The organism is Rhodococcus sp. PvR044 (genome assembly GCF_040548995.1).
GTDB classification, from domain to species: domain Bacteria; phylum Actinomycetota; class Actinomycetes; order Mycobacteriales; family Mycobacteriaceae; genus Rhodococcus_G; species Rhodococcus_G oryzae.
On the sequence record NZ_JBEPSX010000019.1, the window covers coordinates 1 to 52,959 of the forward strand.

Below are 52,959 nucleotides of genomic sequence, written 5' to 3' on the forward strand. Positions count from 1 at the left end.
CCGTCGGTGGTCCACCCCGGGGGGGGGGGGGGGGGGGGGGGGGGGGGGCCGCCGCCCCCCCCCCCCCCCCCCCCCCCCCCCGGGGGGGCGCAGCCGCCTATCCGGTCGTGATCGAGCGCTTGGCCAGGAGCCAGCATTCGTCGACCCTCTGGAAAACATCGCGGTAGGTCCCCATGCTGGCGAGTTTCGGCGCGGTGGTGGTGTCGACGAAGAACTGCCAGACCGACTGCACGCTGGCGGAATCCTCGGAATCGAAGGCGATGGACACGCAGGAGCTCACATGCCGGGTCGCCGTGCCCGGACCGGCGATCCCGTCGGCCCGTCGACGGCGGACACCCTCAGCGATCGCCTTCCGGCCCTCGACGATCTGGGGTCCGATCGCGACGCTCGGTCCTGCGCTCGCCATCTCCCAGACCGCGTCCTCTGTGTAGAGCTGGACGTAGTCGTCGATCGATCCCTCGTCGGCCAGATGAGCGACCCGCGCAACGAGCGATCGGATCACCTCGGACGGGCACTCGGTTGCCATCGATCACTCCTCGCTCGAAGAAACTGTCTCGTTGAGATGTATTGGGACGAGTCGACCCCGTTAGTTGAGGCACAAAACGCCGTCTTCAGGCCGTGCTGACGAATCGGGAGTCAGATCGGCACAGATTTCTATCTGCGCCGAGGCTCTATGAGTTCGGCGAGTTGGGGACATACGTTGGTGATCGCAGAGTGGACTAGGTACTCGTAGGAAGCGACCTTCGCGCGATCGGGTTCCTGGGACTGCAGTGACTGCCAGAGGCCGAGGGTTCCCTGCTCCGTGATCGCAGTGCATGCCCCGCGGCCAAATTCAGCAGCGTGACCACGAACCTGACGCAGGGGAAGCCCTGAGTACAAAGAGCCGTCCAGCTGAATCAGGCCGCATACGTCCCGGGCGAATCTGGCGTCGCCCCAAGAGGGCACCGCGTCGTCCACGACCTTCGACCACTCGGCCCGTTTTTGGCTCTCCAAGTCCTGATTCGAGGGAAAGGACTGCTCAGGGTAGTGGCTGCGTTGGTCGTCAAAGATGTTCTGCCAGTATGCAACGGAGTCGTCGACAGTCATGTTCGCCAGATCTGCGTCGAGGCAGGTTGCGGACGGATCCCTTGGTACATCGACCGGTGGCTCAGCGAAGTACCCCTGGTGCGGGACCTCGTCGGTCGCGATCACATTCCGCGGATTGGCCTCAGGACTGCACGCACTCATCAGTATCGCCGAGGTGACGATGGCTGCTGCGGTAAGTGTGGGGACGAACCGGAACGTCATCATTTGGCCCTTCGGCTGCCGAGTCCAGTGCAGGTTCTCCTACTATGTCAGTTCCATGCTTGACGTCCTGCCAAGCCCAGGCAATGCACGATTTAGGAAGTACAGGTGCCCGGTTCCTCGTATCTGGTCCCGGCCCGAACGGCGCCCGAGGAGACCGACATGACGCCCGTGCCCATCGCCCTCGGCCCGCACGCCGACCCCCAGTTGATGGAGGCCATCGCCACGGGCGGGGGCGAGTGGGCACCGATGGCCGACGCACAGGCGCTGGTCTGGGCGGCCGAGCCCGACCGATTTCCCGACGAGCTGCCGAAGTCGATCCGATGGGTGCAGCTGTACTCCGCCGGGGTCGAGGACTGGTTCACCGCCGGGATCATCGCTCGCCACCCAGGGATCGTGTTCACCTCGGCCGCTGGCGCGTTCTCCGCGACCGTCGCCGAGCACGCCTTCGCGCTGCTGCTGGCCGGGGTCCGGGCACTGCCCGAGCAACTCGCTGCCACCAGCTGGCGGCAGCAGGAGTTCTTCGGCAAGGTCGGGACGCTGCGCGGGAGCACGGTGGCGGTCCTCGGCGCGGGCGGCATCGGGCGCGCTCTGATCCCGATGCTCACCTCGGTCGGCGCTTCGGTGATCGCGGTCAACCGCTCGGGCCGGGAGGTTCCCGGCGCCGCGGAGACCCTGCCCGCCGACCGAACCGACGAGGTCTGGGACCGCACCGATCACGTCGTGGTCGCGGCGCCCGCGACGGCCCGGACTCGACACCTGGTCGGCGCCGAGCAACTCGCCCGCCTCGGTGCCCACTCCTGGGTGATCAACGTGGCGCGAGGCTCCCTCGTCGACACCGACGCCCTGGTGAACGCGTTGCGGGGCAGGGCGATCGGCGGCGCAGGGCTCGACGTCACCGACCCCGAGCCACTGCCGGACGGCCATCCACTGTGGACACTGCCGAACGCGATCATCACCCCGCACTGCTCGAACCCGCCGTCCGTCCGGCCGCCCGCGTTCGCCGACCACGTCGCGACGAACGTTCGACGCTTCGTGGCCGGCGAGGAACTGCTGGCGCGGATCGACCCGGTCGCGGGTTACTGAGCCCCCGACTCCGTGTCCGGAGAGGCGGCGGGCTTCGCGGGCGACACCCGGATCACGCCCGCGTCGAGGTCGAGTTCGAGGCGCGGCTGATGCGTCTGCCCGTCGCTGTCCTGGCTGCCGTCGTTCTCCAGCTTCTTCCCCGGGAACAACTCACCGATAACTCCCATGCGATCGACCGTACTCGCGGCGCGACGAGTCCGCCCGCCCCTCAGGGTCGTTCCGCGGGCTCCACTCGATCTTCAGGGCCGTTCCGCAGGCTCCACTCGATCTTCAGGGTCGTTCCGCAGGCTCCACGCCTGCCGCCGGGTAGAACAGCTCGCGGGCGCGCCGGGCCACCTCCTCGGCAGGCACGTCCTCGACCTTCGTGCAGACCGCCCACCGGTGCCCGAACGGATCGAGGAACACCCCGTGCCGGTCGCCGGAGAACGTGTCCGCGACGGCGCTGATGAGGGTGGCGCCCTCGCGAACCGCGCGGTCCACGAACGCGTCGGAGTCCTCGACGTACACCACCACCGAGCTGTGCACCCAGCCCTGCTCGGGCGCCTTGAGTCCGTAGTCGGGCATGTCGTCGGACAGTTGCAGCATCGAGTCGCCGATCCGCAGCTCGGCGTGCATCAGGCCGCCGCCGGGCGCGTCCATCGCGTCCACGACCTCGGCACCGAGGCCGCGGCGATAGAAGTCCAGCGCCGCCTGGCCGTCCTTGACGGCGAGGTAGGGCGTGAGGGTCCGGTATCCGGCGGGAACGGGGTTCACTGTGTTCATGCCCATCAGTGTCCAGCGAGGCACCCGATTCGGGATTGAAGATTCGCGACACGGCGTCGTTACCGCGCGACCACTCCGGAAGGAGACTCCCGTGTGCCGGGTTCCTGGGTCGGCATCCGATTCGGTGGCACCGGGTACGGGGCACCCTGGCCGAGGGTTCCGGCCGCGATGTTCGGTCCACACTGCAGAACCGCGTTCTGCACTCCGGGCGCCGGGTCCGACAGCGCCGGTTTGCGTGCGTCGGGTGGCGCGGCGAAGTTGAATGCCGAGGTCATGTCCCCGACGGTGGCGCGGCGCCACGGCGTGAGGTTCGGCACCGGTGCACCGAATCGTTTCTCCAGCAACCGCAGTTGGGACGTGTGGTCGAAGACCTCCGAGGCGATCAGACCACCGCGACTGTACGGCGAGACAACCAGGGCCGGAACCCGGTACCCGAGTCCGATCGGCCCGGCAATGCCCTTCGCGGAGGACACGGAATCCAGCGGAACGGTCAGGTACTCGCCGGGCGTTCCCGGCGGCGGGGTGGGCGGAGCCACGTGATCGAAGAAACCACCGTGCTCGTCGTACGAGATGATCAGCGCGGTCTTGGCCCAGACCTCGGGATTCGAGGTGAGGATGTCCAGCAGTTCGACGAAGCCCGCGGCACCGAATGCCGGTGGCAGAGCAGGGTGCTCGCAGTTGATGAGGGACGGGATGACCCAGGACACGGCTGGCAGCGTTCCGTTGGCCACGTCGCTGCGGAAGTCATTGGGGTAGGTGGGATCGATGCCCTTGCGGGCCAGCGCCGAACTGGGGTCTTGAGCCTGTTTGAAACACCCCATCATCCCGTCGAGAGCAACCGAGGAGATGGGGCCGAAGTCCTTGTTGTTGTATATCTTCCAGCTCACGCCTGCCTCTTCGAGGCTCTCCGGGTAGGTCTTCCAGGAGTACTGGAACTTCGGGATCAGCGTCGGCGTCTCCACCAGCGGCCCACCGTCCAGCCCGTCGGGGTCGATGGTTCCGCTCATCCAGTACAACCGATTGGGATCGGTCGGGCCGAGCACGGAGCAGTGGTAGTTGTCGCACAGGGTGAAGGCATCGGCGAGCTGGTAGTGGATCGGGATGTCATCTCGGGTGTAGTAGCCCATCGCTGCCGGTCCGTTGCCGACTCCGACCGAGGCGATGGACATCGGCATCCATTTGTCGTTGGCCCCGTTGTTCCACGCCTCGTGCGTGCCAGCCCACGAGTGGTCCGGATCGTTGATGCACTCACCGTCCAACGACGCGCCCAGGGTCGTATCCAACCGGAACGGATTGATGAATCCCGTCGGGTCCTCACCACGCTCGGGCGAGTAGCCGAACTGCTTCCACGCCGCGGACGGATCGTCGAATCCGCGCCCGCCCGACAGTGTTCCGAAGTAGTGATCGTACGAGCGGTTCTCCTGCATCAACAGCACGAAGTGCTCGATGTCGTTCAGTGATCCTCGGCCCCCGTCGGACATGGTGTGCGCTCTGGCGATGATGGGACTCGCCCACGAATTGAGCATCGCCACCGAACCCACAGCGGTCGCCTTGGCGAGAAACTCTCGGCGGGACAGACCAGCGAACGGGTTTCCATGCACCATGCGGGGATGATTTCACCGACACCCCGGACCCGCAACCGGAGCCGCGGTCAGGAGTCCTGTGGAGTCACCGACATCATGAACCAGAACGTCTAGCCTGGAAACCATGTCCGCTCCCCCACTCGAGACCGCGGCGGCCGACGAGGACCACGAGCGCCTGGCCGGCTTGGTGAGCGGCCGCCGCATCGTCGCGCTGACCGGTGCGGGGATGTCCACCGACTCGGGCATCCCGGACTACCGGGGCCCCGATTCCCCGCCCCGCACCCCGATGACGTTCCAGCAGTTCATGGGCGACGCCGCGTTCCGCAGGCACTACTGGGCCCGCAACCACCTCGGCTGGCGACACATGGACGCGTCCCGGCCCAATGCCGGACACCGCGCGCTCGCAGGGCTGGAACGGGCGGGCATGGTCGACGGCGTGCTCACCCAGAACGTGGACCTGCTGCACACCAAGGCGGGCAGCAGGAACGTCATCGACCTGCACGGCAGTTACGCGCAGGTGCGGTGCATGGGGTGCGAGGCCCTGATCTCTCGGTTCACCCTCGCGCAGCGGCTCGATGCCGCCAATCCCGGATTCGCCGAATCCGTCTCCGCGGCAACCGGAGTCGAGATCGCGCCCGATGCCGACGCGGTGATCGAGGAGACCGCGCACTTCGTGATGGTGGACTGCGAGCAGTGCGGCGGGATCCTCAAGCCGGACATCGTCTATTTCGGCGAGAGCGTGCCCAAACCACGGGTCGAGGCGGCGTTCATGATGGTTGCCGGGTGCGAACTGCTGCTGGTACTCGGATCCTCACTCACCGTCATGTCCGGCCTGCGCTTCGTCCGCCGAGCCGCCAAGGACGGCATCCCGGTCGTCATCGTCAACCGCGGCCCGACCCGGGGCGACGAGTTCGCGACCCTCAAGCTGGATGCGGGCTGCTCGCAGGTCCTGACCGCCCTGACGCCACATCGGTAGACTCCGGGCATGTCGAAGTTCAGCGACAAGGTGAAATCACTCTTCAGCAGGCGCAAGCCCGTCACCCCGGAGGATGCCGCCGACATCTCCGACTGGGTGAACGAGGGCGGCGCTCTGCACCCCGAAGGACCACCCAAGGTCATCGGCGACCCGCAGGACAAGCCGAAAGCCCCATGACCCGTCAGAAAGTCTCGGGGCTCCAGACATAGATCTTGTTCGTCAGCGGTCCCAGCCACGGGGTATCCAGCCGATGCTTGTTGCCCCTCGGGTCGACCTGGTACCCGCCGGTCATCCCGTGCCAGGACGTGCAGTACACCTCGCTTGCACCGTACGGGCTGAGCACGATCTTGTCGCCGGCACCGTCACGGATCCACGCCTGCGGATCCCACGGGGCCCGGAACGACTCGCACCGCGAGTACTCCCCCGGACCACCCTCCGCGGCCGCCGTCGGTGCGAGCACGGTCCCCAACCCGATCGCCACGACCCCCGCGGCCACCAATACCCCACGCTTCATGCGATTCGCCTCCCCACTTGTGTACCGGACAGTCTGTTTGTCCGTTTCGGGGAGAAGACCGTTACAGCGGGACCAGGTCGTCCGCGTGCACCACGGGCCGCTGCAGCTCTGACGGCAGCTCGACCGTGGACCGGCCCAGCATCTCGCCGAGCTCGGTCGAGTCGTACGCCACCACGCCGCGCGCGACCGGCGAACCGTCGGGCCCGAACAGCGACACCACGTCCCCGCCGTAGAACCGGCCGTCGACGCCGGTGATCCCCGCGGGCAAGAGCGAACGCCGCCGGTCCACCACGGCGCGCACCGCGCCCGCGTCGAGATGCAGCCCGCCCCGGGTGTCGGCGGCATGCCGCACCCAGAACTTGCGCGCGGACAGCCGGGTCGGCCGGGCGGCGAAGGCGGTGCCGACGCCCGCGCCCGTGAGCGCAGCGGCGGCATCGGTGGCCGCGGCGAGCAGCACCGGCACGCCGGAGTCGGCCGCGAGCCGGGCCGCGGACAGCTTGGAGGCCATCCCACCGGTGCCGAGCGCTCCCCCGGACCCGGCAACCACGCCATCGAGGTCCTCGGGGCTGGTCACCTCCGGGATCAGGGTCGCGCCGCCCTTGCGGGGGTCGCCGTCATACAGTCCGTCGACGTCGGAGAGCAGGACAAGCGCATCCGCCCCGACGAGGTGCGCGACCATCGCGGCCAGCCGATCGTTGTCCCCGAACCGCAGCTCCGTGGTGGCGACGGTGTCGTTCTCGTTGACGATCGCGACGGCACCGAGCGCACGGAGCCGGTCGAGAGTGCTCTGCGCGTTGCGGTGCTGGGTGCGCCGGGCGATGTCGTCGGCGGTGAGCAGCACCTGGCCGACGGTCCGCCCGTACCGCGCGAACGAGGTGCCCCAGGCATGCGCGAGCGCCAGCTGCCCTACGCTCGCCGCCGCCTGCTTGGTGGCGAGATCCCGTGGCCGCTTGGTCAGCCCGAGCGGTGCGATACCGGCACCGACCGCGCCGGAGGACACCACCACGACGTCGGAGCCAGCACGCATCCTTGCCTCGATCGCGTCGGCCAGGGCGTTCAGCGCCCGCAGGTCGATGCCGGACTCCATGCTGGTGAGCGCGGAGGACCCGATCTTCACGACCACGCTGCGTGCGGTCGCGATGGTGGCGCGGGTCTCCGAGAGTGAACGGACCGCGTCGTCCATCACTGTTCTTCGGGATCCAGGCCCTCGAGGCCACGCCGGATCCTGTGCGCGTGCTTGCGCTCGGAGGCACCGATGCGGTCCACCTGATCGAGTCGCGGGTCGGTACCGCGACCGGTGCGGGTCATGTCGATGCCCGCCGGGGTCTGCGGCTCCCACTCGAAGCTGACATCGCCGATGGTGACGTAGCAGCCGGGCTCGGCGCCCTGCTTGACCAACGCGTCCTCGACACCGAGCCGGGCGAGACGGTCCGCGAGGTAGCCGACGGCCTCGTCGTTGTCGAAGGCCGTCTGACGGATCCACCGCTCGGGCCGGACGCCGCGAACGATGAAGCCGCCGGGGGTCTCGGGATCGGCGACGACGGTGAAGTCGCTCGCATTGGAGGCGATGGGACGGATCACCTGACGCTTCGGCTCCGCCTTCGGATGTGCCTCGCGGTACTCCTCGACGAGCTTGGCGAGCGCGAAGGTCAACGGCCGCAGCCCTTCCCGGCTCACGGCCGAGATGGTGAACACGGGCCAGCCGCGCGCCTCGAACTCCGGGGTGACCATCTCGGCGAGCTCGGCCGCGTCGGGGACATCCGCCTTGTTGAGAACCACGATGCGGGGCCGGTCGGCCAGGTCACCGAGGCTCGCGTCGCCGGAGAGTGCCGGCTTGTAGGCGGCCAACTCGGCCTCGAGCGCGTCGACGTCGGAGACCGGGTCACGGCCCGGCTCCAGGGTCGCGCAGTCCACCACGTGTGCCAGCACCGCCGTGCGTTCGATGTGGCGAAGGAAGTCCAGTCCGAGACCGCGCCCCTGGCTCGCGCCGGGGATCAGGCCAGGCACGTCGGCGACGGTGAACGTGGTGTCGCCGCTCGAGACCACACCGAGGTTCGGCACCAGCGTGGTGAACGGGTAGTCGGCGATCTTCGGCTTGGCCGCCGAGAGCACCGAGACCAGGGAGGACTTACCCGCGGAGGGGAAGCCGACCAGTCCGACGTCGGCCACCGACTTGAGCTCGAGGACGAGGTCGCGTTGAACGCCCTCCTCGCCGAGCAGGGCGAAGCCCGGCGCCTTACGGGCCTTCGAGGCCAGCGCGGCGTTACCCAGTCCACCGCGGCCACCGGGGGCGGCGTCGAATCGGGTTCCCGTGCCGATCATGTCGGCGAGGACATTGCCGTCCGAGTCGAGCACGACGGTGCCGTCGGGCACCTTGAGGATCAGATCCTGGCCGTTTGCGCCCTCGCGGTTGCTGCCTGCGCCCTGCGTGCCGTTGCTCGCCTTGGCGTTCGGGTGGAAGTGGAAGTCCAGCAGGGTGTGCACGTTCTCGTCGACGACGAGCACCACGTCACCTCCGCGCCCGCCGTTGCCACCGTCGGGACCGCCGAGCGGCTTGAACTTCTCGCGGTGAACGGAGGCGCAACCATTGCCGCCTTTTCCGGCGCTGACATGCAGCACCACGCGGTCAATGAATCGGGACATGACTGCCGGATCCCTTCCTCAGGGTGAAAAGCAAATAGGGGCGAGCAGGGTATGAGACCCTGGCCCGCCCCTACTGGGAGCTTAGAACTGTCATCAGTCACCGTGATGGTGACACGAGCGACGCAGCAGAATCAGGCCTCTGCGGCGACCGGAACGATGTTGACAGTCTTACGTCCACGCTTGGTGCCGAACTCGACCGCACCAGCGGAGAGAGCGAACAGCGTGTCGTCGCCGCCACGTCCGACGTTCACGCCGGGGTGGAAGTGGGTTCCGCGCTGACGCACCAGGATCTCACCGGCGCTGACGGACTGGCCGCCGAAGCGCTTCACGCCGAGGCGCTGTGCGTTCGAATCGCGACCGTTACGGGAGCTGGATGCACCCTTCTTATGTGCCATGTCGAACCCTCCTGGGTACTAAAGCTGGTTACTTGATGCCGGTGACCTTGAGCACCGTCAGCTTCTGACGGTGGCCCTGGCGCTTGTGGTACCCGGTCTTGTTCTTGAACTTGTGGATGCGGATCTTCGGGCCCTTGGTGTGCTCGACGACCTCACCGGTGACCGAGACCTTGGCCAGCTTGGCGGCGTCGGTGGTCAGCTCGGAACCGTCGACGACGAGAACCGGGACCAGCGAGACAGCAGTGCCGGGCTCACCCTCGATCTTCTCGACCTTGACGAGGTCGCCGACAGCGACCTTGTACTGCTTTCCGCCGGTCTTGACGATCGCGTACGTTGCCATCGGAGGGCTACCCCTTGCTTCTTCGAACGTGCTCGCACGGCTTGAGCCGCGCGACTGGTCTGGTGTGCTTGCTACCTCGGGCAGGCCCGCCGCCGCCCTCGCGGGCGCAGCTGAGCCATATCGCCGGGTAGCGACCGGTCAAGGTTACGGGATGGAGAACCGCAGGGTCAAACTGGCACTCCGCAGGCTCCGCGCCGGTGTCAAACTGACAGTCTCCGACTCCCCCTCGACCGGCCGTCGGTCAGGCGTCGACGTCCGCCGGCGGTCCCGCGGGCCTGGCCGCGGCCCTTCGACGGGGCCGACGGGCCGGTGCCGCGGGTGCGCCGTCCCCCTCGACCGGTTCAGCCGCCGCGGTGGTCTCCGCGGCCTTCACCGGCTCGACAACCTTGGGTTCGACGACCTTCTTCTCGACGACCTTTTTCCGAACGGCCTTCTTCTCGACGACCTTCGGCTCGGCCGGTTCGGGCACCGCCTCGATCACGACCACGGCGCCGGCCTCTGCCGCCTCCGGGGTCTCGGTCGCGGGGGCCGCGGTGGCACGGGACGCACGTCGGGAACGACGCCTGCCCTTCGCGGGGGCCTCTGCGGGCTCCGGCGCGGCCGGGGCCTCCGGTTCCGCGACGACCTCCACAGCAACCTCCACGACCGGCTCAGCGGCGACCTCGGCCACCGTCGGCTCCTGCGTGGCGGCCGCGGCCTCGCCGGTCTCCGGCTGATGCTCGGCGGCGTCATCGTCGTGGTGATGCGCGGCCATCGCGAGCGCCACCGGGTGGGCACGCTTGACCGTCGCGTCGACCTCGACCGCGGGCGCCTGCCCGTTCTTGGGCGCGGCGGTCTCGGCGGCGCCGGACTTGTCGCGTCCACGCTTCTTGCGGCCGCCGGACTCGCCCTTCGGCGCGCCCGATCGCCCGGCGTCCTCGGAGGACCGCACCTCGACCGGCTCGGCGTGCACGATGATGCCGCGGCCGTGGCAATGCTCACAGTTGGTGGAGAACGCCTCGACCAGTCCGGTGCCCAGCTTCTTGCGGGTCATCTGGACCAGGCCCAGCGAGGTCACCTCGGAGACCTGATGGCGGGTCCGGTCGCGGCCGAGCGCCTCGGTGAGTCGACGCAGGACCAGGTCCCGGTTCGACTCGAGCACCATGTCGATGAAGTCGACGACGATCATGCCGCCGATGTCGCGCAGCCGCATCTGGCGCACGATCTCCTCGGCCGCCTCCAGGTTGTTCCTGGTGACCGTCTCCTCGAGGTTGCCGCCCGCACCGGTGAACTTGCCGGTGTTGACGTCGACGACGGTCATCGCCTCGGTGCGGTCGATCACCAGGGTGCCGCCCGAGGGCAGCCACACCTTGCGGTCGAGCGCCTTGGCGAGCTGCTCGTCGATCCGCTTGGCCTCGAACACATCGGGGCCGCCGTTGCCCTCGTACTTCTCGACCCGCGGCAGCAGGTCGGGTGCGACGGTCTTGATGTAGTTCTCCACCGTCGACCAGGACTTCTCGCCCTCGATCACGATCTTGGCGAAGTCCTCGTTGAACAGATCGCGGACGACCTTGACCAGCAGATCCGGCTCCTCGTACAGGGCCTTCGGGTTGCTCCCCTTGCCCTTGTCCGCGGCCGCGGCCTGCTTCTCGATCTCGTCCCACTGGGTCTGCAGACGCTTGACGTCGCGGGCCAGCTCTTCCTCGCTCACGCCCTCCGACGCGGTGCGAATGATGACACCGGCCTCCGGCGGCACGATCTCGCGCAGGATCTCCTTGAGTCGCTTGCGCTCGGTGTCGGGCAGCTTACGGCTGATGCCGGTGGAGCTACCGCCGGGCACGTACACCAGGAATCGCCCGGCCAGGGAGATCTGCGTGGTCAGGCGGGCACCCTTGTGCCCGACCGGATCCTTGCTGACCTGGACCAGGACCTGGTCACCCGGCTTGAGGGCCTGCTCGATCTTGCGGCTGTTGCCGCCGAGTCCCGCGGCCTCCCAGTTGACCTCGCCTGCATAGAGCACGCCGTTGCGGCCACGGCCGATGTCGATGAACGCGGCCTCCATCGAGGGCAGCACGTTCTGAACGCGACCGAGGTAGACGTTGCCGACCATCGATGCGGACGCCGAGCTGGTGACGAAGTGCTCGACGAGGATGCCGTCCTCGAGCACCGCGACCTGCGTCAGGCCCTCCGCATGCGCACCGGTCTTCTCGCGGACCACCATGACGCGGTCGACGGCCTCGCGGCGCGCCAGGAACTCCGATTCGGTGAGGATCGGCGGGCGGCGGCGACCGGCGTCGCGCCCGTCGCGGCGTCGCTGACGCTTGGCCTCGAGTCGGGTCGAGCCCGAGATCCCCTGGACCTCGTCCTTGACCTTGGCCTTGGTGCGCGGCTCACGCTCGTGCACCACGGTGGTGACGCCGTCTTCCTCGGTACCTGCGTCCGCACCATCGCCACTGCCCTTGCGGCGGCGGCGGCGACGACGACGACGGCTCGATCCATCCCCGGCCTCGCCTGCCTCCTCCGACTCCTCCGACTCGGCCGCTTCCGCCTCGGCCGCCTGCTCGGTGGGCTCGGCCTGCTCAGTGCCCTCGGCGGCGGGCTCGGCCGCACCTTCGGTCTCGTTCTGCTCGTCCTCGGACGCCTGCTCGCCCCGGCCGCGACCGCGACCGCGACGACCGCGACGCCTGCGACGGCTCTGCGACTCGCCGCCGTCCTCGTCGGACTCGACCTCGGCCGCGGTGGACTCCTCGGTCACCGAGGTGTCGGCCTCCTCGACCGCACGCTCCTCGTGGCGCTCTTCGTGACGTTCCTCGTGCTCGACGACGGTGGTCACCTCGATGGGCGCGTCCTCGCTCGGCGCCGCTGCCACGCGGCGGGCGCGGCGACGCCGCGGTGCGGCCTCCGCGGCGGCCGCGTCGGGCTGCAGGAACAGCGGGGCCTGGAACACGGGGGTGACGTCGGGAACGACGTGCACCTCGGGCTCGGCGATGTTGGTGAACAGCCCCGCGGTCTCCACGCCGGGCGCGGACGCGGCTTCCGGCCTCGCCACCTCGGGCGCGGCAGCCGGCTCGGCCGCTGCGACCTCCTGGTGCGCCTCGGCCTGCGGGTTGAACGCAGCGTGCACCCGCTCGGCGAGAGCGCGGTCCACGCTGGACTGCGCGCTGCGCACCTCGGCGCCGAACTCGGCGACCTGGGCGAGCACCTGCTTGCTGGTCAGTCCCAGCAGCTTGGCGAGCGCGTGCACCCGGATCTTCTCCGGGAAGGTCGGCACCGCATTCGCTGCGGCTGAAGTCTGTGAATTTTCGGGCGGCGCTTGATCGGCCACGTAGTCTCCTCGGACCCCCGGGCGCGTCCACCCAGAGTCGTACTGGGTGTGAAGCGGCCACGCGAGGGCGCTCATTGTGTACTCATACCGGTGGGCATGAGATTGTCTGGTCTCGCCCCGCACGTCTCGCAGTGACCCGTTAAATCACTGCCAGCTCGCACGGCGCCTGGCTGGATGGCCGTACTCCCTGATCCGTGCGCCTGATCATCCAGCATGCCTGGGACCGCGAGGGATTTCCTGCGCGCCGTGGCAGCGATGATCGGGCATCGAACCGTGGTGTCATCCGATCGGGCCCGTATGGAACACATCGCGGGTCGACCGCCATCAGTATCCCACACCGTCGGGCCCGACCACGCCAACGGCGCACCGGCGCCGATCCGGCGCGGCGTGTTCGGACCTCTTACAGGTGGTCGGGGGTGATGCGGACTAGCCGCGGGCGAGCTCCGGGAACCAGAGCGCGATCTCCCGCTCGGCCGACTCGACGGAGTCGGACCCGTGCACCAGGTTCTGCTGGCCGTCCAGTGCCAGGTCGGCGCGGATGGAACCGGGGACGGCCTTCTCGACCGGGTCGGTGCCGCCCGCGAGCTGTCGGAAAGCCGCGATCGCGCGCGGGCCCTCGAGCACTGCGGCGACGAGGGGTCCGGACGTGATGAACTCGATCAGCCCCGGATAGAAGGGCCTGCCCAGGTGCTCGGCGTAATGCTGGCCCGCCAGCGCCTCGTCCGCGGTCTTCATCTCGAGGGCCGTGATGGACAGCCCCTTCCGCTCGACACGGGAAAGGATTTCTCCTACGAATCGGCGGGCGACGCCATCGGGCTTGATCAGTACCAGGGTGCGCTCAGTCACGGCGGACAGCTTAAGGGGTCAGTCCCGCTGGCCAGGAAGCAGACCCTGTTCGATCCGCTCGGTGAGGTCCCGCTTGAGATACAGCAGGTAGGCCCACACCGCACCGAACAGCAGTCCCACCGCGCCGATGGCGGGGTGCACCGCGAAACCGGCGATCAACGCCGCCTGCAGCGCGAAGTTGTACCCCATCGCCCACGGCCTGCCCTGGACACCGCCGCCGAGAATCATCAGCAGCGCGAGTCCGACCAGGTAGACGCCGGACAGCCAGGTGATGCCGCCGCCAACGGTCGCCACCACCGGCAGCGCCAGCAGCACCACGATCGCCTCCAGGATCAGGGTGCCCGCGCAGACCCCGCGGAAGCCCTTCCACGGGTCGTTCACCGGCGGACGGAAGCGCGGAGCGCCACCCTCCGCGTCACCTTCGGGTGTGCTCGATCCCTCGGGAGTACTCACGCCGGGTCCTTTCCGAACAGGGTGCGGGCCACGCCAGCGGTGACCACCGAACCGGTGACCACGACGCCCGCCCCCGATACAGCCTCACCGGGCTCGGCGACCTCCTCGGCCAGCCCGATGGCTGTCTCGAGCGCGTCCGGGAGCGTCTGTGCCACCACCACGCGTTCGTCGCCGAACCGGGCCACCGCCAGGTTGGCGAGTTCCTCGACGTCCATGCCGCGCGGAGATCCGTTGTGCGTCACGACGATCTCGTCGAACACCGGCTCCAGCGCGGTCAGGATCCCGGCCACGTCCTTGTCCGCCATCACCGCGACGACGCCGACCAGCTTGCGGAAGTCGAACTCCGCGACGAGCGCGGCGGCCAGAGCCTTGGCCCCGTGCGGGTTGTGCGCGGCGTCGAGGAAGACGGTGGGCGCGCTGCGCACCCGCTCGAGGCGCCCCGGGTTGGTCATCGAGGCGAAGCCCTCCCGGATCGCGTCGACGTCGAGCTGGCGGTCCGCCCCCGCCCCGAAGAACGCTTCCACCGCGGCGAGCGCGAGCGAGGCGTTGCGGGCCTGATGTTCGCCGTGCAGGGGCAGGAAGATGTCGCTGTAGACCCCGGACAGGCCTTGCAGTTCCAGTTGCTGTCCGCCGATCGCGATCCGGCGGGCGAGGACCTTGAACTCGGATCCCTCGCGGGCCACCGCGGCGTCGGCCTCGACGGCCCGGCGCAGCAGCACCTCGGTCACCTCCGGCGTCTGCTCCGCGAGGATCGCGACGGTGTCGCGCGGCACCAGCGACTCGGGCGCCTTCTTGATGATCCCGGCCTTCTCGGCGGCGATCCCGGCGATGTCACTGCCGAGGAACTCGACGTGATCGAGCCCGATGGGGGTGATCACCGCCACCTGACCGTCGATGACATTCGTTGCGTCCCAACGGCCGCCGAGCCCGGTCTCCACGACCGCGACATCCACCGGCGCCTCGGCGAAGGCCGCGAACGCCATAGCGGTGAGCACCTCGAACTTGCTCATCGCGGGGCCACCCGCCGCCTGGGACTGGGCGTCGATCATCTCGACGTACGGCAGCAGCTCACGGTAGGTGTCCACGTACAGGCGAGGCGAGATCGGCTTGCCGTCGATGCTGATCCGCTCGGTCGCCAGCTGCAGATGCGGGCTGGTGGTCCGCCCGACCCGACGGTGCAGGCGCGTCATCAGCGCGTCGATCATCCGGGTGACCGAGGTCTTCCCGTTGGTGCCCGCGACGTGGATGGCCGGATAGCTGTGCTGCGGCGAGCCGAGCAGGTCCATCAGGGCCGCGATGCGGGCGGTGGAGGGCTCGATCTTGGTCTCGGGCCAGCGCTGGTCGAGTTCGGCCTCGACGAGCGCCAGCTCGGCCAGATCGACGGGCGTGGGCTGCGATCCCCCGTCCCACTTCTCGGGCGTCTCGGCGTTCACGCCTGACCCTTCAGATCCATCGCCGCGAGCCGGGCGGTGATCCGCTCGACCTCCTCCGCGGCCAGGGTCTGCCGGGCACGGATCTTGTCGACCACGTTGTCCGGCGCCTTGCCGAGGAACGCCTCGTTGGACAGCTTGGCCGCGGTGCCCGCGAGCTCCTTCTCGGCCGCCGCCAGGTCCTTCTCGAGGCGCTTGCGCTCGGCGACCAGGTCCACGGTGCCCGAGGTGTCCAGCTCGACGGTGACGGTGCCGCGGCTGAGCCGCACCTCCAGCGAGGCCGTCGCGCTGAAGTCGTCGGCCGGATCCGTCAGCTTGACCAGCGAGGCGACCGCGGCCTGTTTGCCGTCCAGGTCGGCCTCGGCGATCCCGCTGAGCCTCGCCGCCACCTTCTGGCCGGGGTTCAGACCCTGATCGCTGCGGAACCTGCGGATCTCGGTGACGAGCCGCTGGACGTCCGCGATGCGCTGCGCGGCAACGGCATCGGCGGCCTCACCGGTCGCGGTCGGCCACTCGGAGATCACCACCGACTCCCCGCCGGTCAGCACCTTCCAGAGGGTCTCGGTGACGAACGGCATCACCGGGTGCAGCATGCGCAGCAGCGCATCGAGGACATTGCCGAGCACGGCCTTGGTGCCCTCGGCCTCGGAGCCTGCGAACTGCACCTTGGCGAGCTCGAGGTACCAGTCACACACCTCGTCCCAGGCGAAGTGGTAGAGCGCGTCGCAGGCCTTGCCGAAGTCGTAGCGGTCGAACGCGGCGTCGACCTCGGCCTGGACCTGCTCGAGCCGGTCCAGGATCCAGCGGTCGGCGTCGCTGAGCTCGGCGGGCAACGGCGCGGGCGCCGCGCCGTTCATCAGGGCGAACTTCGTGGCGTTGAACAGCTTCGTGGCGAAGCTGCGGGAGGCCTTCGCGTGATCCTCACCGACGGAGAGGTCGCTGCCGGGGTTCGCGCCGCGGGCCAGCGTGAAGCGCAGCGCGTCGGCGCCGAACTCGCGCACCCAGTCCAGCGGGTCGATGCCGTTGCCCTTCGACTTCGACATCTTCTTGCCGTGCTCGTCGCGGACCAGACCGTGCAGGAAGACGTCCGTGAACGGCACCTGCGGACCGGTCTTGCCCTCGCCCGCGGTGATCGCGTCGTCCTCGGAGACGAAGGTGCCGAACATCATCATCCGGGCCACCCAGAAGAACAGGATGTCGTAGCCGGTAACGAGAACGCTTGTGGGGTAGAACTTCTCGAGCTCCGGGGTCTGCTCCGGCCAGCCCATCGTGGAGAACGGCCAGAGTCCGGACGAGAACCAGGTGTCGAGGACATCGGGGTCCTGCTCCCAGCCCTCGGGCGCGGTCTCGTCGGGTCCGACGCAGCGGACCTCTCCCTCAGGGCCGTACCAGATCGGGATGCGGTGACCCCACCACAGCTGGCGCGAGATGCACCAATCGTGCATGTTGTCGACCCAGCCGAACCAGCGCGGCTCCAGGCTGGCGGGGTGGATCGTGGTGTCGCCGTTACGGACCGCGTCGCCCGCGGCCTTGGCGAGCTCCTCGACCTTGACCCACCACTGCAGCGAGAGCCGCGGCTCGATGGACTCACCGCTGCGCTCGGAGTGGCCGACGCTGTGCAGGTAGGGACGCTTCTCGGCGACCACACGACCCTGCTCGGCGAGCGCCTCGCGCACCTTCACGCGGGCCTCGAACCGGTCCATGCCGTCGAACTGCGTTCCGGTATCGGCGATCTTGCCGGTCTTGTCCATGATCGTGGGCATCGGCAGGTTGTGCCGCAGGCCCATCTCGAAGTCGTTGGGGTCGTGCGCGGGGGTGATCTTCACCGCGCCGGTGCCGAACTCCGGGTCAACGTAGTCGTCGGCGATGATCGGGATCTGCCGGCCCGTGATGGGGTGCTCGAGGGTGGTGCCGAGCAGGTGCTGGTAGCGCTCGTCGTCGGGGTGCACGGCGACCGCGGTGTCGCCGAGCATCGTCTCCACACGCGTGGTGGCGACGATGACGTGCGGCTCGTCGTCGTTCAGGGAGCCGTAGCGCAGCGAGACCAGCTCGCCCTCGACGTCCTCGAACTTGACCTCGATGTCGGAGATGGCGGTCTGCAGCACCGGCGACCAGTTGACCAGGCGCTCGGCCCGGTAGATCAGTCCCGCGTCGTACATCCGCTTGAAGATGGTCTGGACGGCGCGCGAGAGGCCCTCGTCCATGGTGAACCTGTCGCGGCTCCAGTCGACGCCGTCGCCGAGTCTGCGCATCTGGCCGCCGATGGTGCCGCCGGACTCGCGCTTCCAGTCCCAGACCTTGTCGATGAACAGCTCGCGGCCGAAGTCTTCCTTCTTCTTGCCGTCCGCCGCGAGTTGCTTCTCCACCACGTTCTGGGTGGCGATGCCCGCGTGGTCCATGCCGGGCAGCCAGAGCACCTCGTAGCCCTGCATGCGCTTACGTCGCGAGAGCACGTCCATCAGGGTGTGGTCGAGGGCATGGCCCATGTGGAGGCTGCCGGTCACGTTCGGCGGCGGCAGCACGATCGAGTAGCCGGGCTTGTCACTGGTCGGGTCCGCCGTGAAGTAGCCGGCGTCCACCCAACCCTCGTACAATTCCTGCTCTACCGCGCTGGGGTCCCAGCTCTTCGGGAGGGCGTCGGCGGGGTTCATGGGGTCCTGCGGCACGGCACTGGTCACCCGGTGATTCTAGAGAACCCGCGGGGTCCCCCGACACCGCCGTCCGGTCAGCGAGGCGCCCGCCACATCGCCCACAGCGTCGGGCCGCCGTTCGGGATGACGATCTCGCCCGTCACCTCGAAGCCGAATCGCTCGTAATAGGGGACGTTCGACTCCTTGCTCGACTCCAGATAAGCGGGCGCGTGCTCGGCGTCGCACCGGGCCAACCGGGAGTTCATCAACGCTGTGCCGTGACCAGCGCCACGCGCCGAGGGGTCGGTGCCGATGGTGCTGAGAAACCAGTGCGGCTCTTCCGGGTGCGCCTTCTCGATCGTCCCGGCGAACTCCGCCCCCGCCATGATCCGGCCACCGAAGGCGCGGATCAGTCCGGGCAGCGCGCGCAGCTGGCTCAGCGCCGACTGCCGCCAGCGTCCCGGCGGGTCCCACAGGGTTGCCCCGGCCACCGACCCGTCCGACGCGAGCGCCACCTCGACGCCGCCGAGCGGAAAGTGATGGTGCCGGATGAGCGTCCCGAACATGTGCGGCAGCCCCGCGCGGCGCGAGCCGACATCCGGCCACAGCCATTCCGTGACCGGGTCGTCATCGAAGGCCGCGGCCAGCACGCGTCCGGCGGCGGGGACGTCGGAGGGGGCGGCGGGTCGAACCGTGACGGCGGCCATGCCGCGACGCTACCGCCCCCGATACGTTGTAGCCATGACGATGGCATGGGTGTTTCTCTCGGTGGCCATCTGCGCGGAGGTACTCGCGACGAGCCTGCTGACCCGGACGGAGGGCTTCCGGCGGCCCGGCCCGACCGCGGTGGTCCTCGGCCTCTACTGCGTGGCGCTGTACTGCCTGTCGCAGACCCTGCGCACCCTCGATGTCGGTGTGGCGTACGCGGTCTGGGCGGGGGTGGGCACCGCCGCGATCGCCGCCATCGGGATGCTGGTCCTGCGCGAACCCCGGTCGGCCGGCCGAATCCTCGGCATCACCCTGGTGGTGGCGGGCGTGGTCGCGCTGAATCTCGGCGGTGTCGGATGAGCGACCGCGTACGGGCGTGGGCCTTCCTCGCCGCCGCGATCACCTGCGAGATCCTGGCCACGGTGTTCCTCGGCAGCACCGAACAGTTCAGTCGACCGCTGCCCACGATCGCCGTTCTGCTCGGCTACGCCACCTCGTTCGCCTGCCTGGCCCAGGCACTGCGGTCGCTGCCGGTGAGCCTGGCGTACGCGCTCTGGTCCGGGATCGGGACCGCGACGGTCGCGGTGATCGGCATCGCGTTCCTCGGCGAACAGGCATCCGCTGCGAAGTTCCTCGGGCTCGCGCTGATCATCGCGGGCGTGGTGATCCTGAACCTGCGGCAGCCGGCGCCCGAGCTGGGGGCGGAATCCGGAGCCCCTGTCGCCTCACGGGAAGAGTGAGGGCGTGCTGCCCGATCGTGTTGTAGATGTGCATGATCGCGCCGGCGAGCATGTCGTGACGCCAGAGGCCCGCGGTTTGAGTTGATGGTGCAGCGTGCACAGGCATTGGAGGTTGGCGAAAACGGTCCAGCCACCAAGGATCGGATCAGCTCTGTTGAACGCGACGACGTGATCGATCTGGCAGTCCGCGGCGGCGATCAGGCAGTCCGGGTGTCGGCAGGTGCCATCGCGGAGCCGAACGGCGGCGGCGAGTAGGTCGCTCGGCCGGTAGGTCAGCGCGCCCGGTGGCGGCTTTGTGAATCCGCCGTGGCCGTCCGGGAACGCGGTAACGAGATCCGCAGGGTCGTTCAGGATGGTGCGGAACAGGCCGTCGATGGCGTCGGCCGGTGAGATGACACCGGGATGCGGGAGCTTGCGGACCGGAAGCGCGGCCGCCCCCGCGGGCAGGATCCGACTCCTGAACACGAGCAGGCCGGATCCGGCGGTCGACTCGTGCTGCTCGTCGGGCTCGGCCACGGCCGCGCGGCACGGATCTGGCGGGTCGGATGGATCTGGCGGGTCGGGTTCGCGCGCTTCGGGTTCCGCCCCGATGCCGGGTGGCAGGTGGTCCGGTTCCGCCGTGGCACGTTCCTCGGTCGATTCGGTCACGCCATCGGTACCGTCACCGCCGACGATGTTGTCGCACTGCAGGCGGTCGAGCGCCTGCCTGGCGCAGTCGATGATCGCCTGCCAGGTCGCATCCTCGGCGATGGCACGGGCCTGGCCGGCATCCAGATAGCCGTAGCCCTCCAGATAGGCCGGGTTGTCGGCCAACCCGAGCAGCGTCTCCAGCCCGCACGAGATCGTCAGATTCACCTGTGGGGCGGCAGGTTCACAGTTGCGGGTGGCCGCGCAGTCCTGGTCGCCACACTCGCAGGTCAGGGCCCTCCCACCGTGCATCAAGACCATGAATGCGTCCGCACACCGGACGTCGAGGGGACGCGGATCGGCCCGGCACGCCGTCTTGGCGACCTTCACAATCAGCCCCGTGACCGCCGTCAACTGAGTCGCCGTCAGCGTCACCGACAGGACGCCCATCCCGTGGGGCAGACGGCGGGAGCGAACCTTGCGCTTGGCTTCGGCCTCCTCGCGGGCGCGTTGCGCCCATGCGGCGTCGTCCTCGATCAGCATCCGGGCGATCTCGATTCCGAGTGGGGTCGGTGCGAGTCGTCGCGCGGCGGACAGGATGTCCGAGTCCAGGCGCAGCACCGCAGCAGCGGTGGCCTTGCGGGTGTGCTCATCGATCACCCGGATCTTCGCCAGAGACACCTCGCCAGCAGCGAAAGCGCCCCGAATCTCGGGCATCCGTTCGAGGGTGAACCCGAGCCGCATCAGCGACGACACCGACCTGAAGGTGCTCGACAACGCCAGCGCGACCTCCGCGAGCGCAGACCGCTCCGCCTGCTCGGTGTCGAACCCGGCACCGGGAGCACGATGGTCGAAGGTGCCACGAGAGCTGGTGTAGTCCATGATCTGCGCGATCAACCGGGCCGCCGCCGCGTTCTCGGCGCGGGAGGTCTCGGAGATCGCGTCGAGAAGAATCCGCTCACGATCGGTCACTGCCGAAGCTGACACTCCAATCACCCCCCCGGAGACTCTATTCGATCATATGTTCGAGTTTACTCGGGAATGGCCTGCACGCAAGGGGTTTGAGGAACTCGAGAACAAACGGACCCATCGCCATCGACTGTGCGGTCGAATCAAGGAATGTGGATTCGATGGAGCGGCCTGACGATCGACTGCACGGACCCGATCCGATTGGCCGGATTCCGGGGAGCCTTACTTGATCGTGAGGCGCTGCCGGGCCTGCCCGGATGGATCGAGCTCACCCCACGGCATGAACACGAGCCACGCATCAATTTGCAGCCGGTCCCCGAACCCAAGTCCGGGAAGGTCCGCATCAATCTGGATGTCGCCGTCGACGACTTCCACGCCGCGGTCGAACGCGTCATCGCCCTCGGCGGCCGCGACACCGGTGAACGCCACGAATACCCGGAGGGCGTTGCGTGGTGCTCACGGATCCCGAGCGGAATGAGTTCTGCGCCGTCCAGTACTACAACTAGAGCGACACACCCCGCGCCGAGTGCCGGGTTCGCAAACGTCCAAGGCACCCCAGGGAAACGGTTGGCACATGAACAGAGCGCGGCGAATAGCGTTCGTCAGCTACCTCGTGGACTGGGTCAGAGTGACCCTAGAGAACGATCATGCGAGAGTGAGGCCATGGGCTCGTCCACCGACAAGGAGCGACTCCTCGGGATCGTGCTCGCAAATCCCGTGGCCCGAACGATCCTCGATCGTGCACCCGATCTCGGGATGAGCGACTGGTATCTCACGGCCGGTGGGGTCTTCCAGACGGTCTGGAACCACCTCGACGGCCGCGATCTCCTGGCAGGCATCAAGGACTACGACCTCTTCTATTTCGACCGGGCGGACCTCGGTTACGCGGCCGAGGACCGAATGATCAGGCAGGCGGAGACCCTGTACGGCGACGTCGAGGCGGCAGTCGAGCTGCGCAACGAGGCGCGGGTACACCTGTGGTACGAGGATCGATTCGGTGTCCCTGGCGTCCCCTTCACGAGCTGCGCGGACGCGATCGACCACTTCGCATCCACCACCTGCTGCGTGGGGATCACGCGCTCCCCCACCGGGGAGTTCCAGGTCTACGCACCCCACGGCCTCGATGATCTCTTCAGCATGGTGCTGCGCCCCAACCCGATCCTGGCCCCGCGGGAGGTCTACGAGGCGAAGGCGGCCCGATGGCGGCGGGAATGGCCAGGGCTGACGGTCGTTCCCTGGCCGGGCGGACCCGCATCCCGCCTGTGCGGAGCCGATCGGGACTAGCCTTCCCACATGCGCGCAGTCGTGATCACCAAGCACGGGGACGCCGACGTCCTCGAGGTCCAGGAACGTCCATCGCCGGCGCTCCGCCCCGGCGCGGTCCGCATCGACGTCCGGGCCGCGGGCGTCAACTTCGCCGACGTGATGGCCCGACTCGGCCTGTACGCCGACGCCCCGCCGCTGCCGAGCGTCGTCGGCTACGAGGTCGCGGGCACGATCAGCGAGGTCGCCGCGGATGTCGTCGGCCTCGCCGTGGGTGACCGGGTGGTCGCGGGCACGCGGTTCGGCGGCTACGCCGAGCAGGTGTGTGCCGACGCCCGAGACGTGATCGCGCTGCCGGACTCCTTGAGCTTCGAGCAGGGCGCCGCCATTCCCGTCAACTACGCGACCGCCTGGGCAGGCCTGGTCGGCTACGCGAATCTCCGTGCGGGAGAGCGGGTCCTGATCCAGGCCGCGGCGGGTGGCGTCGGGATCGCGGCGACGCAGATCGCCAAGCACGTCGGCGCCGAGGTCTACGGAACCGCCTCGCCAGGCAAGCACGACGCCATCCGTGGCTTCGGCGTCGACGTGGCGCTGGATTACCGGAAACGAGGGTGGGACAGCGAGCTTCCGCCGATGGACGTGATCATGGACGCGATCGGCGGGGAGTCATTGCGGCGGAGCTACGGCCAATTGCGTCCCGGCGGCAGGCTCGTCGCCTTCGGGGCCAGCTCGGTGGTCGCGGGCGACAAGCGAAACCTGTTACGGGCGGCACCGCAGGCCCTGCGCATGATGCGGGGCTTCAATCTCATCGACCAGATGAGCGAGTCCAAGACGGTGATCGGCCTCAACATGCTGCGACTGTGGGACGACCGCGGCACGCTGGAGCCGTGGATCACCCCGCTGCGCGAGCTGATCGAGAACGGCGTCGTGGCACCCGTGGTGTCCGACGCCGTCCCGTTCGCCGACGCGCCAGAGGCCCATCGAATCCTGACCGAGCGTCGCAACGTCGGAAAGGTCGTCCTGGTCCCCTAGCGCGTCGGGCGAACTCTCGCCAGGACTACTTCGTGAGCAGCGGAGCGATCCGCGGCGGGATGTTCTCCAGCGCGTACGGCAGCGACAGCACGGTGCTCCAGGTCATCGCCTCGGCGGCCTCGTCCTCGAGGATGATCGTGCGACCGTCCTTGACGACGTTCAGCTCCTGATAGACCGGCGTCTTGTCGAGCTCGGCCCGCAGCTTGTCGCCGTAGCCGCCACCCGCGTACCAGACCAGCAGGTCGGCGTCGGCGAGCGAGAGCTGCTCCGTGCTGATCGGGGCGAAGTTCGTGGTCGTGATCTGCTGCGTGACAGGCGGATTCACGAAGCCGAGTTCGGTGAAGAAGCGGACCTTCGGGTCCTCCGGGCCATAGACGCCGAACTGGCCCGGACCCTTGAGCGCACCCACGATCACCGTCTTGCCCGCGAACGCCGGGTTGGCGGCCGCGACATCGGTGAACTGCTTCTCGACGGAGGTCACCAACTCCTTCGCCTTGTCCTGCTTGCCGAGCGCCTCGCCGATGATCCGGGTCTGGTCCTGCCACGGCACGCCGTAGTCGGCGAACTCCTTCGGCTGCGCGACCGTCGGCGCGAGCGCGCTGAGCTTGTTGTACTGGTCCTTGGTCAGGCCCGAGTAGGTGCCGATGATCAGGTCGGGGTTGGTGGCGGCCACCTTCTCGACGTCGATCCCGGTGTTCGCGCTGCCGATGATCGCGGGCGTCGCCCCGGCGAGCAGATCCTGCGCCCAGGGCCACACTGCGTTCGGGTAGTTGCCGTACCAGTCGAAGACGCCGACCGGGGTGGAGCCGAGCGCCAGGATCGCGTCCTGGTCGTTGTATCCCACGCTGACCACGCGCTGCGGGTCGAGCGGGACCTGGGTCTCGCCGTACTTGTTGCCGATGGTCGCGCCGGTGCCCGAGGAGGCCGAACCTCCGTCACCGTCGCTGCTGCAGGCAGCGGCGAACGCGAGCAGCGCGCCCGACGTTCCGATCAGAAATCCCCGCCGCGTCAATCTACCGACGTCTGCCATCGACTCTCCTCCATCGTCACCAAAGCTAGGTAAGGCTAGCCGAAATAGTAGGCAGAGTGGGTCACCTCGCTTTCGGCGGGCCCGTGACGGGGCCACTATGTAGGCATGACTCGCAAGGGACCCGAACGCGACATAGACGAATCCGAGCTGGTCGTCACGCACAGCAAGGACCACGCGGCGGGAGTGCCCGCGGTCCTCGTGTCCCTGCAACGCGGCCTCGAGCAGATGGGCGCCGTCCGCACCGCCCGGACCCTGGCCAGGCTCAATCAGCGACACGGGTTCGATTGCCCCGGCTGCGCCTGGCCCGAGACGCCGGGGCACCGCAAGCCCGCGGAGTTCTGTGAGAACGGCGCCAAGGCCGTTGCCGAGGAGGCGACGCTGCGCACAGTCGGTCCCGAGTTCTTCTCCGAGCACTCGGTGGCGGAGCTGGCCGAGAAGACCGACTACTGGCTCGGACAGCAGGGGCGCCTCGCGCACCCGATGGTGCTCCGCGAGGGCGCGACCCACTACGCGCCGATCGAATGGGACGAGGCCTACCGGCTGATCGCCGACCACCTGCGCGCGCTGCCCGGCCCCGACGGCGCCGTGTTCTACACGTCCGGCCGCACCAGCAACGAGGCCGCGTTCCTCTACCAGCTGATGATCCGCAGCTTCGGCACCAACAACCTGCCCGACTGCTCCAACATGTGCCACGAATCGTCCGGCAGCGCGCTGACCGAATCGATCGGCATCGGCAAGGGTTCGGTGACGGTGCCGGACCTCGAGTACGCCGACCTCATCCTCATCGCAGGCCAGAACCCCGGCACCAACCATCCCCGGATGCTCTCCACGCTGGAGAAGGCAAAGGGGAACGGCGCCAAGATCATCGCGGTCAATCCGCTGCCCGAGGCGGGGCTGCGCCGGTTCAAGGACCCACAGAAGGTGGGCGGCGTGATCGGGCGCGGCGTCGACATCGCCGACGAGTTCCTGCAGATCCGCCTCGGCGGCGACATGGCCCTGTTCCAGGGGCTCGGGCGGCTGCTGCTCGAGGCGGACGACGCGGACCCCGGCTCGGTGGTGGACCGCGCCTTCGTCGAGCAGCACTGCGCGGGTTTCGCCGAGTACGAGAAGAACATCCGCGCAGTCGATCTCGACGTCGTCCTCGAGGCCACCGGACTCACGATGACGCAGTTGCGCGAGACCGCCGACGCGATGGCCTCTTCCGAACGGACGATCGCATGCTGGGCGATGGGCCTGACCCAACAGACGCACGGGGTCGCGACCATTCAGGAGATCACCAACCTGCTGCTGATGCGCGGCATGATGGGCAAGCCCGGCGCGGGCGTCTGCCCGGTGCGTGGGCACTCGAACGTCCAGGGCGACCGCACGATGGGTATCTGGGAGAAGATGCCGGACTCGTTCCTCGACGCGCTGGACCGCGAGTTCTCGATCGTCAGCCCCCGAAAGCACGGCTGGGACACCGTCGCCGCCATCCGCGGCATGCGTGACGGCAAGGGCTCCGTCTTCATGGCGATGGGCGGGAACTTCATCCGGGCCACCCCGGACACCGAGGCCACCGAGGCCGCACTGCGTTCGTGCGCGCTGACCGTCCAGGTCTCGACCAAGCTCAACCGCTCGCACGTGGTGACCGGGCGCACCGCGCTCATCCTGCCGACGCTCGGCCGCACCGACAAGGACATCCAGGCCGGCGGGAAACAGATGGTGTCCGTGGAGGATTCGATGTCCATGGTGCACCTCTCGCGGGGCAACCTGACACCCGTCAGCGATCAGCTGCGCAGCGAGGTCGCAATCGTCTGCGAACTCGCCGAGCACCTGCTCGGCGCCGACCACTCGGTGCCGTGGGCACAGTTCAAGGGTGACTACGACCGCATCCGCGATTCGATCTCGCGGGTGGTACCCGGCTGCGAGAACTACAACGAGCGGGTCCGGCGGCCCGACGGGTTCCAGCTGCCGCACCCGCCGCGCGACCGGCGCGAGTTCCCCACCAGCACCGGCAAGGCCAATTTCACCGCGAGTCCGCTGCAGTGGTTGCCCACTCCCCCCGGCCGGCTGATCCTGCAGACCCTGCGCAGTCACGACCAGTACAACACCACCATCTACGGGCTCGACGACCGTTATCGCGGTGTGAAGGGCGGCCGCAAGGTGATCTTCGTGTCCGCGGCCGACCTCGCGGAACTCGGCATCGCCGACGGCGCCGCCGTGGACATCGTCTCCGAGTGGACCGGCCCCGACGGCGTGCTGCAGGAGCGCCGGGTGCGCGACTTCCGGGCCGTCCGGTACAGCACCCCCAAGGGCAATGCCGCCGCCTACTACCCGGAGACCAACCCCCTCATTCCGCTCGATCACGTTGCCGCGAAGTCGAATACGCCGGTGTCCAAGGCGGTGCTGGTACGGCTCGAACCGGCGGGGGCGCACTGATGGGTCGGGTCACCGCGCGCCGCCCGGTGCTACGGATCACCGGTGGCGCCACGGTGCGCAGACCGGACAGCCTGGCCGTGGAGGAACCGCTGGAGATCCGGATCGGCGGCCGATCGCTCTCGGTGACCATGCGAACCCCAGGGGACGACATCGACCTGGTGCACGGGTTCCTGCTGGGCGAGGGCATCATCGGATCGGCGTCCGACGTCTCGGTCATCCGGTACTGCGACGGTGTCGATGCCGATGGCGCCAACACCTACAACGTGCTCGACGTGGCGCTCGCTCCCGGGGTCCCGCCGCCGACCGGCGCCGATCGCCAGTTCCTGACCACCTCGGCATGCGGCGTCTGTGGCAAGGCCTCGCTCGAGGAGGTCCGGGTGCGCTCGCGCTACGACCTCACCGCTCCCGACCCCGTGGTGACGCCGTCGACCCTGGCGTCCATGCCTGTGACCCTGCGCGCGCGGCAACGGGTCTTCGACTCGACCGGCGGCCTGCATGCCGCCGGACTGTTCACCGCCGACGGCGCCCTGCTCGCGATTCGCGAAGATGTGGGCAGACACAACGCCGTCGACAAGGTGCTCGGCTGGGCGTTGACCGCCGACCGGGTGCCGCTGCGCGAGGCGATCCTCGTGGTCAGCGGGCGCGCTTCCTTCGAACTCGTGCAGAAGGCCGTGGTCGCAGGCGTCCCGGTGCTGGCCGCCGTCTCCGCCCCGTCGTCGCTCGCCGTCGATCTCGCCACCGAGTCCGGTCTGAGCCTGGTCGGGTTCCTGCGCGGCGAGACCATGAATGTCTACAGCGGCGAGGCCCGGATCAAGCCGGCCTGACGCCGCACCCGACCGCCCGCCCACCCCTGTGGCGCTTCTCGCATCCTACCTAGATACCCCCTAGGGTATGGTCGACTCATACCGAGCAGATACCCACCAGGGCATATCGAGGAGATTCGCATGACCAGCAACACGGCCGAGGTGGACAAAACCCGGGCGGTGAGAGCGGGCGGCGACGGCCCGCCGCCGATCGCATCGACTGGGGGACTCCTCGGCCGACTGGGCGCGGCGATGGTCGGACGCGCCCGGTGGGTGTTCGGCATCTGGCTGATCGCCCTGGTGGCGCTCGGCGCCGCCGCGCCGTCGGTGTTCACCTCGCTTGCCGGCGCCGGCTGGCAGGCCAACGGCTCGGAATCCGTGCAGGTCCGCGAGCTCGCGCAGGAGCACTTCGGTGGGAACTCCTCCGCCGCGGTGCAGGTCGTCGTGCACTCGGACACGCTCACGGTCGCCGATCCGCAGGTGCAGCAGGTCCTCGCCGACGCCACCGCGGTGTTCGCCGATGATCAGCGGTTCGGCGAGGTCATCGCCCCGCAGCCCGGCATGTCGATCAGCCCGGACGGGCACACCGGCATCCTGATCGCGGGCGCGAACGCGGGCACCGACGACATGGTCAAGGCCGTCGACGAGCTCAAGGGCGAACTGGGCGCACTGTCCACGAATGAGATCGAGGTCTACCCCACCGGCGCGTCCGCGCTGTGGAGCGATTTCAACAAGGCCAATCACGACGCGATGATCCAGGCGGAGATGCTCTCCTGGCCGGTCACGCTCGCGATCATGGTGCTGGCGTTCGGGTCGCTGGTTGCGGCGGGACTGCCGCTGTTGCTGACCATGGCGGGCCTGATCGCCTCCGCGGGCGGGCTGGTCCTGCTCAACACGGTCACGCCGATCTCCGTGTGGGCCATGAACTTCGCAATGATGTTCGCCCTCGCGCTCGGCATCGACTACGCGTTGTTCATCGTGTCGCGATTCCGGGATGCGCTGAGCAAGAGCGGCGACCCGCGCGCGGCGGTCGCCGAGACGATGGACACCGCGGGCAAGGCCGTCGTCCTCTCGGGACTGACCGTGCTCGTGAGCCTGTCCGCGGTACTGCTGGTACCGGCGCCCGCGGTCCGGACGATGGCCGTCGGCATCATGCTCGCCGTCACCTTCGTTCTCGCGGCCACGCTGACCCTGCTCCCCGCCGTGCTCGGCAAGCTCGGCACCAAGGTCAACGCAGGCGCGCTCCCGTACGCCAAGCGGCAGCAGCACCGCTCCCCCCGCTTCGCCGCGTGGGGCAACCTCCTGCACCGCCGCCCGTGGCCGTTCGCGATCGGCTCGCTGCTGATCCTGATCGCGCTGTCCCTCCCGGTGCTCGGCCTGAAGGTCGCGATGCCGTCGATCGAGGTGGTCCCCTCCGACGCGCCGGTCCGGCAGGGCTACGAACTCGTCCAGGAACAGCTGGGTGAGGGCGCGCCAGGAATGCTGCAGATCATCGCCCCTGCATCGGAGGCCGAGGCCACGGCCGGCGCCGCGGCCGCCGTCGACGGAATCGCGATGGTCACCCCGCCGCAGCCGGCGATCGACGGCTCCGACCACGTGATGCTGCAGGCGATACCGGGCGTCGACCCCTCCGACGAGTCGATGGGTTCGATCCTCACCCAGCTGCGGTCCGAGCTGCCCGAGCAGGCCATGGTCGGCGGCGCACCTGCCGAGAACCTCGATCTGCAGCAGGCGCTCAACGACTACCTGCCGCTGATCGTCGGCATCATCCTGGTGCTCGGGTTCCTGCTGCTGCTGGTCGCGCTGCAGGCCCCGCTGATCGCCATCCTTGGCACCGTGGTGAGCCTGCTCTCGACCGCCGCCGCGTTCGGCGTCGCCAAGCTGATCTTCCAGGACGGACACGGGGCGGGCCTGCTCGGCTTCACCCCGCAGGGCTTCCTGGACGGATGGGGGCCGGTGTTCTTCTTCGCGATGATCTTCGCCATCGCGATGGACTACACAGTGTTTCTGCTGTCCACCGCGAAGGAACACTACGAGCGATCCGGCGATCCGAAGGTCGCGCACGTGGACGGCCTCGCACACTCCGGCCGGGTGATCGCCGCCGCGGCGGCGGTGATGGTCGCGGTGTTCTTCACCTTCGCCCTCGCGGATCCGCTTCCGCCGAAGGAGATGGGCATCATCCTGGGCGTCGCCGTCCTGCTCGACGCGGTCCTCATCCGCCTGGTCCTGCTGCCGGTGCTGCTGCGACTGACCGGGCACGCCGCCTGGTGGTCGCCCGCCTGGCTGCGCAGGGTGCTGCCCGACATCAGCTTCTCGCACGGCTGACCCCAGAAAGGAGATCCCCCATGGCTACATTTCCCCGCCACCGCGGATGGACGGTCGAGCGGCTGGTTCCGCTCCTCGCAGGCACCATGGTGCTGCTCAGCGTCGCGCTCACCCTCGCGTTCTCGTCGTGGTGGCTGATCCTCACCGGATTCGTCGCCGTGAACCTGCTCTTCTATGCGACCGTCGGATGGTGCCCGGCCAGCCTGCTGATGCAACGGCTCGGTATCAGACGACTCGACGAACCCGCGTGAACACCCCGATCCAGAACGGAGACAACTCATGAACCTGGCGCTCTCGACGACACTGCAAGCCTCCTTCGCCGATGCGGTCGAAAGGACCCGAAAGGCCCTACAGGAACAGGGCTTCGGCGTGCTCACCGAGATCGACATGCGCGCGACGCTCAAGGCGAAGCTCGACGTGGACATGGAGGACTATCTGATCCTCGGTGCGTGTAACCCGCCGCTGGCGCACCGCGCGGTCACCATCGACCGGCAGATCGGATTGCTGTTGCCGTGCAACGTGATCGTTCGCTCCGATCCCGATACCGACGGCACCGTCATCGTGGAGGCGATGAATCCCGAACTGATGGTGCAGGTCACGGGCGAACCCGCGCTCGAGGCCGTGGCCGAGGAGGCGGGCGCCCGCCTGCGGGCCGCGATCGCCTCAGTCGGCGACGCCTCCTGACCGCCGTTGTCGACAGATCCAGTCGACGGCAACGCGGTAGCCCTCCGGCCCGAGGCCGCACACCACGCCGTCGACGACCGACGACACGAGGGACCGGTGCCGGAACTCCTCGCGACCGTGGATGTTGCTGATGTGCACCTCGACCACCGGCACCCCGAGCGTGGCGATGGCGTCGCGCAGCGCCACGGAGGTGTGCGTATAGCCACCCGGATTGATCACCACACCCGAGGCCCAATCGCGGGCCTCGTGGATCCAATCAATCAGTACGCCTTCATGATTGGACTGGCGCGCATCGATCTCACGGCCGTACTCGGCGGCGACCACGCGGCACATGGCCTCCACGTCGTCGAGGGTGGCGAACCCGTACACCTCGGGCTCGCGCTGCCCGAGCAGATTCAGGTTGGGTCCGTTGAGCACGAGGATCGAGCCTTCGGTCGCCATACGGGTCACGCTAGCTCGCGAACGACCCCGACAGACGGAGAACGGCCGGTGGGAATCCCACCGGCCGTTCTCCGTCTGCTGTTGTCGTTGTGCTGATTACGCCGACTTGTCGCGACGTTCCGGCCGCTCGGGCTTGCGCGGGACGATGGTCGGCAGCACGTTGTCGTTGACCGTCTCGGCCGTCACGACCACCTTGGCGACGTCGTCGCGGCTCGGGATGTCGTACATCACCGGCAGCAGGACCTCTTCCATGATGGCGCGCAGGCCACGGGCACCGGTGCCGCGCAGGATCGCCTGATCCGCGACGGCCTCGAGCGCGTCCGGGGAGAACTCGAGTTCCACCCCGTCCATGTCGAACAGCCGCGTGTACTGCTTGACCAGAGCGTTCTTCGGCTCGGACAGGATCTGCACGAGAGATTCCTTGTCCAGGCTGGTCACCGAGGCCACGACCGGGAGACGGCCGATGAACTCCGGGATCAGGCCGAACTTGATCAGGTCCTCGGGCATCACCTCGGCGAAGTGATCCTGGGTGTCCAGCTCGGCCTTGGAACGCACCTCCGCCCCGAAACCGATGCCGCGCTTGCCGACCCGATCGGAGACGATCCGCTCGAGACCCGCGAACGCGCCCGCAACGATGAACAGCACGTTGGTGGTGTCGATCTGGATGAATTCCTGATGCGGATGCTTGCGCCCACCCTGCGGGGGCACGCTCGCCTGGGTGCCCTCGAGGATCTTCAGCAGAGCCTGCTGCACACCCTCGCCGGACACGTCCCTGGTGATCGACGGGTTCTCGCTCTTGCGGGCGATCTTGTCGACCTCGTCGATATAGATGATGCCGGTCTCGGCGCGCTTGACGTCGTAGTCCGCGGCCTGGATCAGCTTGAGCAGGATGTTCTCGACATCCTCGCCGACATAGCCCGCCTCGGTGAGTGCTGTCGCGTCGGCGATGGCGAACGGAACGTTCAGCATCTTCGCCAGCGTCTGCGCGAGGTAGGTCTTGCCACAGCCTGTCGGGCCGAGCATCAAGATGTTCGACTTGGCCAGTTCCACGGTCTCGCCGCGGGCGTCGCGACCCTTGTCACCGGCCTGGATGCGCTTGTAGTGGTTGTAGACCGCGACCGCGAGCGTGCGCTTGGCCGCGTCCTGACCGATCACGTAGTTCTCGAGGAAGTCACGGATCTCGGCCGGCTTGGGCAGCTCGTCGAGCTTGACCTCGCTCGACTCGGCCAGCTCTTCCTCGATGATCTCGTTGCACAGGTCGATGCACTCATCGCAGATGTAGACCCCTGGTCCCGCGATGAGCTTCTTCACCTGCTTCTGACTCTTGCCGCAGAAAGAGCACTTCAGCAGGTCGCCGCCGTCACCGATGCGTGCCATCTCGTCAGGTCCCTACTTCCTTCTCAGCGTGGTGACCATCCCCCGCCCGAGCGTGTGAGTCGTCGCGACCCACATCCCTGGGCGGACAAAAGCCCCTGATGTGACCGTACCCGTAGTTTCGGAACGAGGTCGACCAGTTGCCGATGATTTGACTCGGCGCGCAGCCGAGGTGAAACTCCGACGACCAGTGCCACCCCGATTCCGACCGGGGGTTCCAGCCTGACCGGTCGGCTCCCCGACACGCAACATCCGAACGAACGCGGCGTGTCGCGGAGCCCGACCGTCTTCTGTCGACCCGGAGGCCGACGACCGCTACTTCTGGGCGGAGAGCTTCCGGTACTCCAGCACGTCGTCGATGATCCCGTACTCCTTGGCCTCCGCGGCCGTGAGGATCTTGTCGCGATCGGTGTCCTTGCGGATCACCTCGGCGTCCTTGCCGGTGTGCTTGCTCAGCGTCGACTCCATGAGCCGGCGCATCCGCTCGATCTCGGCGGCCTGGATCTCCAGGTCGGAAACCTGGCCTTGGATGCCGCCCGTGGACGGCTGGTGGATCAGCACGCGCGCGTTCGGCAGTGCCAGACGCTTGCCGGGGGTGCCAGCCGCGAGCAGCACCGCCGCCGCCGACGCCGCCTGCCCGAGGCACACGGTGGTGATGTCGGCCCGGACGTACTGCATGGTGTCGTAGATCGCCATCAGCGAGGTGAACGAGCCACCGGGCGAGTTGATGTACATGGTGATGTCGCGATCGGGATCGAGCGACTCGAGCACCAGCAGCTGCGCCATCACGTCGTTCGCCGAGGCGTCGTCGACCTGCACGCCGAGGAAGATGATGCGCTCCTCGAAGAGCTTGTTGTACGGGTTCGACTCCTTGACGCCGTAGCTGGAGTGCTCGATGAAGGAAGGCAGGATGTAGCGCGACTGAGCGCCGGCCGGTGCCTGGCCGCCGAGTGCACGGGGATCGAAGAGGTTGGTCATCAGTTCTCCAAGATGGTGTGGACGGGAGGTCGGGGGCGGTGGCGGGTCAGTTGCCCGCGCCGCCGGCCTGCCGTGCGCGGGAGACGACGTGGTCGACGAAGCCGTACTCGAGCGCCTCGGTCGCCGTGAACCAGCGGTCCCGGTCGGAGTCCGCGGTGATCTGCTCGACCGTCTGGCCCGTGTGCTCGGCGATGAGCTGAGCCATCTCACGCTTGGTGTGCGCGAACTGCTCGGCCATGATCGCGATGTCGGACGCGGTTCCGCCGATGCCTGCGGACGGCTGGTGCATCATGATCCGCGCGTGCGGCAGGGCGTAACGCTTGCCCTTGGTTCCCGCCGAGAGCAGGAACTGGCCCATCGAGGCGGCCAGACCCATGCCGAACGTCGCGATGTCACACTCGGCGAACTGCATGGTGTCGAAGATCGCCATGCCCGCGGTGACCGAGCCGCCGGGCGAGTTGATGTAGAGGGAGATGTCCCTGGTCGGATCCTCGGCCGAGAGCAACAGGATCTGCGCGCACAGCTTGTTCGCGATGTCGTCGTCGACCTGGGTACCGAGGAAGATGATGCGTTCCCGAAGCAGGCGCTCGAACACCGAGTCGCTGAGATTCAGACCAGAGGTGGCTGAAGTCATGGCGGGGCCCAACGAAGCCCCCGGGTTCTGTGAAGTCACGGTACCTGCCTTCTCCATAACTGAATTCGATGATTCTTGACACTGACACTAACGAACAGGGACGGCCCCGGAGTCCCGGTGCCGTCCCTGTTCGCTATTGGCGTGAAATCTAGCTCTCGTCCGCGGCCTCGGCCTCGTCCGACTCCGGGCTGCCGAACAGCTCCTTGGTGTCGACGGCCGCGCCGGAGGTGTCCGTCACAGTCACCTGGTCGACGACGGTCGCGAGCGCCTTGCCGCGACGGACGTCGGCGAACACGGCGCCGAGCTGACCGGCCTGCTGGACCTGCTGGATGAACTGATCCGGCGAGATGCCGTACCGCTGGGCCTGGAAGATGATCCGCTCGGTCAGCTCCTGCTGGCCGACCTCAGTGCCTGCCTCGTCCGCGATCGCATCGAGCAGCAGCTGGGTCTTCACCGACTTCTCGGCGGCCTCGGTGGCATCCTTGTCGAACTGCTCGCGGCTGGTGCCCTGCGCCTCGAGGAGAGCGTTGAGCTGCTCCTCGTCGTGGTCGAGGCCGTGCACGGCCTCGTGCAGCTGCGCGTCGACCTCGGCCTTGACCACGGTCTCGGGCAGCGGGACCTCGATGGTCTCGAGCAGCGTCTCGAGGACCTTGTCGCGGATCTGGCCGGCCTGCTCGACCTTGGCGACCCGGCCGACCCGCTCGCGCAGGTCGTCCTTGAGTGCGTCGAGGGTGTCGAACTCGCTCGCCAGCTGGGCGAACTCATCGTCGGCCTCGGGCAGCTCGCGCTCCTTGACGGTGCCGACGGTGACCGTCACGACGGCCTCCTTGTCGGCGTGCTCACCGGCGACGAGCTTGGTGGTGAAGTCCTTCGACTCGCCGGCCTTGAGCCCGACGATCGCCTCGTCGAGACCCTCGATCAGCTGGCCCGAGCCGACCTCGTGGGACAGGCCGGACGCGGTCGCCTCCGGGACGGCCTCGCCGTCGATGGCGGCCGACAGGTCGATCGACACGAAGTCGCCGTCCTGGACGGCGCGCTCGACACCGGTGAGGGTGCCGAAACGCTGACGCAGCGACAGCAGCTGCTCGTCCACGGCCTCGTCGGTGATCTCGACGGGCTCGACGGTGACGGCGAGGGTGCTGTAGTCGGGCAGGTCGATCTCGGGGCGGACGTCCACCTCGGCGGTGAACGCGAGCAGCTCACCGTCTTCGATCTTGGTGATGTCGATCTCCGGCTGGCCGATCGCCTTGACGCCTGCGGTGGTCACGGCCTCCGAGTAGCGCCCGGGAAGGGTGTCGTTGACGACCTGCTCGAGCACGGCGCCGCGGCCGACGCGGGCCTCGAGGAGCTTGGCCGGGGCCTTGCCCGGACGGAAGCCGGGGAGACGGATCTGCTGCGCGAGGGCCTTGTACGCCTTGTCGAAATCGGGCTTGAGCTCCTCGAAGGGCACCTCAACGTTGATACGGACCCGCGTCGGGCTCAGCTGCTCGACGGTGCTCTTCACGGACATGCTCCTTCGTGTGGTCTTGCTCGTTGCGTCGCGGCCCTGATCTTCAGTTCCGCGCTGTTATGACGTTGTCCCTGGTCGGGGTGACAGGATTTGAACCTGCGACCCTCCGCTCCCAAAGCGGATGCGCTACCAAGCTGCGCTACACCCCGTTAGGTCCGCGACACGACGACCACGCGGAAGATCCGTGTGGCTGCCGCCGTGGTGAATCCTACGGGTCACCAGTTCGTGAAATTCCCGGCCACCCGATTTGGCGGATCTCCGGCCACCCGATTGGCGAATCCTGAACTGGGTTGGGTACAGTCTCTCAACGCAGACGACATCGATGGCGATCCCAAGTTGTCGTGTGCACGGGGATGTAGCTTAGTGGTAAAGCCTCTGCCTTCCAAGCAGATGATGCGGGTTCGATTCCCGTCATCCCCTCCACGATGTACCAGCCCACCAGGCCTTCGCCGGGTGGGCTTTTTCGTGCCCGAGTGCAGGTGTGCGCTAGTCGGGCAGGACCGGCACCGTGACACCCTGATCGCGGCCGAGCAGCACCGCCCTCGTGACGGCGGCCGAGCCGAACCGGTCCCGCAGGCTGTCCAGTGTGGTGTCGAGAGAGCTGCTCGAGGGCTCACCGAACGGCAGCGTGAGTTGTTCCGCCCCGCCGTTCTCCAGGTTCGCGAGCGCCACCCCGACCAGGCTCAGGCCGCGATCGTGGATCGTGGGCATCGCCGCGGCCAGCAGGCCGCGCGCCTCGGCCAGCAGTACCGCTGTCTGCGAGGTGGCCTGCCCGAGGGTGTGCGAGCGGGTGACCCGGGTGAAATCGTCGAAACGCAGCCGCAGCACCACCGTCCGGCAGACCCGGTCCGCCGCCCGCAGTCGCTTTGCCACCCGATCGACCAGCGCGACGAGTGCCGCCTCGATGTCCTCCGGCGACTTCGGCCTCCGCCCCAGCGCATGCTGCGCTCCGATCGACCGCCTGCGACGCCCGACCTGGACGCGCCGCGGGTCACGTGCCCAGGCAAGCGCGTGGAGGTGCCTGCCCGCCGCCTGCCCGACCACCGACATCAGTTCGCGTTCGGAGATCTCCGCGATCTGCCCGACGGTGCCGATCCCGTAGTCACGCAGCTTGCGTGAGGTGACGGCGCCGACTCCCCACAGTCGCTCGACCGGCAGCGGATGCAGGAACGCCAGCTCGCGATCGGGCGGCACGAGCAGCAGCCCGTCCGGCTTGCCCACCGCACTGGCCACCTTGGCAAGGAACTTGGTCCTCGCGACGCCCACCGTGATCGGCAGCCCGACCCGCTCGCGCACCTCCGCCCGGAGCCGGGCCGCGATCTCGACGGGGGTCCCTGAGACCCGCCGCAATCCCCCGACGTCGAGGAACGCCTCGTCGATCGACACACCCTCGACCAGCGGAGTGGTCTGCCGGAAGACCTCGAACACGGCACGGCTCGCTTGCGCGTACGCGGACATCCGCGGCCGGACGACCACCGCCTGCGGACACAGTCGCAGCGCCTGCGCCCCACTGCCCGCCGTGCGGACCCCGTAGGCCTTGGCTTCGTAGCTGGCGGCGAGGACGACTCCCCCGCCGACGATGACCGGCCTGCCCCGCAGCGACGGGTCGTCTCGCTGCTCGACCGAGGCGTAAAAGGCATCGAGATCGGCATGCAGGATCGTGGCCTCGGTCCGGGCAGGCTCGGAGCCCGGGCCGGCGGGCGAGGGCGGAAACGCTGCACGATCGGACACGAACATATGTTCGCATCGGGCACCGACAGTCCACTACCCCCGCGGCCCCCGATGCATTCGCCACACCTCGGGTCCATGGTCGATCGTGATGTGCCCCGCGATCGAGAACCCGTGACGCTGGTACAGAGGCAGGTTTCGGCGGGTCGCCGTATCCAGCCACACTGCGTGGCCCTCGCGGTCCATCTCCGCGAGCCCGGCGGCGAGCAGATCGCCGCCCAGCCCACGCCCCTGCGCGCCACGGGCCACCCCGATCGTCGCCAGAAGCCAAGCGTCATCCCAGGAGCCCATTGTCGACATCCGCTCCTCCGCGTCCATCATTCGGACGAACCGGTCCCCGTGCAGCTCGGCAATGGACGCGAGAACCGATTCGTCAGGAGGCGACACGTCGGGAGGAATGAAAGCGACCACGCCGTTCCGGTCGGCGTCGATATACCCGAGGCCGTGCGGCAGGGCCATGTGTTCGAGATACAACCGTTGAAGCTCGGTCACCCGCTCCTCGTGCGAATCGGCTTGGACGCACCACGTCGTCCAGGGATAGTCGGCGAAAGCCTCCCCGAGAACAGACGCTGCGCGGTCCAGATCTTCTGCCACCAACTGCCGAATCGAGATTTCCATACCGCACTTCATCACGATTCACAGTCCCGACGAAAGTGATTATTCGGACATGGACCCGATGTGACGGGGCGACGCTCGGCGAGCGCTTAGACAGGCGACAGCAGCGCTCGCACCGCGCCCGGGGTTCGGCCCAGGTGGGCGCGCATCGTCCTGGTCAGGTGGGCCTGATCGGCGAACCCGAGGTCCGCGGCGAGCCCGGCGAGGTCCCGCTCCCCTGCCTCGAGCCGAGCCAGCGCCCGGCCCACCCTGACCCGGTTGCGATACCGGGTGACGGAGACGCCGGTGACTGCGGTGAAGTGTCGACTCAGCAGGAACGGCGACACCCCCAGCGCGCCCGCCAGCGGGATCAGCCCGTCGGATCCGGGGGCTTCGTCGAGGATCGCCTCCCTGGCCGTCGCGACCAGCGCCCGGCCGCGCGGGCCGGACCGGATCCGCGCCGGTCCAGCGTCGTCCGCCACGCGCTGAACCACCTCCCCGACGAGCCCCACCAGTTCCTCGGCGACCGCGAACCCGACGTCGCCGCTCGCCGCCGCCCTGAGCAGCCGCCGATGCCACAGCTCCACCCTGGCGTCGACGTAGAGGTCCGCGGCGGGCGCCGCCCCTTGGTCGCCCGCGATCGAGTGCCACAGCTCGGCGCCGATGTCGATCGAGGTGCAGAGGTCGCCGCCGACGGGATGCGCGAACCGCTCTTCCTGGCCCGGTCGGCCGAGGTAGGCGGTGGTCCGGTCCAGCACCGATTCGGCTCCGTCGGCCCGTCGCAGGAACCGTCCCGCTCGCACGAGCACCAGCCGGTGATCGTCGTGGCACTCCGGGCCCGACCACGCGGCGTGCTCGCCGGCACAGGTGACCGCCCAGGCACTGAACTGGGGCGACTCCGCGATCCGCGCCGCCGATTGCATGAGGAAAACGCTACGCGCGGCCACCGACACGGAACCGCAAAAATGTTCAAGACGATCGGACCGGCGGAGGGCACCCTCAGGTCATGGCATACATACGCACCGAAACACTCGTCGACACCTCCCCCGAGCGCGCATGGGATGCGCTTCGCGACTGGGGCGCGCTGCACGAGCGCCTGGCCGCCGGGTTCGTCACCGACACCACCATCGACGGGGGCGACCGGATCGTCACGTTCGGCGACGGCTCGGTTGTCCGCGAACGCCTGGTCGCGCTGGACGAGTCGGCCCGCCGCCTGTCGTGGTCGATCGTCGACGGGCCCTACGAGCATCATAACGGGTCGGCCCAGGTGTTCGCCGAGAGCGATGGCCGCACCCGATTCGTCTGGATCGCGGACGTGTTGCCGGATGCACTGGCGGACCGCACCACGGCCATGATGGAGCTCGGCACCAGCGCAATTCGCCGAACCCTCGAGGGAGACCGGGTGCGCGGCGGATAGCCGACGGACTCGAGGGCGGCAGTTCCGCGGACGGCGGGCCCCGCTGGATCGCCGGTAGGCTGGGACTCGTCCGATTTGTCCCCATGGGAAGGCCCCCAGTGGAACTCCTCCTGATCCTCGCCGTCATCGGTGTCGTCGTGTTCCTGGTCATGAAAAGCCAGAAGCGCTCCGTCGGCCACACCGCCACCCAACTCGAGGACGCCAAAGCGGACGCGCGCCAGGCAATCGAGCGGCTCGGCGGCCAGGTCTACAACCTGACCGGCACCGACATGGCCTCGAAGCAGGCCCTCGCCGACGCGTCCGAGCGCCACATCGCGGCCGGCTCGCAGATCGACCAGGCCAACAGCCCGGCGCAGGCCCGCCTCGCGAAGCAGACTGCGCTGGAAGGCTTGTACTACATCCGGGCCGCGCGAACCGCGATGGGTTTGGACCCGGGACCCGAGGTCCCGAGCATCGACGGCCAGCGCGCCGCGGGCGAGGTGACCGAGAACCGCGACATCGAGTTCGAGGGCCGTCAGGTCTCGGCTTCCCCGAACCCGTCCCCGCGCACCCCCAACTACTACCCGGGCGGTCGCGTCGCGGGTCGGCCCGTCCCTGCCGGCTGGTACTCCGAGCCGTGGTGGAAGCCGGCGCTCGTCGCAGGCGCGTGGGGCGTCGGCTCGATGTTCCTGTTCTCCGCGATGTTCGGCGGCATGGCCGGTGTGCCCTATGACGCGCAGGCCTTCGAGAGCGGCGCCGGCGACGGGAGCGACGCGGGCGGTGGCGATGCGGACGGCGATGCCGGTGGAGACGGTGGCGATGGCGGTGGAGACGCCGGTGCCGACGCCGGTGGTGACTCGGGCGGCGGCGACTGGGGTGGCGACGCCGGTGGCGGTGACTGGGGCGGTGGCGACTTCGGCGGCGGCGACTTCGGCGGCTTCTAGGACCTGCTCTACGAACTTCGGCAGGATTTCACCCGCTTTCCGGGCGAAATCCTGCCGAACTCGTATAAGCCTCAGACCGACTGGCAGGTCGGGCACCAGAACAGGTTGCGCGCCTTCATGACCGAGTGAGCGATCGGTGTGCCACACACGCGGCACGCCGATTCCGTTCGGCGGTACACGTAGGTACGCGGGCGGTCCTTGGCGTACGCCGGCTCGCCGTTGTCGTGCTCGGGGCGCACCACGTGCATCTTCCCCCGCCGGACACCGACCTTCATCAGTGCGACGAGGTCGGTCCACATGGCATCCCATTCGGTCGCGCCCAGCCGCGCGCCGGGGCGGTTCGGGTTGATCCCATGCCGGAACAGCAACTCGGCCCGATAGACATTGCCCACCCCGGCGATCACCTGCTGATCCATCAGCAGTGCGCCGATCGCGGTCTGCGACTTGGAGATACGGCGCCACGCCCGCGCGGGGTCGGCGTCGGGACGCAGCGGGTCGGGGCCCAGCCGGTCCTCCAGCGCGCGTAGCTGGGGCTCGTCATAGATCTCGCAGGCGGTCGGCCCGCGCAGGTCAGTGCCGATCTCGGCCCCGACCATCCGCATGCGGACCTGGCCCACCGGCGTGCCCATGGGCAGCGGGAGATCGGTGAACTTGCCGTACAGCCCGAGGTGCACGTGCACGATCAGGCCCGACTCGTAGTGGTGCAGCAGGTGCTTGCCCCACGCCTCGGCCCGGACCAGGACCCGGCCGTCGACGCTCGCCGCGCCGGACTCGAACCTGCGCTGCGGGCTGGACACACGAACGGGAGCACCGGCGAAGTGTCGCTGGTGCTCCCGTGCGAGGCGGTGGAGAGTGTGCCCCTCGGGCACTCAGGCCTCGGGCAGGGCCGGCGGCACGCCGGTGCGCTCGTACTCCGACAGGATGTCGATGCGCCGCTGGTGCCGCTCCTCGCCCGACCACGGGGTCTCGAGGAACGCGTCGACGATGGCAAGCGCCTCCTCGAGCGAGTGCATCCGGCCGCCGATGCCGATCAGCTGCGCCTTGTTGTGCTGGCGCGCGAGCTGGGCGGTCTCCACGCTCCAGGCCAGGGCGCAGCGGGCGCCGGGCACCTTGTTCGCGGCGATCTGCTCGCCGTTGCCGCTGCCGCCGAGCACGATGCCCAGGCTGCCCTCGTCCTCGACCACGCGGCGCGCGGCCTCGACGCAGAACGCCGGGTAGTCGTCCACGGCGTCGTACACGTGGGCGCCGCAGTCCACGGCCTCGTGGCCGTTCGCGGTGAGATGGTCCTTGATCTGGTTCTTGAGCTCGAAGCCTGCGTGGTCGGCACCTAGGTATACGCGCATGTGTCGATTCTGACAGGTCGGCGCGGCGACCCCCGACCCGACCACGAATAGGGTTTGTCCACATGGAGCAGTTCCCACCCACGATCACGCATCACTCGCCCGTCCACCCCGCGCCCGGGTACGCGCCGCCGCAGATGCTCCCGCCGCGAGGGCTCTCCCCGTGGGGTATGCCGATCCGGCACCACCTCGAGATCCCGCTGCTGATCCTGGCGATCGCGACCACCGTGGCGGCCTACCTGGTGTCGATCGCGCTGATCGCCTCGGGCGCGCTGGAGCCGTGGGTCATCATCGTGCTGCTCGCACCGATCCTGCTCTTCTTCGCCCGCGGGCAGATGTACGCCGCGCAGCGCGTCAACGGCGTGAAGATGACGCCGACCCAGTTCCCCGACGGGTACCGGATGCTGGTCGAGGCGGCCGCGCGGTTCGGCATGCCACAGGTTCCCGACGGCTATGTCGTCCTCGGCAACGGTCAGATCAACGCGTTCGCGTCCGGTCACGGCTTCCGGCGGTACGTGGTGGTCTACAGCGACCTGTTCGAGATCGGCGGCCAGGCACGCAATCCCGACGCGCTGGCGTTCATCATCGGACACGAGGTCGGGCACATCGCCGCGGGCCACACCTCCTACTGGCGCCAGCTGGGCATGTTCGCCTCCAACTACATCCCGGTGATCGGGTCCTCGCTCTCCCGCGCGCAGGAGTACACCGCCGACAACCACGGGATCTGTAACCGTCCACACGGCGCACCGGGGGCGATCGGCGTGCTCGCCGCGGGCAAGTACCTGATGAGCCTGGTCGGGTTCGACGAGATGGCCGACCGGGCCCGCACCGAGCGCGGGTTCTTCCCCTGGCTGGTGAACATCCTGTCCGGACACCCGGTGCTGACCTGGCGCGCCGCCGCCCTGCGGGACCGCTCGCGGCACGGCCGGGTGTTCTAGCCGGCGACCTGCTCGCAGTGTGCGCGGACCGCGCGGTGGTCCGGATCCACCCAGCCCTTGGACTCCGCATAGTCGATCATCGCCACGAACCGGGGCAGCCAGCCCTCGCCGCGCAGGGGGTGACTGCGCACCGCCCCCTCGAGGACGCCGATGTCGAGCCAGACGTGGTCGCCGTCCACGGTGCCCCATGCGCCCAGCGCGGCGGCGGCCCGTTCCCGGTCGCGATCGCCCAGCACGGTGACCGCCAGACTGGTGAACTCGTCGACCCCCGTCAGTTCCACCGTCGCCTCGGCCTCGCGAAGGTCCACCTCGAGCTGCATCTCGTACCCGCCTCTACCCAGGACCGACCACACAATTGGATCAGTTGATTGAATCGTTGAGCCCATTTGATGCCATGCCCCCACCCATGTCAAGGGTGTGCGAAACTCTCGACATGTCCACCCCGAACCAGAACCGTCAGGGCAACGCCACCCGAATGCGCCTGGTGAAGACGGCCGAAAAGCTCTTCGCCGCCCAGGGTGTGGACGCCGTGTCGATCCGGGCCGTCAACTCGGCCGCCGGGCTCGGGCCTGCCTCGGTGCACTACCACTTCGGCTCGAAGGACGACCTGCTGGCGGCGGTCCTCCTCGATCTCGGCGGCGCGGTCCGCGACCAGATCCGGATCAACGTAGACCGACTCGCCGCATCGCCCGTCCCCCCGACCGCGGACGACCTGGTTCGGGCCGTCACCGAGCCCTACCTCGAACTCGTACTGCGACAACGCGTCCGGGGCATGCGGTGGGTCAAGATCATCGCGCAGATCTCCCAGGAGGGCCACCCGGCCCTCGAGGCCGCGGGCCAACAGGTCGACGAGAGCCTGCTCGATCAGGTCCGCCGCGCATATCCACACTCCGACCCGGACCGCCTCCCGCTCCGCTGGGCGATCTCCGTGATGGGTTTCCTCCAGGCTCTGGGCCGGGCCGACGAGTGGAGCCACGGCGCCGGCCGTCTCTCCCCCGAGGACCTGACGAGCTTCTACGAGGACCTCGTCGTCTTCGTCGTCGGCGGCGCCGACCGACTGCTCGGCTCCTGACCCACCGACAGGGAACCGGAAATCCGCACCTCCGCACGAGTGTCCACTCAGCGGGAGATTTTTGGATCAGTTGATCCAGTTCGGTGATAGAACTGCGGTCAGGCGGATGTGATGCCGCTCACTCTGAACGGCCGGCCGCCCTCGACTCCTCCCCCGGAGGCCGGCACCCACCTGCAAGGAGATGACGCTCGTGTGGACCACCGATTCGATCAACTTCGGCGCCTTCCTCGCGCCGTACCACCCGCTGAACGCCGATCCCGCGCTGCAGCTGCGCCGCGACATCGACCTCATGGAACACCTCGATCACCTCGGATTCGACGAGGCGTGGATGGGTGAACACCACTCCACCGGCGCCGAGATCGTGCCCGCCCCTGACCTGTTCATCGCAGCGGCCGCGGAGCGGACCGAACGGATCCGGTTCGGCACCGGGGTCACCTCGCTGCCGTACCACCACCCGCTGATCACCGCGGACCGGATCACGCAGCTCGATCTGCAGACGCGCGGCCGGCTGATCTTCGGCACCGGCCCCGGCAAGATCCCGCTCGACGCGCACATGATGGGGATCAACCCCTCGGACCAGCGCCGGATGCAGGGCGAGGCCCTCGAGGCGATCCTCGCGCTGCTGCGCGGCGAGGTCGTGAACATGGAGACGGACTGGTTCACCCTGCGTGATGCCCGCGCGCAGCTGCCCACCTACAACCCGGCCGGCATCGAGATCGCGACCGCCTCGACGATGTCCCCCAACGGATCGGTGCTCGCGGGGACCCACGGCCTCTCGCTGCTCTCGCTCGCCGCCAGCTCCCCCAGCGGATTCGACGTCCTCGATCGCAACTGGAACGTCTACGAGAAGGTCTGTGCCGAGAACGGGCACGTCGCCGACCGGTCCACCTGGCGGCTGGTCAACCCGATGTTCCTCGCCGAGACGCGGGCGGACGCGGAGCGCGCGGTGAGCCGCCGGATCGACTCGATGGCCGCCTACGTCAACCGGCAGACCGGCCAGAACCCGGACTGGGCGCAGACTCCCAAGGGGATCATCGATCAGTGGCGCAATGACACCCTCGGCGAGTTCGGTCAGGCCATCATCGGCACCCCGGACGAGGCGATCACGCAGATCGAACGACTGATCGAGAAGACCGGCGGCTTCGGCACCATGCTGATCCTGCACGTCGACATGGCGAACTGGGAGGACACCAAGCGCAGCTACGACCTGTTCGCCTCCGAGGTGATCCCGCACTTCAAGAACCGCAACGGAGGCCGTGAGGCCAGCCTCCAGTTCGCCGAGGACAACCGCGACTACCTGCTCGGCGGCCTGATCGGCGCGATCACCAAGGCACACACCGACTACTACGGCCAGCCCGCCGAGACCGCAGGAGCACAGGCATGAAGGCAGCACAGTTCAGCGACGGCGCGTTCACGGTCACCGAGGTCCCGGACGCACCCACCCTCGCACCCGCTCAGCTCCGCATCGACGTCACCGCCTGCGGCATCTGCGGCAGCGATCTGAGCATGTCGAAGGACCCCTGCCGGTTCGTGCACGTCGCCGAGAACGCCGGCTACCCGCTGGCCACCTTCGACACCGACCGGCCCGTCGTCCTCGGCCATGAGTACGCGGGCATCGTGTCCGAGGTCGGTTCCGCCGTCACCGATTTCGCCGTCGGCGACCGGGTGGCGGGCATCGGGCTGGCGACCGACACCACGACCGGCATCCCGAAGATCATCGGGTACTCCAACGAGTACCACGGCGCGTTCGGCGAGCACATCGTCGTCGACGCGTTCTGGGTCCGGCACGTCCCCGAGAGTCTCTCGCTCGAGCACGCCACTCTCGCCGAACCGTTGCACGTCGGCGAGATGCACATGCAGCAGTCCGGCCTCACCCCCGCCGACTCGGCACTGGTGATCGGTTGCGGCACCATCGGGCTCGGCGCCATCGTCGCGGCCAAGGCCCGCGGGGCGCAGCTGGTGATCGCGTCCGAGCCGTCGCCGAAGCGGCGCGAGCTCGCCGCGAAGATGGGCGCCGACATCGTGGTCGACCCGAACGAGCAGGACCCCATCGAGCTGTGGAACCAGATGGTCGCCGAGGGCAACACCCTCGTCGGTCAGGCGGGCGCGGGCATTCTGATCGCCTACGAGTGCAGCGGCCGCGCCGGAATCCTGGGCACCCTGATGCACACGATGCCGTTCAACTCGCGGATCCAGGTGCTGGCGGCGCCGTTCGGCGACGAGACGATCATTCCGGTGGTCGGACAGTTCCGCCGTATCGCGATCAACTTCGGCCACGGCCCGTACGAGAACGCCTACGACATCACCCTGCAGCGGCTGGCCGACGGGGAGATCGACGCCGAGTCCATCATCACCGGCCGGGTCGGACTCGAGGGTGTCGCGGACGCGTTCACCGCGCTGCGCGACCCCGAAGAGCACGTGAAGATCCTGGTGCTGCCCTAGGCGGCTCCGCCGCCCGTGCGCGGTTGACGAGTGCAGGGACTCGTCAACCGCGCACGGGCGCGTAGCGCCTACTCGAAGGAGGGGTCCTCGGTCCGGGTGCGCTTGAGCTCGAAGAAGTGCGGGTACGACGCCAGCGCGACGGTGCCGTCCCACACCCGTCCCGCGTCCTCGCCGCGCGGGATGCGCGAGAGCACCGGACCGAAGAAGGCGACGCCGTTCACGTGGATGGTCGGGGTGCCGACATCGGGACCGACGGCGTCCATCCCGGCCTTGTGGCTGCGACGCAGGTCCTCGTCGTGCGCGTCGGTGTCGGCGGCCGAGGCCAGGTCGGCGGGCAGGCCAACCTCGGCCAGCGCCTCCGCGATCACAACCGGGAAATCCTTGTTGTCCTGATCGTGGATCCGGGTCCCCATCGCGGTGTACAGCGGCAGCAGCACCTCGTCGCCGTGCTCCTTGGCCGCGGCGATCGCGACCCGGACCGGACCCCACGCCTTCTCCATCATCGCCTGGTATTCCTCGGGCAGATCGCGCCCCTCGTTCAGGACCGCAAGGCTCATGACGTGGAAGTTCGCGTCGATGTCACGGACCTTCTCGACCTCGAGGATCCAGCGCGAGGTGATCCAGCACCACGGGCAGAGCGGGTCGAACCAAAAATCGGCGGTATCCCTGGTTTCACTCACGGGCTGCTCCCCTGTCTTCTCGTCGCGGCTGTCGGCGCGCTCGTCTGGTGGGGACCCGTCGCCGACGGGTCCATTCGTAGGCAACCACCGATCGGACCGAATGCTTCCCGGCCGAGAAGCCCCCTACCGGATGACGGTCGGCAGTAGGGTCGACAGCAGCGCCATCAGGACCGTTTTCGTCACAATGCAGTGTCTCGAACGGAGTGTGAGGACATGTCACCGAACCGTACGTTCGTGATCGTCGGCGGCGGGCTCGCCGGAGCGAAGACCGCGGAAGCCCTGCGCGAGAAGGATTTCGACGGCTCGATCGTCCTGCTCAGCGCGGAGGACCACCTCCCCTACGAGCGGCCACCACTGTCCAAGGAACACGTGGCGGGCAAGAAGGCCCTCGCCGACTTCACCGTGCATCACGGCGACTGGTATCGCGACCACCACGTCGACCTGCGGCTCGGCACCACCGCCACCGCCCTCGACCGCGACGCCCACGAGGTACGACTGCCGGACGGCTCGACGCTCGGCTACGACAAGCTCGCGCTGGCCACCGGTTCACGCTCGCGGCGACCGCCGATCCCGGGTTCCGACGCCGCAGGGGTGCACTACCTGCGCACCATCGAGGAGTCCGACGGCCTGATCGGCGCGCTGGAGGCGGATTCTCGCCTGGTCGTGATCGGCGCCGGGTGGATCGGACTCGAGGTCGCCGCCCAGGCCCGCGAGCGCGGTGTCGTCGTCACGGTCGTCGAGTCCGCGACGCTGCCGCTGCTGGGGTCCCTAGGCCCCGAGATGGGCACGGTCTTCGCGGAACTGCACCGCGAGCACGGAGTCGACCTGCATTTCGAGGCCACCGTGGAGGAGATCACCGCCGACGCCGGTCGGGTCACCGGGGTGCGCCTGGCGACTGGCGAAGTGCTGCCCGCCGACGCGGTGCTGGTCGCGGTCGGGGCGCAGCCGAACGTCGAACTCGCCGAGCAGGCCGGGCTCGCAGTGGACGGCGGGGTGCTCGTGGACGCGGGCATGACAACGAGCGACCCCGACATCGTCGCGGTCGGCGACATCGCGGCGCAGCAGCACCCGGTGCTGGGCACCAGGATTCGCGTCGAGCACTGGGCGAACGCCCTCAACCAACCCATCGTCGCCGCGGCGACGATGCTCGGCAGGCCCGCCGAGTACGACAACCTGCCCTACTTCTTCACCGATCAGTACGACCTGGGCATGGAGTACGTCGGCTACGCACCGACCGGCGGGTACGACCGTCTCGTCGTGCGGGGCGACGTGACCCGGCGCGAGTTCGTCGCATTCTGGCTGGGCGGGGACAACAGGGTGCTGGCAGGCATGAACGTCAACGTCTGGGACGTGACCGACGCCGTCAAGAAGCTGATCACCGCGGGCGAGCCGGTCGACCCGGCCCGCCTGGCCGACGAGTCGACACCGCTCGACCAGATGGTGTGATCTAAATCACACCATTCTCCCGCAGAAGAGTGTCGGGAGAGCCTGCCCGGCTCCGTCCTACCCATGAGAGCGCCACGGGGCGCACCCGACCGAAGGAGCCGACGATGAAGTACATGCTGATCAAGACGTACAGCAAGGCCGCGTACTGCGATTCCCCGATCCACGAGTGGGAGCCGAAGGACATCGAGGCGCACATCGACTTCCAGCGCGCGCTCGGCGAGCAACTGGCCGCATCCGGCGAACTGGTCGAGGCGCAGGGGCTGGCCGGGCCGGACCAGGCACGCATCGTCAGCTCCGACGGCCGCTCCGCGCCGGTGGTGACCGACGGGCCGTTCCCGGAGACCAAGGAATTCCTGGCCGGTTACTGGATCGTCGACGTGGACAGCGCCGAGCGGGCGGTGGAGATCGCCGCGCAGGCCTCGGCGGCCCCCGGACCCGGCGGAAAGCCGATCGGCGAGTACATCGAGGTGCGCGCGATCATGAGCGCCCCGCCCACCGATCAGTGACCTTCCCACCCTCCGGCGACACCGAGGACCTGCTGCGCGAACTCCGGCCGCAGGTCCTCGGTGTCCTCGTCCGACGGTTCGGCGACTTCGCCGCCGCCGAGGACGCGCTCCAGGAGGCGCTTGTCGCCGCCGCCACGCACTGGCCCACCGACGGTCTGCCCGACAATCCACGCGGCTGGCTCATCCAAGCCGCCCACCGTCGCATGACCGACGCCATCCGCGCCGACGCGGCCCGCAGGAACCGCGAGGCCGTCGCCGCCGGGCGGGAGCCGACCCGGCCTGCCGACATCACCACGCCCGATCGGGACGACACGCTCGCCCTGTTCTTCCTCTGCTGCCATCCGGCGTTGTCGCCCGCGAGTGCGATCGCACTGACGCTGCGCTCGGTCGGCGGGCTCACCACCGCCGAGATCGCGCGGGCCTTCCTGCTGCCGGAAGCGACCATGACGCAGCGGATCACCCGCGCCAAGAGGCGGGTGGCCGCCTTGAATCGGCCCTTCGCGGTGCCGGAGTCCGGGCAGTGGCACGAACGCCTCGGCGCGGTGCTGCACGTGCTGTACCTGATCTTCACGGAGGGCCACGCCAGCACGTCCGGCCGACAGGTGCGTCGCGCGGACCTGTCGGCGGAGGCGATCCGACTGACGCGGGCGGTCCATGGCCAGCTTCCCGACGATCCCGAGGTCACCGGACTGCTCGCGCTGATGCTGCTCACCGACGCGCACCGCGCCGCGCGCACCGGCCCACGCGGGGAACTGATCCCGCTCGCCGAGCAGGATCGCAGGCTGTGGGATCGCGAGGCGATCACCGAGGGCGTCCGACTGACCACGGCGGCGATCGGGCACGGGCTGACGGGCCCCTATCGGATCCAGGCCGCGATCGCCGTGCTGCACGCCCAGGCGACGAGCACAGAGGACACCGACTGGGACCGCATCCTCTCGCTCTATCGCCTGCTCGAACGCGTCGCCCCGAACCCGCTGGTCACCCTGAATCTCGGGGTCGCAACCGCCATGGCGCACGGTCCGTCCGCGGGCCTGGACCTGATCGCCGCCCACCAGGACCAGCTGTCGGGCACCCATCGGCTGGCCGCCGTCCGAGCCCACCTGTACGAGATGGCAGGCGATACGCCCAGCGCCGTCGCCGAGTACACCGTCGCCGCGAACAGCACCCCCAGCGTCGCCGAACGGGACTACCTCATCCTGCGCGCGGCCCGCCTGCGCGGCGAAGTCGGGCCTGACCGGTCGTGAGCGTGCGCATCTCGTGATGGGATGGACCCGAGAGGTCAAGCCTCGACACACATCTGTCCCCGATCACGAGGAGCGTCCGACGTGGCCCCACCGAACCTGACCCGCGAGCAGGCAGCACAGCGGTCCGCGCTGTTGAGCGTCGACAACTACCGCATCGAGCTGGACCTGACCGACGGTGACGGCAAGCCCGGCGCGCACACCTTCTCCTCCCGCACCACGGTCACCTTCGGTGCGACGGCAGGCGGCGACACCTACATCGACCTGATCGCGACCGCCGTCCGCAGTGCCACCCTCAACGGCGCTGCCCTCGACGTCACCGGCTACGACGAGTCCACCGGCATCGCGCTGACCGGCCTGGCCGAGCGCAACGAGCTGATCATCGAGGCGGACTGCGAGTACTCGCACACCGGCGAGGGCCTGCACCGCTTCGTCGATCCCGCCGATGGGTCGGTCTATCTCTACTCGCAGTTCGAAACCGCCGACGCCAAGCGGATGTTCGCCTGCTTCGACCAGCCCGACCTCAAGGCCACCTTCGACGTCACCGTGACCGCGCCCACCGACTGGCAGGTCATCTCGAACTCGGCCGTGGTCGAAACCCTCGCCGCCACACCGGGACTGCACCAGTTCCGCACCACCCCGAAGATGAGCACCTACCTCGTCGCCCTGATCGCCGGGCCGTACGCGCGGTGGACCGACACCTACACCGACGAGCACGGCCACATCCCGCTCGGCATCTACTGCCGCGCCTCGCTCGCCGAGCACATGGACGCCGAGCGGTTGTTCACCGAGACCAAGCAGGGCTTCGGTTTCTATCACCGCAACTTCGAGGTGCCGTACGCCTTCGGCAAGTACGACCAGCTGTTCGTCCCCGAGTTCAACGCGGGCGCAATGGAGAACGCGGGCGCGGTGACCTTCCTCGAGGACTACGTGTTCCGCTCCAAGGTGACCCGGGCGTCCTACGAGCGCCGCGCCGAGACGGTGCTGCACGAGATGGCGCACATGTGGTTCGGCGACCTCGTCACCATGACGTGGTGGGACGACCTGTGGCTCAACGAGTCCTTCGCGACGTTCGCATCGGTGCTGTGCCAGTCCGAGGCCACCGAGTACGTCAACGCCTGGACCACGTTCGCCAACGCCGAGAAGTCCTGGGCGTACCGGCAGGATCAGCTGCCCTCAACCCATCCCATCGCCGCCGACATCCCGGACCTCGCCGCGGTCGAGGTGAACTTCGACGGGATCACCTACGCCAAGGGCGCGAGCGTGCTCAAGCAGCTCGTCGCGTATGTCGGGCTCGATCCGTTCCTGGCCGGCCTGCGCGCGTACTTCAAGGAGCACGCGTTCGGCAACGCCACCTTCGACGACCTGCTCGCCGCGCTGGAGCACTCCTCCGGCCGGGACCTGTCCGACTGGGGCGCGCAGTGGCTCAAGACCACCGGGCTGAACATCCTGCGGCCGGAGTTCACGGTCGCCGAGGACGGCACCTTCTCGTCCTTCGCCGTGCTGCAGGGCCGCGCGGAGCCGGGCGCGGGCGAGTACCGCGTGCACCGCCTCGCCGTCGGCATCTACGACGACGTGGACGGCAAGCTGGTGCGCACCGAGCGCATCGAGCTCGATGTCGACGGACCGCGGACCGAGGTGCCCGAGCTGGTCGGGGTCGCCCGCGGCAAGTTCGTGCTCGTCAACGACGACGACCTCACCTACTGCTCGGTGCGGCTCGACCCGGATTCGTTGGCCGTGCTGATCGAGCGCATCGGCGACATCGCCGAACCGCTGCCAAGGACGCTGGCGTGGTCGGCGGCATGGGAGATGACGCGGCAGGCCGAGCTCAAGGCCAGGGACTTCGTCGAACTGGTGCAGCGGGGCGTCGGCGCGGAGACCGAGGTCGGGGTGGCGTCGCGGCTGCTGATGCAGGCACACGCCGCCCTCGGCAGCTACGCCGAGCCCGGCTGGGCGAACGACACCGGCTGGCCGGGCTTCGCGAACCGGCTGCTCGAGCTGGCCAGGGAGGCCGAGCCGGGTTCGGATCACCAGCTGGCCTTCCTCAACTCGCTCACCGCGGCGCGCCTGCAGCCCTGGCACACCGAGGTGCTGCAGGAGTTGCTCGACGCCGATCCGGCGACCGTCGGGCTGCCGGGGCTGGTGGTCGACACCGACCTGCGCTGGCGGTTGGTGCAGGCGCTGGCGGTGGCCGGTGAGGTCGACGCGGACGGCCCCGAGTCGCCGTTCATCGACGCCGAGGCGCAGCGGGATCCGACCGCGGCCGGTGCCCGGCAGGCGGCGGCCGCACGGGCGGCCCGGCCGCAGGTGGCGGTCAAGGATCAGGCATGGGCCACGGTCGTCGGCGACGATTCCGTCCCGAACATCACCGCCCGCGCGATCATCGGCGGCTTCGCGGCGCCCGGTCAGGGCGAGCTGCTCCAGCCGTACGTGACCCGGTACTTCGCCGACATCGCCGATGTCTGGACGCGTCGCTCCAGCGAGGTGGCGCAGACCGTGGTCGTCGGCCTGTACCCGGCCTGGTCGATCACCGAGGCCTCCGTCGCGGCGGCCGACGACTTCCTGGCCGGTGACCATCCGCCCGCGCTGCGCAGGCTGGTGGTCGAGGGCAAGGCCGGGATCGTGCGCGCGCTGCGGGCCCGCGCCTTCGACGCCGGCTGACCCACCCCAGGAAACGACGGAAGGTGCCCCTCACGCGGCGAACCGCGTGGGGGGCACCTTCGGTCGAAGCGGAGTGTGCCGGGGTGGGGCTAGCTGTACTGCCCAGGCAGGTTGGTTGAGGGATTGCGACGACACGCTGTGACTGGTCGTTGAACAGGGAAGGTCTCCTGTCGTGAAGTGGAAGTTGCT

At 68.7% G+C, this 52,959-nt stretch carries 52 protein-coding genes and 2 tRNA genes; 23 read left to right on the top strand and 31 right to left on the bottom strand.

Annotation, left to right across the window (positions count from 1 at the left end; translation table 11 throughout):
• Positions 1-97 precede the first annotated feature (97 nt).
• A complete protein-coding gene (locus tag ABIC28_RS26395) occupies positions 98-526 on the bottom strand; it encodes a nuclear transport factor 2 family protein (RefSeq protein WP_097211408.1) in 429 nt (142 codons plus the stop codon).
• A 128-nt stretch (positions 527-654) separates the two neighbouring features.
• Positions 655-1,287: a hypothetical protein gene (locus tag ABIC28_RS26400; protein WP_354581696.1), complete on the bottom strand. Its 633-nt coding sequence runs from the start codon at positions 1,285-1,287 to the stop codon at positions 655-657.
• 159 nt (positions 1,288-1,446) lie between these two features.
• Here ABIC28_RS26400 and ABIC28_RS26405 point away from each other — a divergent pair, with 159 nt between their 5' ends.
• On the top strand, positions 1,447-2,370 hold the full coding sequence (locus ABIC28_RS26405) for a D-isomer specific 2-hydroxyacid dehydrogenase family protein (RefSeq protein WP_354581698.1): 924 nt from the start codon (positions 1,447-1,449) through the stop codon (positions 2,368-2,370).
• On the opposite strand, the gene ABIC28_RS26410 is transcribed toward ABIC28_RS26405, so the two are convergent.
• The 3 genes from ABIC28_RS26410 to ABIC28_RS26420 all read right to left on the bottom strand — a co-directional run bounded on the left by ABIC28_RS26410 (position 2,364) and on the right by ABIC28_RS26420 (position 4,736).
• Complete coding sequence (locus tag ABIC28_RS26410) at positions 2,364-2,537, bottom strand: hypothetical protein (protein WP_179800517.1); 174 nt, start codon at positions 2,535-2,537, stop codon at positions 2,364-2,366. The genes ABIC28_RS26405 and ABIC28_RS26410 overlap by 7 nt on opposite strands.
• Before the next feature lie 103 nt (positions 2,538-2,640).
• A complete protein-coding gene (locus tag ABIC28_RS26415; protein WP_209926804.1) occupies positions 2,641-3,132 on the bottom strand; it encodes a VOC family protein in 492 nt (163 codons plus the stop codon).
• A gap of 59 nt (positions 3,133-3,191) precedes the next feature.
• Positions 3,192-4,736, bottom strand: a complete 1,545-nt coding sequence (locus ABIC28_RS26420) for an alkaline phosphatase family protein (protein WP_097211410.1) — start codon at positions 4,734-4,736, stop codon at positions 3,192-3,194.
• A gap of 103 nt (positions 4,737-4,839) precedes the next feature.
• Between ABIC28_RS26420 and ABIC28_RS26425 the strand changes: the two genes are divergently transcribed.
• A complete protein-coding gene (locus ABIC28_RS26425) occupies positions 4,840-5,691 on the top strand; it encodes a Sir2 family NAD-dependent protein deacetylase (RefSeq protein WP_097211411.1) in 852 nt (283 codons plus the stop codon).
• 9 nt (positions 5,692-5,700) lie between these two features.
• A complete protein-coding gene (locus ABIC28_RS26430; RefSeq protein WP_179800518.1) occupies positions 5,701-5,868 on the top strand; it encodes a hypothetical protein in 168 nt (55 codons plus the stop codon).
• Between the two features lie 4 nt (positions 5,869-5,872).
• Here ABIC28_RS26430 and ABIC28_RS26435 read toward each other — a convergent pair whose 3' ends face one another.
• From ABIC28_RS26435 to ABIC28_RS26485, 11 genes are all read right to left on the bottom strand, one after another.
• Entirely contained in the window at positions 5,873-6,205 is a 333-nt protein-coding gene (locus tag ABIC28_RS26435) for a hypothetical protein (RefSeq protein WP_143548432.1), read from the bottom strand.
• 61 nt (positions 6,206-6,266) lie between these two features.
• Positions 6,267-7,388, bottom strand: a complete 1,122-nt coding sequence (gene proB, locus ABIC28_RS26440; RefSeq protein ID WP_097211413.1) for a glutamate 5-kinase — start codon at positions 7,386-7,388, stop codon at positions 6,267-6,269.
• Complete coding sequence (obgE, locus tag ABIC28_RS26445; RefSeq protein ID WP_097211414.1) at positions 7,388-8,848, bottom strand: GTPase ObgE; 1,461 nt, start codon at positions 8,846-8,848, stop codon at positions 7,388-7,390. The genes proB and obgE overlap by 1 nt, the downstream gene beginning before the upstream one ends.
• A gap of 131 nt (positions 8,849-8,979) precedes the next feature.
• Positions 8,980-9,243 (bottom strand): 50S ribosomal protein L27, encoded by a 264-nt coding sequence (gene rpmA / locus ABIC28_RS26450; protein ID WP_031938324.1) that lies wholly within the window; start codon positions 9,241-9,243, stop codon positions 8,980-8,982.
• 28 nt (positions 9,244-9,271) lie between these two features.
• On the bottom strand, positions 9,272-9,583 hold the full coding sequence (gene rplU, locus ABIC28_RS26455; protein ID WP_077042085.1) for a 50S ribosomal protein L21: 312 nt from the start codon (positions 9,581-9,583) through the stop codon (positions 9,272-9,274).
• Between the two features lie 241 nt (positions 9,584-9,824).
• Positions 9,825-12,887, bottom strand: a complete 3,063-nt coding sequence (locus ABIC28_RS26460; RefSeq protein ID WP_354581703.1) for a translation initiation factor IF-2 N-terminal domain-containing protein — start codon at positions 12,885-12,887, stop codon at positions 9,825-9,827.
• A 426-nt stretch (positions 12,888-13,313) separates the two neighbouring features.
• Positions 13,314-13,733, bottom strand: coding sequence for a nucleoside-diphosphate kinase (gene ndk, locus ABIC28_RS26465; RefSeq protein ID WP_097211416.1), 420 nt, complete (start codon positions 13,731-13,733; stop codon positions 13,314-13,316).
• A gap of 18 nt (positions 13,734-13,751) precedes the next feature.
• On the bottom strand, positions 13,752-14,186 hold the full coding sequence (locus ABIC28_RS26470) for a DUF4233 domain-containing protein (protein WP_097211417.1): 435 nt from the start codon (positions 14,184-14,186) through the stop codon (positions 13,752-13,754).
• A complete protein-coding gene (gene folC, locus ABIC28_RS26475; RefSeq protein ID WP_097211418.1) occupies positions 14,183-15,619 on the bottom strand; it encodes a bifunctional tetrahydrofolate synthase/dihydrofolate synthase in 1,437 nt (478 codons plus the stop codon). Before folC ends, ABIC28_RS26470 begins: the two co-directional genes overlap by 4 nt.
• Positions 15,616-18,267 (bottom strand): valine--tRNA ligase, encoded by a 2,652-nt coding sequence (locus tag ABIC28_RS26480; RefSeq protein WP_373560249.1) that lies wholly within the window; start codon positions 18,265-18,267, stop codon positions 15,616-15,618. Before ABIC28_RS26480 ends, folC begins: the two co-directional genes overlap by 4 nt.
• A gap of 74 nt (positions 18,268-18,341) precedes the next feature.
• Positions 18,342-18,953 carry a GNAT family N-acetyltransferase gene (locus ABIC28_RS26485; RefSeq protein WP_354581706.1) on the bottom strand — a complete coding sequence of 204 codons (612 nt, stop codon included), beginning with the start codon at positions 18,951-18,953 and terminating at the stop codon, positions 18,342-18,344.
• Positions 18,954-18,987: 34 nt separating this feature from the next.
• Between ABIC28_RS26485 and ABIC28_RS26490 the strand changes: the two genes are divergently transcribed.
• Together ABIC28_RS26490 and ABIC28_RS26495 are read left to right on the top strand one after the other, a co-directional pair.
• Complete coding sequence (locus tag ABIC28_RS26490) at positions 18,988-19,314, top strand: DMT family transporter (protein ID WP_245220978.1); 327 nt, start codon at positions 18,988-18,990, stop codon at positions 19,312-19,314.
• A complete protein-coding gene (locus tag ABIC28_RS26495; RefSeq protein ID WP_097211421.1) occupies positions 19,311-19,694 on the top strand; it encodes a DMT family transporter in 384 nt (127 codons plus the stop codon). Before ABIC28_RS26490 ends, ABIC28_RS26495 begins: the two co-directional genes overlap by 4 nt.
• Here ABIC28_RS26495 and ABIC28_RS26500 read toward each other — a convergent pair.
• Positions 19,680-21,293, bottom strand: coding sequence for an HNH endonuclease signature motif containing protein (locus ABIC28_RS26500; RefSeq protein ID WP_354581709.1), 1,614 nt, complete (start codon positions 21,291-21,293; stop codon positions 19,680-19,682). The two genes, ABIC28_RS26495 and ABIC28_RS26500, sit on opposite strands and share 15 nt — an antisense overlap.
• Positions 21,294-21,440: 147 nt before the next feature.
• Here ABIC28_RS26500 and ABIC28_RS27285 point away from each other — a divergent pair, with 147 nt between their 5' ends.
• Both ABIC28_RS27285 and ABIC28_RS26515 read left to right on the top strand, forming a co-directional pair.
• Positions 21,441-22,574, top strand: coding sequence for a nucleotidyltransferase family protein (locus tag ABIC28_RS27285; RefSeq protein ID WP_502945072.1), 1,134 nt, complete (start codon positions 21,441-21,443; stop codon positions 22,572-22,574).
• A 9-nt stretch (positions 22,575-22,583) separates the two neighbouring features.
• Complete coding sequence (locus ABIC28_RS26515) at positions 22,584-23,585, top strand: zinc-binding dehydrogenase (protein ID WP_209926816.1); 1,002 nt, start codon at positions 22,584-22,586, stop codon at positions 23,583-23,585.
• 25 nt (positions 23,586-23,610) lie between these two features.
• Here the strand turns inward: ABIC28_RS26515 and ABIC28_RS26520 are convergent, their stop codons facing one another.
• Positions 23,611-24,615 (bottom strand): iron-siderophore ABC transporter substrate-binding protein, encoded by a 1,005-nt coding sequence (locus ABIC28_RS26520; RefSeq protein WP_097211426.1) that lies wholly within the window; start codon positions 24,613-24,615, stop codon positions 23,611-23,613.
• A gap of 105 nt (positions 24,616-24,720) precedes the next feature.
• Here ABIC28_RS26520 and ABIC28_RS26525 point away from each other — a divergent pair, with 105 nt between their 5' ends.
• The 5 genes from ABIC28_RS26525 (at position 24,721) to ABIC28_RS26545 (ending at position 30,845) form a co-directional block, all read left to right on the top strand.
• Positions 24,721-27,033, top strand: coding sequence for an FdhF/YdeP family oxidoreductase (locus ABIC28_RS26525; protein ID WP_354581711.1), 2,313 nt, complete (start codon positions 24,721-24,723; stop codon positions 27,031-27,033).
• Positions 27,033-27,857, top strand: coding sequence for a formate dehydrogenase accessory sulfurtransferase FdhD (fdhD, locus tag ABIC28_RS26530; protein ID WP_209926820.1), 825 nt, complete (start codon positions 27,033-27,035; stop codon positions 27,855-27,857). Before ABIC28_RS26525 ends, fdhD begins: the two co-directional genes overlap by 1 nt.
• Positions 27,858-27,977: 120 nt before the next feature.
• A complete protein-coding gene (locus ABIC28_RS26535; protein WP_420030231.1) occupies positions 27,978-30,161 on the top strand; it encodes an MMPL family transporter in 2,184 nt (727 codons plus the stop codon).
• A gap of 20 nt (positions 30,162-30,181) precedes the next feature.
• A complete protein-coding gene (locus ABIC28_RS26540) occupies positions 30,182-30,412 on the top strand; it encodes a YgaP family membrane protein (protein WP_354581714.1) in 231 nt (76 codons plus the stop codon).
• 28 nt (positions 30,413-30,440) lie between these two features.
• Complete coding sequence (locus ABIC28_RS26545) at positions 30,441-30,845, top strand: DUF302 domain-containing protein (protein ID WP_097211430.1); 405 nt, start codon at positions 30,441-30,443, stop codon at positions 30,843-30,845.
• Here ABIC28_RS26545 and aroQ read toward each other — a convergent pair.
• The 6 genes from aroQ to ABIC28_RS26575 form a co-directional block, all read right to left on the bottom strand.
• Positions 30,825-31,286: a type II 3-dehydroquinate dehydratase gene (gene aroQ / locus ABIC28_RS26550; protein ID WP_354581716.1), complete on the bottom strand. Its 462-nt coding sequence runs from the start codon at positions 31,284-31,286 to the stop codon at positions 30,825-30,827. The genes ABIC28_RS26545 and aroQ overlap by 21 nt on opposite strands.
• Before the next feature lie 96 nt (positions 31,287-31,382).
• A complete protein-coding gene (gene clpX, locus ABIC28_RS26555; RefSeq protein ID WP_077042099.1) occupies positions 31,383-32,663 on the bottom strand; it encodes an ATP-dependent Clp protease ATP-binding subunit ClpX in 1,281 nt (426 codons plus the stop codon).
• Positions 32,664-32,975: 312 nt separating this feature from the next.
• Positions 32,976-33,638 carry an ATP-dependent Clp protease proteolytic subunit gene (locus tag ABIC28_RS26560; protein WP_027499880.1) on the bottom strand — a complete coding sequence of 221 codons (663 nt, stop codon included), beginning with the start codon at positions 33,636-33,638 and terminating at the stop codon, positions 32,976-32,978.
• A gap of 46 nt (positions 33,639-33,684) precedes the next feature.
• Positions 33,685-34,329, bottom strand: coding sequence for an ATP-dependent Clp protease proteolytic subunit (locus tag ABIC28_RS26565; RefSeq protein ID WP_257017433.1), 645 nt, complete (start codon positions 34,327-34,329; stop codon positions 33,685-33,687).
• A gap of 91 nt (positions 34,330-34,420) precedes the next feature.
• Positions 34,421-35,776, bottom strand: a complete 1,356-nt coding sequence (gene tig / locus ABIC28_RS26570; RefSeq protein ID WP_097211538.1) for a trigger factor — start codon at positions 35,774-35,776, stop codon at positions 34,421-34,423.
• Positions 35,777-35,854: 78 nt separating this feature from the next.
• Positions 35,855-35,931: transfer RNA gene (locus tag ABIC28_RS26575), tRNA-Pro, on the bottom strand.
• Between the two features lie 200 nt (positions 35,932-36,131).
• Here ABIC28_RS26575 and ABIC28_RS26580 point away from each other — a divergent pair.
• A tRNA-Gly gene (locus ABIC28_RS26580) sits at positions 36,132-36,205 on the top strand.
• Between the two features lie 63 nt (positions 36,206-36,268).
• On the opposite strand, the gene dinB is transcribed toward ABIC28_RS26580, so the two are convergent.
• From dinB to ABIC28_RS26595, 3 genes are all read right to left on the bottom strand, one after another.
• A complete protein-coding gene (gene dinB / locus ABIC28_RS26585) occupies positions 36,269-37,519 on the bottom strand; it encodes a DNA polymerase IV (RefSeq protein ID WP_269589183.1) in 1,251 nt (416 codons plus the stop codon).
• Positions 37,520-37,546: 27 nt separating this feature from the next.
• Positions 37,547-38,128: a GNAT family N-acetyltransferase gene (locus ABIC28_RS26590; RefSeq protein WP_354581720.1), complete on the bottom strand. Its 582-nt coding sequence runs from the start codon at positions 38,126-38,128 to the stop codon at positions 37,547-37,549.
• An 86-nt stretch (positions 38,129-38,214) separates the two neighbouring features.
• A complete protein-coding gene (locus ABIC28_RS26595) occupies positions 38,215-39,027 on the bottom strand; it encodes an AraC family transcriptional regulator (RefSeq protein ID WP_354581722.1) in 813 nt (270 codons plus the stop codon).
• A gap of 83 nt (positions 39,028-39,110) precedes the next feature.
• On the opposite strand from ABIC28_RS26595, the gene ABIC28_RS26600 reads away from it, so the two are divergent.
• Together ABIC28_RS26600 and ABIC28_RS26605 are read left to right on the top strand one after the other, a co-directional pair.
• Positions 39,111-39,521: an SRPBCC family protein gene (locus tag ABIC28_RS26600; RefSeq protein WP_269589181.1), complete on the top strand. Its 411-nt coding sequence runs from the start codon at positions 39,111-39,113 to the stop codon at positions 39,519-39,521.
• A 98-nt stretch (positions 39,522-39,619) separates the two neighbouring features.
• Positions 39,620-40,444 (top strand): DUF1542 domain-containing protein, encoded by an 825-nt coding sequence (locus ABIC28_RS26605; protein WP_354581735.1) that lies wholly within the window; start codon positions 39,620-39,622, stop codon positions 40,442-40,444.
• A gap of 71 nt (positions 40,445-40,515) precedes the next feature.
• Here the strand turns inward: ABIC28_RS26605 and ABIC28_RS26610 are convergent, their stop codons facing one another.
• Both ABIC28_RS26610 and ABIC28_RS26615 read right to left on the bottom strand, forming a co-directional pair.
• Positions 40,516-41,313 (bottom strand): Fpg/Nei family DNA glycosylase, encoded by a 798-nt coding sequence (locus ABIC28_RS26610; RefSeq protein ID WP_354581725.1) that lies wholly within the window; start codon positions 41,311-41,313, stop codon positions 40,516-40,518.
• Positions 41,314-41,787 carry a ribose-5-phosphate isomerase gene (locus ABIC28_RS26615; RefSeq protein ID WP_077042121.1) on the bottom strand — a complete coding sequence of 158 codons (474 nt, stop codon included), beginning with the start codon at positions 41,785-41,787 and terminating at the stop codon, positions 41,314-41,316. It abuts the gene before it with no gap.
• Between the two features lie 62 nt (positions 41,788-41,849).
• Between ABIC28_RS26615 and ABIC28_RS26620 the strand changes: the two genes are divergently transcribed.
• Positions 41,850-42,722 carry a M48 family metallopeptidase gene (locus tag ABIC28_RS26620; protein ID WP_373560245.1) on the top strand — a complete coding sequence of 291 codons (873 nt, stop codon included), beginning with the start codon at positions 41,850-41,852 and terminating at the stop codon, positions 42,720-42,722.
• On the opposite strand, the gene ABIC28_RS26625 is transcribed toward ABIC28_RS26620, so the two are convergent.
• Positions 42,719-43,042 carry a hypothetical protein gene (locus ABIC28_RS26625; protein WP_097211542.1) on the bottom strand — a complete coding sequence of 108 codons (324 nt, stop codon included), beginning with the start codon at positions 43,040-43,042 and terminating at the stop codon, positions 42,719-42,721. The genes ABIC28_RS26620 and ABIC28_RS26625 overlap by 4 nt on opposite strands.
• 113 nt (positions 43,043-43,155) lie before the next feature.
• Here ABIC28_RS26625 and ABIC28_RS26630 point away from each other — a divergent pair, with 113 nt between their 5' ends.
• The 3 genes from ABIC28_RS26630 (at position 43,156) to ABIC28_RS26640 (ending at position 46,236) form a co-directional block, all read left to right on the top strand.
• On the top strand, positions 43,156-43,794 hold the full coding sequence (locus tag ABIC28_RS26630) for a TetR/AcrR family transcriptional regulator (RefSeq protein WP_209926837.1): 639 nt from the start codon (positions 43,156-43,158) through the stop codon (positions 43,792-43,794).
• Between the two features lie 181 nt (positions 43,795-43,975).
• Entirely contained in the window at positions 43,976-45,178 is a 1,203-nt protein-coding gene (locus ABIC28_RS26635; protein WP_354581728.1) for an LLM class flavin-dependent oxidoreductase, read from the top strand.
• Complete coding sequence (locus ABIC28_RS26640) at positions 45,175-46,236, top strand: alcohol dehydrogenase catalytic domain-containing protein (RefSeq protein ID WP_097211437.1); 1,062 nt, start codon at positions 45,175-45,177, stop codon at positions 46,234-46,236. The genes ABIC28_RS26635 and ABIC28_RS26640 overlap by 4 nt, the downstream gene beginning before the upstream one ends.
• A 68-nt stretch (positions 46,237-46,304) precedes the next feature.
• Here the strand turns inward: ABIC28_RS26640 and ABIC28_RS26645 are convergent, their stop codons facing one another.
• On the bottom strand, positions 46,305-46,916 hold the full coding sequence (locus ABIC28_RS26645; protein ID WP_209926839.1) for a DsbA family oxidoreductase: 612 nt from the start codon (positions 46,914-46,916) through the stop codon (positions 46,305-46,307).
• 213 nt (positions 46,917-47,129) lie between these two features.
• Between ABIC28_RS26645 and ABIC28_RS26650 the strand changes: the two genes are divergently transcribed.
• The 4 genes from ABIC28_RS26650 to pepN all read left to right on the top strand — a co-directional run bounded on the left by ABIC28_RS26650 (position 47,130) and on the right by pepN (position 52,770).
• Positions 47,130-48,362 carry an NAD(P)/FAD-dependent oxidoreductase gene (locus tag ABIC28_RS26650; RefSeq protein WP_097211439.1) on the top strand — a complete coding sequence of 411 codons (1,233 nt, stop codon included), beginning with the start codon at positions 47,130-47,132 and terminating at the stop codon, positions 48,360-48,362.
• 104 nt (positions 48,363-48,466) lie between these two features.
• Complete coding sequence (locus ABIC28_RS26655) at positions 48,467-48,868, top strand: YciI family protein (RefSeq protein ID WP_354581731.1); 402 nt, start codon at positions 48,467-48,469, stop codon at positions 48,866-48,868.
• Positions 48,865-50,112 carry an RNA polymerase sigma factor gene (locus ABIC28_RS26660; protein ID WP_097211440.1) on the top strand — a complete coding sequence of 416 codons (1,248 nt, stop codon included), beginning with the start codon at positions 48,865-48,867 and terminating at the stop codon, positions 50,110-50,112. The genes ABIC28_RS26655 and ABIC28_RS26660 overlap by 4 nt, the downstream gene beginning before the upstream one ends.
• A gap of 81 nt (positions 50,113-50,193) precedes the next feature.
• A complete protein-coding gene (gene pepN / locus ABIC28_RS26665; RefSeq protein ID WP_269589176.1) occupies positions 50,194-52,770 on the top strand; it encodes an aminopeptidase N in 2,577 nt (858 codons plus the stop codon).
• Positions 52,771-52,959 lie beyond the last annotated feature (189 nt).

What these genes read in the sequence shown, in the direction of transcription:
- fdhD (WP_209926820.1), top strand. Translation starts at nt 27,033, where the DNA reads ATGGGTCGGGTCACCGCGCGCCGCCCGGTGCTACGGATCACCGGTGGC.
- ABIC28_RS26420 (WP_097211410.1), bottom strand. Translation starts at nt 4,736, where the DNA reads ATGGTGCATGGAAACCCGTTCGCTGGTCTGTCCCGCCGAGAGTTTCTC.
- ABIC28_RS27285 (WP_502945072.1), top strand. Translation starts at nt 21,441, where the DNA reads ATGTGGATTCGATGGAGCGGCCTGACGATCGACTGCACGGACCCGATC.
- ABIC28_RS26480 (WP_373560249.1), bottom strand. Translation starts at nt 18,267, where the DNA reads ATGAACCCCGCCGACGCCCTCCCGAAGAGCTGGGACCCCAGCGCGGTA.
- ABIC28_RS26495 (WP_097211421.1), top strand. Translation starts at nt 19,311, where the DNA reads ATGAGCGACCGCGTACGGGCGTGGGCCTTCCTCGCCGCCGCGATCACC.
- ABIC28_RS26600 (WP_269589181.1), top strand. Translation starts at nt 39,111, where the DNA reads ATGGCATACATACGCACCGAAACACTCGTCGACACCTCCCCCGAGCGC.
- ABIC28_RS26535 (WP_420030231.1), top strand. Translation starts at nt 27,978, where the DNA reads ATGACCAGCAACACGGCCGAGGTGGACAAAACCCGGGCGGTGAGAGCG.
- ABIC28_RS26540 (WP_354581714.1), top strand. Translation starts at nt 30,182, where the DNA reads ATGGCTACATTTCCCCGCCACCGCGGATGGACGGTCGAGCGGCTGGTT.
- ABIC28_RS26640 (WP_097211437.1), top strand. Translation starts at nt 45,175, where the DNA reads ATGAAGGCAGCACAGTTCAGCGACGGCGCGTTCACGGTCACCGAGGTC.
- ABIC28_RS26400 (WP_354581696.1), bottom strand. Translation starts at nt 1,287, where the DNA reads ATGACGTTCCGGTTCGTCCCCACACTTACCGCAGCAGCCATCGTCACC.
- ABIC28_RS26525 (WP_354581711.1), top strand. Translation starts at nt 24,721, where the DNA reads ATGACTCGCAAGGGACCCGAACGCGACATAGACGAATCCGAGCTGGTC.
- proB (WP_097211413.1), bottom strand. Translation starts at nt 7,388, where the DNA reads ATGGACGACGCGGTCCGTTCACTCTCGGAGACCCGCGCCACCATCGCG.
- ABIC28_RS26590 (WP_354581720.1), bottom strand. Translation starts at nt 38,128, where the DNA reads ATGGAAATCTCGATTCGGCAGTTGGTGGCAGAAGATCTGGACCGCGCA.
- ABIC28_RS26520 (WP_097211426.1), bottom strand. Translation starts at nt 24,615, where the DNA reads ATGGCAGACGTCGGTAGATTGACGCGGCGGGGATTTCTGATCGGAACG.
- ABIC28_RS26615 (WP_077042121.1), bottom strand. Translation starts at nt 41,787, where the DNA reads ATGCGCGTATACCTAGGTGCCGACCACGCAGGCTTCGAGCTCAAGAAC.
- aroQ (WP_354581716.1), bottom strand. Translation starts at nt 31,286, where the DNA reads ATGGCGACCGAAGGCTCGATCCTCGTGCTCAACGGACCCAACCTGAAT.
- ABIC28_RS26410 (WP_179800517.1), bottom strand. Translation starts at nt 2,537, where the DNA reads ATGGGAGTTATCGGTGAGTTGTTCCCGGGGAAGAAGCTGGAGAACGAC.
- ABIC28_RS26485 (WP_354581706.1), bottom strand. Translation starts at nt 18,953, where the DNA reads ATGGCCGCCGTCACGGTTCGACCCGCCGCCCCCTCCGACGTCCCCGCC.
- ABIC28_RS26620 (WP_373560245.1), top strand. Translation starts at nt 41,850, where the DNA reads ATGGAGCAGTTCCCACCCACGATCACGCATCACTCGCCCGTCCACCCC.
- clpX (WP_077042099.1), bottom strand. Translation starts at nt 32,663, where the DNA reads ATGGCACGCATCGGTGACGGCGGCGACCTGCTGAAGTGCTCTTTCTGC.
- ABIC28_RS26490 (WP_245220978.1), top strand. Translation starts at nt 18,988, where the DNA reads ATGACGATGGCATGGGTGTTTCTCTCGGTGGCCATCTGCGCGGAGGTA.
- ABIC28_RS26415 (WP_209926804.1), bottom strand. Translation starts at nt 3,132, where the DNA reads ATGAACACAGTGAACCCCGTTCCCGCCGGATACCGGACCCTCACGCCC.
- ABIC28_RS26395 (WP_097211408.1), bottom strand. Translation starts at nt 526, where the DNA reads ATGGCAACCGAGTGCCCGTCCGAGGTGATCCGATCGCTCGTTGCGCGG.
- ABIC28_RS26655 (WP_354581731.1), top strand. Translation starts at nt 48,467, where the DNA reads ATGAAGTACATGCTGATCAAGACGTACAGCAAGGCCGCGTACTGCGAT.
- ABIC28_RS26425 (WP_097211411.1), top strand. Translation starts at nt 4,840, where the DNA reads ATGTCCGCTCCCCCACTCGAGACCGCGGCGGCCGACGAGGACCACGAG.
- ABIC28_RS26650 (WP_097211439.1), top strand. Translation starts at nt 47,130, where the DNA reads ATGTCACCGAACCGTACGTTCGTGATCGTCGGCGGCGGGCTCGCCGGA.
- ABIC28_RS26515 (WP_209926816.1), top strand. Translation starts at nt 22,584, where the DNA reads ATGCGCGCAGTCGTGATCACCAAGCACGGGGACGCCGACGTCCTCGAG.
- ABIC28_RS26430 (WP_179800518.1), top strand. Translation starts at nt 5,701, where the DNA reads ATGTCGAAGTTCAGCGACAAGGTGAAATCACTCTTCAGCAGGCGCAAG.
- ABIC28_RS26545 (WP_097211430.1), top strand. Translation starts at nt 30,441, where the DNA reads ATGAACCTGGCGCTCTCGACGACACTGCAAGCCTCCTTCGCCGATGCG.
- ABIC28_RS26435 (WP_143548432.1), bottom strand. Translation starts at nt 6,205, where the DNA reads ATGAAGCGTGGGGTATTGGTGGCCGCGGGGGTCGTGGCGATCGGGTTG.
- ABIC28_RS26595 (WP_354581722.1), bottom strand. Translation starts at nt 39,027, where the DNA reads ATGCAATCGGCGGCGCGGATCGCGGAGTCGCCCCAGTTCAGTGCCTGG.
- rpmA (WP_031938324.1), bottom strand. Translation starts at nt 9,243, where the DNA reads ATGGCACATAAGAAGGGTGCATCCAGCTCCCGTAACGGTCGCGATTCG.
- ABIC28_RS26630 (WP_209926837.1), top strand. Translation starts at nt 43,156, where the DNA reads ATGTCCACCCCGAACCAGAACCGTCAGGGCAACGCCACCCGAATGCGC.
- ABIC28_RS26565 (WP_257017433.1), bottom strand. Translation starts at nt 34,329, where the DNA reads ATGGAGAAGGCAGGTACCGTGACTTCACAGAACCCGGGGGCTTCGTTG.
- ABIC28_RS26560 (WP_027499880.1), bottom strand. Translation starts at nt 33,638, where the DNA reads ATGACCAACCTCTTCGATCCCCGTGCACTCGGCGGCCAGGCACCGGCC.
- ABIC28_RS26635 (WP_354581728.1), top strand. Translation starts at nt 43,976, where the DNA reads ATGACGCTCGTGTGGACCACCGATTCGATCAACTTCGGCGCCTTCCTC.
- ABIC28_RS26625 (WP_097211542.1), bottom strand. Translation starts at nt 43,042, where the DNA reads ATGCAGCTCGAGGTGGACCTTCGCGAGGCCGAGGCGACGGTGGAACTG.
- ABIC28_RS26405 (WP_354581698.1), top strand. Translation starts at nt 1,447, where the DNA reads ATGACGCCCGTGCCCATCGCCCTCGGCCCGCACGCCGACCCCCAGTTG.
- obgE (WP_097211414.1), bottom strand. Translation starts at nt 8,848, where the DNA reads ATGTCCCGATTCATTGACCGCGTGGTGCTGCATGTCAGCGCCGGAAAA.
- dinB (WP_269589183.1), bottom strand. Translation starts at nt 37,519, where the DNA reads ATGTTCGTGTCCGATCGTGCAGCGTTTCCGCCCTCGCCCGCCGGCCCG.
- rplU (WP_077042085.1), bottom strand. Translation starts at nt 9,583, where the DNA reads ATGGCAACGTACGCGATCGTCAAGACCGGCGGAAAGCAGTACAAGGTC.